The 56,827-nt window shown below is 72.7% G+C and carries 49 protein-coding genes and 1 pseudogene (2 of these 50 running past the window's edge); 31 read left to right on the top strand and 19 right to left on the bottom strand.

The features are described 5' to 3' along the window. Positions 1–173 carry the 3' portion of a ribbon-helix-helix protein, CopG family gene (locus ACFYW1_RS19140; protein WP_283853154.1) on the top strand. It extends 43 nt beyond the left edge of the window, so the window shows 173 of its 216 coding nt (coding positions 44–216); the start codon falls outside the window, past its left edge; the stop codon is at positions 171–173. Here ACFYW1_RS19140 and ACFYW1_RS19135 read toward each other — a convergent pair. Then, positions 166–1,620, bottom strand: a complete 1,455-nt coding sequence (locus tag ACFYW1_RS19135) for an NCS2 family permease (protein ID WP_388993940.1) — start codon at positions 1,618–1,620, stop codon at positions 166–168. The genes ACFYW1_RS19140 and ACFYW1_RS19135 overlap by 8 nt on opposite strands. Before the next feature lie 264 nt (positions 1,621–1,884). Between ACFYW1_RS19135 and ACFYW1_RS19130 the strand changes: the two genes are divergently transcribed. Both ACFYW1_RS19130 and ACFYW1_RS19125 read left to right on the top strand, forming a co-directional pair. After that, positions 1,885–2,169 (top strand): DUF2530 domain-containing protein, encoded by a 285-nt coding sequence (locus ACFYW1_RS19130; RefSeq protein WP_388993937.1) that lies wholly within the window; start codon positions 1,885–1,887, stop codon positions 2,167–2,169. A gap of 158 nt (positions 2,170–2,327) precedes the next feature. Then, positions 2,328–4,835, top strand: coding sequence for a cation-translocating P-type ATPase (locus ACFYW1_RS19125; RefSeq protein ID WP_388993934.1), 2,508 nt, complete (start codon positions 2,328–2,330; stop codon positions 4,833–4,835). A gap of 51 nt (positions 4,836–4,886) precedes the next feature. On the opposite strand, the gene ACFYW1_RS19120 is transcribed toward ACFYW1_RS19125, so the two are convergent. The 4 genes from ACFYW1_RS19120 to ACFYW1_RS19105 form a co-directional block, all read right to left on the bottom strand. Continuing rightward, positions 4,887–5,723 (bottom strand): DUF5707 domain-containing protein, encoded by an 837-nt coding sequence (locus ACFYW1_RS19120; protein WP_388993931.1) that lies wholly within the window; start codon positions 5,721–5,723, stop codon positions 4,887–4,889. A gap of 144 nt (positions 5,724–5,867) precedes the next feature. Next, positions 5,868–6,752, bottom strand: coding sequence for a calcium-binding protein (locus ACFYW1_RS19115; protein WP_388993928.1), 885 nt, complete (start codon positions 6,750–6,752; stop codon positions 5,868–5,870). A gap of 252 nt (positions 6,753–7,004) precedes the next feature. Then, the gene (locus ACFYW1_RS19110) at positions 7,005–10,259 is read right to left on the bottom strand and encodes a sacsin N-terminal ATP-binding-like domain-containing protein (RefSeq protein ID WP_388994018.1); all 3,255 of its coding nucleotides are present in this window, start codon (positions 10,257–10,259) and stop codon (positions 7,005–7,007) included. 345 nt (positions 10,260–10,604) lie between these two features. After that, complete coding sequence (locus tag ACFYW1_RS19105) at positions 10,605–11,540, bottom strand: DUF3027 domain-containing protein (protein ID WP_388993925.1); 936 nt, start codon at positions 11,538–11,540, stop codon at positions 10,605–10,607. 536 nt (positions 11,541–12,076) lie between these two features. On the opposite strand from ACFYW1_RS19105, the gene ACFYW1_RS19100 reads away from it, so the two are divergent. The 4 genes from ACFYW1_RS19100 to ACFYW1_RS19085 all read left to right on the top strand — a co-directional run bounded on the left by ACFYW1_RS19100 (position 12,077) and on the right by ACFYW1_RS19085 (position 15,657). Next, a complete protein-coding gene (locus tag ACFYW1_RS19100) occupies positions 12,077–13,519 on the top strand; it encodes an MFS transporter (RefSeq protein WP_388993922.1) in 1,443 nt (480 codons plus the stop codon). A 27-nt stretch (positions 13,520–13,546) separates the two neighbouring features. Further along, positions 13,547–14,026, top strand: a complete 480-nt coding sequence (locus ACFYW1_RS19095; RefSeq protein WP_388993919.1) for a DUF2771 domain-containing protein — start codon at positions 13,547–13,549, stop codon at positions 14,024–14,026. A gap of 85 nt (positions 14,027–14,111) precedes the next feature. Continuing rightward, positions 14,112–14,816, top strand: coding sequence for a futalosine hydrolase (locus ACFYW1_RS19090; protein ID WP_388993916.1), 705 nt, complete (start codon positions 14,112–14,114; stop codon positions 14,814–14,816). Further along, positions 14,797–15,657 carry a 1,4-dihydroxy-6-naphthoate synthase gene (locus ACFYW1_RS19085; RefSeq protein WP_388993913.1) on the top strand — a complete coding sequence of 287 codons (861 nt, stop codon included), beginning with the start codon at positions 14,797–14,799 and terminating at the stop codon, positions 15,655–15,657. The genes ACFYW1_RS19090 and ACFYW1_RS19085 overlap by 20 nt, the downstream gene beginning before the upstream one ends. Before the next feature lie 65 nt (positions 15,658–15,722). On the opposite strand, the gene ACFYW1_RS19080 is transcribed toward ACFYW1_RS19085, so the two are convergent. Next, positions 15,723–16,106, bottom strand: coding sequence for a cold-shock protein (locus ACFYW1_RS19080; protein ID WP_093540351.1), 384 nt, complete (start codon positions 16,104–16,106; stop codon positions 15,723–15,725). Between the two features lie 209 nt (positions 16,107–16,315). Between ACFYW1_RS19080 and ACFYW1_RS19075 the strand changes: the two genes are divergently transcribed. The 9 genes and pseudogenes from ACFYW1_RS19075 to ACFYW1_RS19035 all read left to right on the top strand — a co-directional run bounded on the left by ACFYW1_RS19075 (position 16,316) and on the right by ACFYW1_RS19035 (position 24,958). After that, on the top strand, positions 16,316–16,540 hold the full coding sequence (locus ACFYW1_RS19075; RefSeq protein WP_148837230.1) for a hypothetical protein: 225 nt from the start codon (positions 16,316–16,318) through the stop codon (positions 16,538–16,540). A gap of 238 nt (positions 16,541–16,778) precedes the next feature. Continuing rightward, the gene (locus ACFYW1_RS19070; protein ID WP_356930518.1) at positions 16,779–17,177 is read left to right on the top strand and encodes a DUF6507 family protein; all 399 of its coding nucleotides are present in this window, start codon (positions 16,779–16,781) and stop codon (positions 17,175–17,177) included. Between the two features lie 5 nt (positions 17,178–17,182). Next, on the top strand, positions 17,183–19,561 hold the full coding sequence (locus ACFYW1_RS19065) for a hypothetical protein (protein WP_388993909.1): 2,379 nt from the start codon (positions 17,183–17,185) through the stop codon (positions 19,559–19,561). Positions 19,562–19,567: 6 nt separating this feature from the next. Continuing rightward, positions 19,568–20,212 carry a hypothetical protein gene (locus ACFYW1_RS19060; protein WP_388993906.1) on the top strand — a complete coding sequence of 215 codons (645 nt, stop codon included), beginning with the start codon at positions 19,568–19,570 and terminating at the stop codon, positions 20,210–20,212. A 187-nt stretch (positions 20,213–20,399) separates the two neighbouring features. Next, positions 20,400–21,044, top strand: coding sequence for a hypothetical protein (locus tag ACFYW1_RS19055; RefSeq protein WP_388993903.1), 645 nt, complete (start codon positions 20,400–20,402; stop codon positions 21,042–21,044). Between the two features lie 46 nt (positions 21,045–21,090). After that, the gene (locus tag ACFYW1_RS19050) at positions 21,091–22,494 is read left to right on the top strand and encodes a DUF6177 family protein (protein ID WP_388993900.1); all 1,404 of its coding nucleotides are present in this window, start codon (positions 21,091–21,093) and stop codon (positions 22,492–22,494) included. Between the two features lie 408 nt (positions 22,495–22,902). After that, positions 22,903–23,760, top strand: a pseudogene (locus ACFYW1_RS19045) (Scr1 family TA system antitoxin-like transcriptional regulator). After that, positions 23,757–24,002, top strand: a complete 246-nt coding sequence (locus ACFYW1_RS19040; protein ID WP_388993897.1) for a DUF397 domain-containing protein — start codon at positions 23,757–23,759, stop codon at positions 24,000–24,002. Before ACFYW1_RS19045 ends, ACFYW1_RS19040 begins: the two are co-directional and overlap by 4 nt. Before the next feature lie 68 nt (positions 24,003–24,070). Continuing rightward, entirely contained in the window at positions 24,071–24,958 is an 888-nt protein-coding gene (locus ACFYW1_RS19035) for an alpha/beta fold hydrolase (RefSeq protein ID WP_388993894.1), read from the top strand. Positions 24,959–25,000: 42 nt separating this feature from the next. Here ACFYW1_RS19035 and ACFYW1_RS19030 read toward each other — a convergent pair whose 3' ends face one another. Continuing rightward, the gene (locus ACFYW1_RS19030) at positions 25,001–25,633 is read right to left on the bottom strand and encodes an HAD family hydrolase (RefSeq protein WP_388993891.1); all 633 of its coding nucleotides are present in this window, start codon (positions 25,631–25,633) and stop codon (positions 25,001–25,003) included. Positions 25,634–25,795: 162 nt separating this feature from the next. Here ACFYW1_RS19030 and ACFYW1_RS19025 point away from each other — a divergent pair, with 162 nt between their 5' ends. Genes ACFYW1_RS19025 through ACFYW1_RS19010 form a run of 4 tightly spaced genes read left to right on the top strand, consistent with a single transcriptional unit; the run spans position 25,796 to position 29,827 of the window. Further along, positions 25,796–26,806, top strand: a complete 1,011-nt coding sequence (locus ACFYW1_RS19025; RefSeq protein ID WP_388993888.1) for a FecCD family ABC transporter permease — start codon at positions 25,796–25,798, stop codon at positions 26,804–26,806. Continuing rightward, the gene (locus ACFYW1_RS19020; RefSeq protein WP_388993885.1) at positions 26,803–27,924 is read left to right on the top strand and encodes a FecCD family ABC transporter permease; all 1,122 of its coding nucleotides are present in this window, start codon (positions 26,803–26,805) and stop codon (positions 27,922–27,924) included. Before ACFYW1_RS19025 ends, ACFYW1_RS19020 begins: the two co-directional genes overlap by 4 nt. Continuing rightward, a complete protein-coding gene (locus ACFYW1_RS19015; protein WP_388993882.1) occupies positions 27,921–28,805 on the top strand; it encodes an ABC transporter ATP-binding protein in 885 nt (294 codons plus the stop codon). The genes ACFYW1_RS19020 and ACFYW1_RS19015 overlap by 4 nt, the downstream gene beginning before the upstream one ends. Before the next feature lie 47 nt (positions 28,806–28,852). After that, positions 28,853–29,827, top strand: a complete 975-nt coding sequence (locus tag ACFYW1_RS19010; RefSeq protein ID WP_388993879.1) for an ABC transporter substrate-binding protein — start codon at positions 28,853–28,855, stop codon at positions 29,825–29,827. A gap of 28 nt (positions 29,828–29,855) precedes the next feature. Here the strand turns inward: ACFYW1_RS19010 and ACFYW1_RS19005 are convergent, their stop codons facing one another. Beyond that, positions 29,856–31,046 (bottom strand): hypothetical protein, encoded by a 1,191-nt coding sequence (locus ACFYW1_RS19005; RefSeq protein ID WP_388993876.1) that lies wholly within the window; start codon positions 31,044–31,046, stop codon positions 29,856–29,858. A gap of 172 nt (positions 31,047–31,218) precedes the next feature. On the opposite strand from ACFYW1_RS19005, the gene ACFYW1_RS19000 reads away from it, so the two are divergent. Both ACFYW1_RS19000 and ACFYW1_RS18995 read left to right on the top strand, forming a co-directional pair. Further along, positions 31,219–33,720 (top strand): helicase C-terminal domain-containing protein, encoded by a 2,502-nt coding sequence (locus tag ACFYW1_RS19000; protein ID WP_388993872.1) that lies wholly within the window; start codon positions 31,219–31,221, stop codon positions 33,718–33,720. A 213-nt stretch (positions 33,721–33,933) separates the two neighbouring features. Beyond that, on the top strand, positions 33,934–35,577 hold the full coding sequence (locus tag ACFYW1_RS18995) for a DNA repair helicase XPB (RefSeq protein WP_388993869.1): 1,644 nt from the start codon (positions 33,934–33,936) through the stop codon (positions 35,575–35,577). Between the two features lie 36 nt (positions 35,578–35,613). Here the strand turns inward: ACFYW1_RS18995 and ACFYW1_RS18990 are convergent, their stop codons facing one another. Together ACFYW1_RS18990 and ACFYW1_RS18985 are read right to left on the bottom strand one after the other, a co-directional pair. Further along, positions 35,614–35,805 carry a hypothetical protein gene (locus ACFYW1_RS18990; RefSeq protein ID WP_388993866.1) on the bottom strand — a complete coding sequence of 64 codons (192 nt, stop codon included), beginning with the start codon at positions 35,803–35,805 and terminating at the stop codon, positions 35,614–35,616. Between the two features lie 251 nt (positions 35,806–36,056). After that, positions 36,057–37,040 (bottom strand): pyridoxal-phosphate dependent enzyme, encoded by a 984-nt coding sequence (locus ACFYW1_RS18985; RefSeq protein ID WP_388993863.1) that lies wholly within the window; start codon positions 37,038–37,040, stop codon positions 36,057–36,059. Between the two features lie 452 nt (positions 37,041–37,492). Here ACFYW1_RS18985 and ACFYW1_RS18980 point away from each other — a divergent pair, with 452 nt between their 5' ends. After that, positions 37,493–39,625: a HelD family protein gene (locus ACFYW1_RS18980; RefSeq protein WP_388993861.1), complete on the top strand. Its 2,133-nt coding sequence runs from the start codon at positions 37,493–37,495 to the stop codon at positions 39,623–39,625. A gap of 99 nt (positions 39,626–39,724) precedes the next feature. On the opposite strand, the gene ACFYW1_RS18975 is transcribed toward ACFYW1_RS18980, so the two are convergent. Next, complete coding sequence (locus tag ACFYW1_RS18975) at positions 39,725–40,414, bottom strand: copper homeostasis protein CutC (protein WP_388993858.1); 690 nt, start codon at positions 40,412–40,414, stop codon at positions 39,725–39,727. Between the two features lie 247 nt (positions 40,415–40,661). Between ACFYW1_RS18975 and ACFYW1_RS18970 the strand changes: the two genes are divergently transcribed. Beyond that, the gene (locus ACFYW1_RS18970; protein ID WP_388993855.1) at positions 40,662–42,968 is read left to right on the top strand and encodes a heavy metal translocating P-type ATPase; all 2,307 of its coding nucleotides are present in this window, start codon (positions 40,662–40,664) and stop codon (positions 42,966–42,968) included. Between the two features lie 115 nt (positions 42,969–43,083). Continuing rightward, on the top strand, positions 43,084–44,181 hold the full coding sequence (locus ACFYW1_RS18965) for a hypothetical protein (RefSeq protein ID WP_388993852.1): 1,098 nt from the start codon (positions 43,084–43,086) through the stop codon (positions 44,179–44,181). Positions 44,182–44,237: 56 nt separating this feature from the next. Here ACFYW1_RS18965 and ACFYW1_RS18960 read toward each other — a convergent pair whose 3' ends face one another. The 3 genes from ACFYW1_RS18960 to ACFYW1_RS18950 are packed head-to-tail and all read right to left on the bottom strand — an operon-like array spanning position 44,238 to position 46,626. Next, positions 44,238–45,173, bottom strand: coding sequence for a biotin-dependent carboxyltransferase family protein (locus ACFYW1_RS18960; RefSeq protein ID WP_388993849.1), 936 nt, complete (start codon positions 45,171–45,173; stop codon positions 44,238–44,240). After that, entirely contained in the window at positions 45,170–45,862 is a 693-nt protein-coding gene (locus tag ACFYW1_RS18955; protein ID WP_388994015.1) for an allophanate hydrolase subunit 1, read from the bottom strand. Before ACFYW1_RS18955 ends, ACFYW1_RS18960 begins: the two co-directional genes overlap by 4 nt. Positions 45,863–45,876: 14 nt before the next feature. Next, positions 45,877–46,626: a LamB/YcsF family protein gene (locus ACFYW1_RS18950; RefSeq protein WP_388994012.1), complete on the bottom strand. Its 750-nt coding sequence runs from the start codon at positions 46,624–46,626 to the stop codon at positions 45,877–45,879. 232 nt (positions 46,627–46,858) lie between these two features. Here ACFYW1_RS18950 and ACFYW1_RS18945 point away from each other — a divergent pair, with 232 nt between their 5' ends. After that, positions 46,859–47,542 (top strand): hypothetical protein, encoded by a 684-nt coding sequence (locus ACFYW1_RS18945; RefSeq protein WP_388993846.1) that lies wholly within the window; start codon positions 46,859–46,861, stop codon positions 47,540–47,542. Between the two features lie 157 nt (positions 47,543–47,699). After that, complete coding sequence (locus ACFYW1_RS18940; protein WP_388994009.1) at positions 47,700–48,935, top strand: Cmx/CmrA family chloramphenicol efflux MFS transporter; 1,236 nt, start codon at positions 47,700–47,702, stop codon at positions 48,933–48,935. 51 nt (positions 48,936–48,986) lie between these two features. On the opposite strand, the gene ACFYW1_RS18935 is transcribed toward ACFYW1_RS18940, so the two are convergent. Further along, the gene (locus tag ACFYW1_RS18935; protein WP_388993843.1) at positions 48,987–49,262 is read right to left on the bottom strand and encodes a DUF4031 domain-containing protein; all 276 of its coding nucleotides are present in this window, start codon (positions 49,260–49,262) and stop codon (positions 48,987–48,989) included. Beyond that, the gene (locus ACFYW1_RS18930) at positions 49,259–49,627 is read right to left on the bottom strand and encodes a hypothetical protein (protein ID WP_356930540.1); all 369 of its coding nucleotides are present in this window, start codon (positions 49,625–49,627) and stop codon (positions 49,259–49,261) included. Before ACFYW1_RS18930 ends, ACFYW1_RS18935 begins: the two co-directional genes overlap by 4 nt. 192 nt (positions 49,628–49,819) lie before the next feature. On the opposite strand from ACFYW1_RS18930, the gene ACFYW1_RS18925 reads away from it, so the two are divergent. The 3 genes from ACFYW1_RS18925 to ACFYW1_RS18915 all read left to right on the top strand — a co-directional run bounded on the left by ACFYW1_RS18925 (position 49,820) and on the right by ACFYW1_RS18915 (position 53,461). Next, a complete protein-coding gene (locus ACFYW1_RS18925) occupies positions 49,820–50,737 on the top strand; it encodes a MurR/RpiR family transcriptional regulator (protein ID WP_351832349.1) in 918 nt (305 codons plus the stop codon). A gap of 185 nt (positions 50,738–50,922) precedes the next feature. After that, on the top strand, positions 50,923–51,888 hold the full coding sequence (gene murQ, locus ACFYW1_RS18920; RefSeq protein ID WP_388993838.1) for an N-acetylmuramic acid 6-phosphate etherase: 966 nt from the start codon (positions 50,923–50,925) through the stop codon (positions 51,886–51,888). A gap of 49 nt (positions 51,889–51,937) precedes the next feature. Beyond that, a complete protein-coding gene (locus tag ACFYW1_RS18915) occupies positions 51,938–53,461 on the top strand; it encodes a PTS transporter subunit EIIC (protein ID WP_388993836.1) in 1,524 nt (507 codons plus the stop codon). Positions 53,462–53,639: 178 nt separating this feature from the next. Here the strand turns inward: ACFYW1_RS18915 and ACFYW1_RS18910 are convergent, their stop codons facing one another. From ACFYW1_RS18910 to ACFYW1_RS18900, 3 genes are all read right to left on the bottom strand, one after another. Then, positions 53,640–53,873 (bottom strand): hypothetical protein, encoded by a 234-nt coding sequence (locus ACFYW1_RS18910; RefSeq protein WP_388993833.1) that lies wholly within the window; start codon positions 53,871–53,873, stop codon positions 53,640–53,642. Beyond that, the gene (locus ACFYW1_RS18905; protein ID WP_388993830.1) at positions 53,863–54,111 is read right to left on the bottom strand and encodes a hypothetical protein; all 249 of its coding nucleotides are present in this window, start codon (positions 54,109–54,111) and stop codon (positions 53,863–53,865) included. Before ACFYW1_RS18905 ends, ACFYW1_RS18910 begins: the two co-directional genes overlap by 11 nt. A gap of 402 nt (positions 54,112–54,513) precedes the next feature. Beyond that, on the bottom strand, positions 54,514–55,341 hold the full coding sequence (locus ACFYW1_RS18900; RefSeq protein WP_388993827.1) for a hypothetical protein: 828 nt from the start codon (positions 55,339–55,341) through the stop codon (positions 54,514–54,516). Positions 55,342–55,528: 187 nt separating this feature from the next. Between ACFYW1_RS18900 and ACFYW1_RS18895 the strand changes: the two genes are divergently transcribed. Continuing rightward, positions 55,529–56,827: the 5' portion of an adenosine deaminase gene (locus ACFYW1_RS18895; RefSeq protein WP_388993824.1), read on the top strand. The gene runs 303 nt beyond the window's last position; the window shows 1,299 of its 1,602 coding nt (coding positions 1–1,299); its start codon is at positions 55,529–55,531; its stop codon lies beyond the right edge, outside the window.

Below are 56,827 nucleotides of genomic sequence, written 5' to 3'. Positions count from 1 at the left end.
TCGACCGGCTACGGCAGCATGCCGCGAAACGCGGAATGAGCGTCCAGGACTATGTCGTCCGGACGCTCATTCGCGATGACTTCGACGAGCGCTTCAAGGCGGCCGTCGACGAGACGGAGAAGTTCTACGGGGCGGAGGGAGCCCCGGGGATCAGAACCGGGGAGGTCACGTGAGGCCGAGTGCCGGCATCGCGTAGTAGAAGACGAAGACCGCCGACACCACGTACATGGGCACCGGTACCTCGCGCCAGCGCCCGGCCGCCGCCCGCAGCACGCAGAAGGCGATGAAGCCGATGCCGATGCCGTTGGTGATCGAGTACGTGAACGGCATCATCAGCATGGCGAGGAAGGCCGGGATGGCGAGCGTGTAGTCGCTCCAGTCGATGTCCCGCACCGAGCCCGAGATGATCAGGAAGCCCACCGCCAGCAGGGCGGGGGTGGCCGCCTGCGACGGGACCATGGTCGCCAGCGGCGTCAGGAACAGCGCACCCGTGAACAGCGCACCCGTCACAATGCTCGCGAAGCCGGTCCGCGCCCCCTCGCCGACCCCCGCCGTGGACTCCACGAAGCAGGTCGTGGCGGAGGAGGAGCTCGCGCCGCCCGCGGCGACCGCGATGCCGTCCACGAACAGCACCTTGTTGATGCCGGGGAAGTTGCCCTCCGGGTCGGTCAGCTTCGCCTCGTCGCCGACGCCGAGGATGGTGCCCATCGCGTCGAAGAAGCAGGACAGCAGCACGGTGAAGACGAACAGGATGCCGGTGAGGAGCCCGACCTTGCCGAAGCCGCCGAACAGACTGACCTGACCGACCAGCCCGAAGTCCGGCGTGGCGACCGGGTTGCCCGGCCACTCCGGGACGGTCAGGCCCCACGCCCCGGCCGGCAGGCCGGCGACGGCGTTGATGATCAGCGCGACGACCGTCATCGCGACGATGGAGATCAGGATCGCGCCCGGCACCTTGCGGACGAGCAGCGCGAGGGTGAGCAGGGTGCCGAGGACGAAGACGAGGACCGGCCAGCCGTTGAGGTGGCCGTCGCCGCCGAGCTGGAGCGGCACGGTGGTGTGCGCGGCGTCCGGCACGCGGGAGACGAAGCCCGAGTCGACCAGGCCGATCAGCAGGATGAACAGGCCGATGCCGATCGCGATGCCCTTGCGGAGCGAGGTCGGCACGGCGTGCATGACGCGTTCCCGCAGACCGGTCGCGACCAGCAGCATCACCACGAAGCCCGCGAGGACGACCATGCCCATCGCGTCCGGCCAGCTCATCCGGGGGGCGAGCTGGAGCGCCACGACGGTGTTGACCCCGAGGCCCGCGGCCAGCGCGATCGGCACGTTGCCGATGACGCCCATCAGGAGCGTGGAGAACGCGGCGGTCAGCACGGTGGCGGTGACCAGCTGGCCACCGTCGAGCTGGTGGCCGTACATGTCCTTCGCGCTGCCGAGGATGATCGGGTTCAGCACGATGATGTAGGCCATCGCGAAGAACGTGGCGAATCCGCCGCGGATCTCGCGCGCGACCGACGACCCCCGCTCGGAGATCTTGAAGAAACGATCCAGCGCGCCGTGCGGCTGTTGCGCCGATGGCTGCTTGGAGTCGACCGGAGCGGTGGCCGAGGGGGACATGTATGACCTCAGACGTACAGAGAGGGGGGTTAAATATGGTCAGCTTTGGACTTTCAAACGAATAAATCGAGACAGTCTTAAGCAGATTCAGTATGAATACATAAAGCAAAGATCGCTATCTCCGCGCGTAGACCCTTGGGCCGCCGGGGCCGCGGAACGGGGCGGAGGGCCCGGGGCGGTCCGGGACGGGGGCCGGGGAAGGCCGGAGAGGGTCCGGGGAGGAGGGCCGGGGAGAGGTCCGAGGCGGCCCCATACACTGAGCCCATGGCGAAGTGGACACCGAAGCACGAGGCGCCCGAGCCCCTGGAGGGGCCCGTCGTCGCCACCATCACCGGCGGCACGATCCTCTGGTTCGTCCTCTTCCTGGTCCAGCTCCCGTTCTACGGCTGGTTCGACGACCACGGCCACCTGTGGTGGCTGTGGACCTGCCTGGCCGGTGCCGGGCTCGGGCTGATCGGCATCTGGTACGTGCGGGGACGCGACGCCGCGCTCAAGCGGGCCGCCGCGGCGGCCGGCCGGGGCGACACCGCCGAGGGCACCGCCTCCTGACCACCGGCGCACGCCCGGCACCCGGGCCCGTGCGCACCCGACCCGTATCCACCGTCGGGGTCCTCGTCCACCCACGGGACCATTCCCCCTCCTCCCCCAGTCTGATCTTCGTACTACCCGGTGGGTGAACCGGACCATCCACCCGTACCGTCGGAACCATGACGCACCGGGCACCCCACTCCTTCGGCGAGCAGCCTTCCGAGACGACCGGCCCGGCCGGCTCCGTCGACCCACCGGGCTCCGGCGGGCCCGCCGGTCCGGCGATGATCGACGCCGGGGCCGAGCTGGACCCGGTCCACCCGGTGGACCTTCCCGGCCCGGCCGTGAACACCCGCGGGCTGACAGCCGCCGAGGTGGCCGAGCGGATCGCCCGCGGCGAGGTCAACGACGTACCGGTCCGCTCCTCCCGCTCGCTGCGCGAGATCGTCCGCGCCAACGTCTTCACCCGGTTCAACCTGATCATCGGCGTGCTCTGGGCAATCATGCTGTTCGTCGCACCGATCCAGGACAGCCTCTTCGGCTTCGTGATCGTCGCCAACACCGGCATCGGCATCATCCAGGAGTGGCGGGCCAAGAAGACCCTGGACAGCCTCGCGGTCATCGGCGAGGCCAAACCCACGGTGCGGCGCGACGGGGTCGCCGCCGAGATCTCCACCTCCGAGATCGTCCTCGGCGACCTCGTGGAGCTGGGACCCGGCGACAAGGTCGTGGTGGACGGCACGGTCGCCGAGGCCGACGGCCTGGAGGTCGACGAGTCGCTGCTGACCGGCGAGGCCGACCCGGTGCTCAAGCACCCCGGCGACCCGGTGATGTCCGGCAGCTTCGTCGTCGCGGGCGGCGGCGCCTTCACCGCCACCAAGGTCGGCCGCGAGGCATACGCCGCGCAGCTCGCCGAGGAGGCGTCCCGCTTCACCCTCGTCCAGTCCGAGCTGCGCAGCGGCATCTCCACGATCCTGAAGTACGTCACCTGGATGATGGTGCCGACCGCGATCGGTCTGGTGATCAGCCAGCTCGTCGTCAAGGACAACGACGTCAAGGGATCGATCGCCCGGACCGTCGGCGGCATCGTGCCGATGATCCCGGAAGGGCTCGTGCTGCTCACCTCGGTCGCCTTCGCGATCGGGGTCGTACGGCTCGGCCGCAAGCAGTGCCTGGTGCAGGAGCTGCCCGCCATCGAGGGGCTGGCCCGGGTCGACGTCGTCTGCCTGGACAAGACCGGCACCCTCACCGAGGGCGGCATGGACGTCAGCGAGGTCCGCACCCTCGGCGACACGGACCGGGCCTACCTGGAACGCGTCCTGGGCGCCCTCGGCGCGTCCGACCCCCGGCCCAACGCCAGCCTGCAGGCCATCGCCGACGCCTACCCGGACGGCGAGCGGTGGCGGTGCACGCAGACGCTGCCGTTCTCCTCGGCCCGCAAGTACAGCGGTGCCGCGTTCGACGAGGGCGGCGGCCGGGAGTCCTCCTGGCTGCTCGGCGCGCCCGACGTGCTGCTGCCCGAGCAGCATCCGGCGCTCGCCGAGATCGAGCAGCTCAACGAGCAGGGCCTGCGGGTGCTGCTGCTGTCCCGCGCCCGGGGCGGGGTCGAGGGCGGCGACGCCACCGACGGGGCCGTGCCGAGCGCCCTGGTCGTCCTGGAGCAGCGGCTGCGGCCCGACGCCGAGGAGACCCTGGCCTACTTCGCGGAACAGCGGGTCGCCACGAAGGTCATCTCCGGCGACAACGCGGTCTCGGTCGGCGCGGTCGCCGGGAAGCTGGGCCTGCCGGGTGCCGAGCACACCCTGGACGCGCGCCGGCTGCCCACCGACCCCGACGAGATGGCCACGGCCATGGAGGAGAACGCGGTCTTCGGCCGGGTCACCCCGCAGCAGAAGCGGGACATGGTCGCCGCCCTCCAGTCCCGCGGCCACACCGTCGCCATGACCGGCGACGGCGTCAACGACGTCCTGGCGCTGAAGGACGCCGACATCGGCGTCTCCATGGGTTCGGGCTCCGAGGCGACCCGGGCCGTCGCCCAGATCGTGCTGCTGAACAACAGTTTCGCGACGCTGCCGTCCGTCGTCGCCGAGGGCCGCCGGGTGATCGGCAACATCACCCGGGTCGCCACCCTGTTCCTGACCAAGACCGTCTACTCGGTGCTGCTGGCGATCCTGGTGGTGTGCACGCAGGTCGACTACCCGTTCCTGCCGCGCCACCTGACCCTGCTGTCGACGCTGACGATCGGCGTCCCCGCGTTCTTCCTGGCCCTCGCCCCGAACAAGGAACGGGCGCATCCGCACTTCGTGCGCCGGGTCATGCGGTACGCGATCCCCTCGGGCGTCGTCGCGGCGGCCGCCACCTTCACGACGTACCTGGTCGCCCGGCACCACTACACCGGCCCCGGCGCCCTGGAGGCGGAGACCAGCGCGGCCACGCTCACGCTGTTCCTGGTCTCGATGTGGGTCCTGGCGATCATCGCCCGTCCGTACACCTGGTGGCGGATCTGCCTGGTGGCGGCGATGGGGCTGGCGTTCCTGGTGGTGCTGGCGGTGCCGTGGTTGCAGGAGTTCTTCGCGCTGAAGCTGGTGGGGACGACGATGCCGTGGACCGCGGTGGGGATCTCGGTGGTGGCCGCGGTCGTCCTGGAGTACGCCTGGCGGCTGATCGGCAGGCGCTTCCCGGCGTGACGCCGGCACGGCGGAGGGGGGCGGCGCCCGGGGTGCCGCCCCCCTTCGCCGTCACTTCACGTCGACGAAGTCGCCCGCGGTGGTGACGGCCGGGGTGGTGGACGTACCGGCGAAGCTGTAGCGCCAGTAGCCGTCGACCGCCGCCTTGACCGTGGTCTTCAGGTTGCCGACGCTGTTCGTCCTGATCGTCCTGACCGTGGTGTACGTCGAGCCGGTCTTCTTGCGGAACTGCAGCTTCACCGCCTGGCCGGTGTAGCCGTGGTACTTGTGGTCCTCCCAGTTGGCCCGCGAGAGCTTCCCGGTGACCGTGATGGTCCCGCCCTTCTTCACCGGCTCCGGCGCGGCGTTGACCGTCAGCTTCGACAGCCGCTGCACCCGCGCCGTGGTGAAGAAGTCGCTGGAGGTCAGGGAGCCGTCCTTCGCCCGCGCGCCCGCGAGGACGTGCCAGGTGCCGGCCAGCGAGTTCTTGTACAGGTCGGCCCGGGGATCGACCGTGATCGTGAGGGAACAGGTGCTGGTGGTGGCGCTCGCGGCCCGGCAGGTCGCCGCGTCCTCGTTCGGCAGCAGTACGGCCTCCAGCCCCTCCTCCTGGTCCTTCCCGTGCCACAGCATCAGCCAGCCGGTCTCGATGCCGGAGGGGTGCGAGGCGGTGACCGAGACGGTGACGGTCCTCGGCGCCGTCGTCCCCAGGACGATGTCCTTGCCGCCGTTGACGAGGGCCTCGGAGACGACCGGGCCGGGCGCGCCCGGGTCGGAGGCCGCGGGGCCGGCCGTCGCCGGTTGTGCCGCCCGGGCCGCCGGAACGGCGAGGGCCGACAGGATCAGGGCGCCGGAGGCCGCGACGGCAGCGGCGGCAGTGGTGGTGGTCGCGGTGGCACGTATACGCATGGGCTTCTCCGTGGGGAAGGCCCCGGACGGGGGCCGGACGGGAACGCACGGGCGGATGCGCGAACAGCGGGACCCCCGGCAGGGACCCCGCTGTTCACATGTGGCCGCGGAGGCGGCCGGTCGGCCCCGCTCCGGACCGTGGAATTACCTCACGTCGACGAAGTCGCCCGCGGTGGTGACGGCCGGGGTGGTGGACGTACCGGCGAAGCTGTAGCGCCAGTAGCCGTCGACCGAGGCCTTGACCGTGGTCTTCAGGTTGCCGACGCTGTTCGTCTTGATCGTCTTGATCGTGGTGTACGTCGAGCTGGTCTTCTTGCGGAACTGCAGCTTCACCGCCTGGCCGGTGTAGCCGTGGTACTTGTGGTCCTCCCAGTTGGCCCGCGAGAGCTTCCCGGTGACCGTGATGGTCCCGCCCTTCTTCACCGGCTCCGGCGCGGCGTTGACCGTCAGCTTCGACAGCCGCTGCACCCGCGCCTTGCTGTAGTAGTCGGTGTAGGCGATGTCGGTCTGGTTACCGGCGAGCGCGCCCGCGGAGACGTGCCAGGTGCCGGCCAGCGAGTTCTTGTACAGGTCGTAGCGCGGGTCGATCGTGAACGTCAGCTTGCAGGTCGAGGTCGTCGCGTTGACCTTGGTGCACTTCGACACGTCCTCGTTCGGCAGGATGGCGCCGTCGATGGTGTCCGGGGACGTCGGGTCCGTGCCGTGCCACAGGTCGGCGTAGGCGTCGATGACACCGGTCGCGTGCGAGGCCGTGACCGAGATGGAGATCGTCTTCGTGGCGGTGGTGCCCAGGACGATGTCCTTGCCGCCGTTGACGACGACCTTGGAGATGACGGGTTCCGCGGCGTCGGCGGCGGTGGCCGCGGCGGCCTTGGCGGCGCCCCGGGCGGTGATGCCGAACGCCTCGGCACCCGAGGTCGGCTTGTTCGGGACCGACGCGGAGTGGTCGCCCGCCTGGGCAACCGGAACAGCCAGAGCAGACAGGGCCAGCGCGCCGGAAACGGCAGCGACAGTGGCGCGAATACGCATGTATTTCCCCAGTGGAGAAAGAGCTCCGCGGGCACGTGACGTGCTCCGGGCGGAGCTGGTTCGGTCTGTTGAGTCTGCTGACTCGACAGACCAGACCAGTGACACGTGTGAAGGGTTGTACACCAAGTTGAATTTCTTGCGAAGATCCGGCTTCCGGTGCCCGTGACGGCCCGCCCGGTCGCGGTGGGCGGGCTGCGGCGAGCGGCCGGGGCCCGGTCGCGGGGCCCCGGCTCCGGCCGTCGTGACCGGGCGTCAGTCGAACCAGCGGTCCCGGGCCAGTTCCTCCGTGCGGGACGGGTCCTCCAGCAGTGCCGCCACCTCGAAGCGGCGCGGCCACTGCCCCGCCGCCCAGGCCAGCCCCGCCGCGACGCCCTCCAGCGTGGCGGCGTGCACGATCCCGTCGGGGGTGCGGCGCCAGTCCAGTTCGACGCCGCCCGCGCGCAGTTCGCCGTGCTCGACGTACACATCCGGCGTGCCCGCCCCGAGCAGGACCCGCACCGGTTCCGGTACCCGGTGCTCCTCGCCCTCCGTCGTCACCTCCGCCTCGACGCTGTCGCCGAGCCGCCGCACCTGGAACAGCTCGGCGAGTTCGGCCGCGCGCGTCGGGGCGACCGGCAGCAGCGGGAGCCCGGCGGCGAGCGGCAGCAGGTCGGGGGCGTCCGCGATCACGGCGTCCGCCGCGTCCACGACCCGCACCTCGCCGTCCACCACGGCCCGCAACTCGTCCGGCAGCGTGACCTGTTCGGGGTCGAGATCGGCCAGGGCCGTGTACAGGGAGTGCAGTTGCACGGGGTCGACCGGGCGCTCCTCGTCCGCGAGCCGGCCCAGCAGCTCGGCGGCGCCGCCCGGTTCGTCGAGCAGCGCGGCCACGGACGTCCGCACCCCGAGGGCGCGCAGCACCTGGGCGTCGTCGAAGCCGGTCGCGTCGGCGGAGTCGTACAGCCCGGCCAGCCGCGGGTCGCCGCCCGCGGCGCGCAGTCCGGCGGGGCGCCGGCCGTCGAGCACCGGGTGGTCGCGCAGCCACCAGGCGGTGTACGGGCGCACGGACCGGGTGGTGCCGTCGGGGAGCAGCACCCGCACCGGCTGGGTCAGGGCGTCCCGCAGCGGGGGCTGCGCGAGCATGGCGAGCGCCTGCGGCCAGGCGTCGTCGTCGACCAGGTCGAGGTCGCGGACGGCGACGAGTTCGGTGGCGACCGGCGGTACGGGGGTGTCGGGCAGCTGGTCGAGGACGTCCTCGCACCACACGTCGACGGCGTCGAGCAGACCGGCGTCGTCGGGTTCGGCGAAGTCGCCGTCGCGCGGCTCCAGTTCGTCCGGGTCCAGGACGACGTCGGTGGCCCGCACGAGGGCGAACGTGGCCAGCACGCCGCAGGCGGTGAGCGGCTGTTCGCCCCAGCGGTCGGCCAGCTCCCGGTCTACCAGGGCCAGTTCGCCCTCCCGCATGACGGACGCGAAGGGGCTGTCCGGCAGCACGAGTTCACCGGCCGGGGCCGGTTCGCCGTCCTCGTCGGGCAGGGCGAGCGCGCCGAGCCAGGGCTCGTCGCCGGGGGCCAGTCCGGCTTCCCGCACGAGGGTGAGGACGGTCTCGGCGAGTTCGTCGACGTCCAGCGCGTCCTCGTCCCAGATCTCGCCCGCCTCCAGCGATCCGGCGACGGCGGCCCGCACCTGCGGGGTCGTCAGCACGGCGCGCGGGGTGGCGGGCAGGGCGCCCAGCTTCTCCAGCAGCGGGTGGGCGGCGTCCGGGTGGGCGACCTTCAGTCCGAGCCGGGCGAGGCGTTCCAGGACCGGGCCGGTGAGCGCGTCGGGGAGCGGGAGGAGGACCTGGCGGGGTCCGATCGTGGTGCGGGGCACGGCTACGGGACCGGCCTCAGCCGCCCCCTCGGTCCCGTCCGCCCCCTCGGTCCCATCGGTCGCAGGGGTCTCGTCCGTCCCGGCGAGCGGTACGGGCAGGCCGGAGAGGCGGTCCGGGTCGATGCCGGACAGGCTGTCGTAGAGCCGCCGCCACCAGCGGGGTTCGCGCTCCAGTCCGGCCAGCCGGTCGATCGCCTCGGTCAGCGGGACCCGGGCGACGGAGAGCGTGCGCAGTTCGCTGCGGCGCTCCAGCCCGGCGGGCAGCAGACACGGCAGGACCTCGGCGAGCACCCGTACGGTCTCGGCACCGGCCCCTTCCAGGACCTCGGCCTCGATGGGCCGCAGCGCGGCGGTGGCCGCGGGGTCGTCGACGCCGTCCGCCCGCTCCTCCCAGCCGTCCCAGCGGCCCGCGTCGGCGGTGGTGTCGCGCGGGACGGCGGGGGCCAGGAACGCGACGCGCGGCAGCCGTTCCAGGATCGCGCCGCGCAGGGCGCCGTCCAGCTCGCCCTTGCCGAGCGGTCCCGGTACGAGGTCGATGGTGTCGACGGACACCGGCTGCCAGCCCGCGAGCAGTTCGGCGTACGCGTCGGCGGCGCGCTGCACCAGGAAGTCGGTGAGCGGTCCCGGCGCGAAGTGGCGGCGGCTGGTGTCGAGCGGCAGCGAGGCGATGAGCAGCGCGGGGATGCCGAGGGGCTCGTCGGTGGGGGTCGGCGCGTGGACCACGGGAGCGGTGCGGGGGCGGGCCGGGGCGCCCTCCGCGTCCACCGGGACCGCCCAGGTCACCGACCAGTGCGGGCGCAGCCGTTCCTCGCGGGGCCGGTCGGCGAGGAGCGCCGGTTCGACGGCGCCGTGGTGGGTGACGGTGCGCCAGCGGGTCGTGCCGTGCGCGGAGTCCTCGACGTGGACGTACGGGCCGTGCTGCGAGCGGCGCAGCGTCCGTACGGTCTCCGGGGTCTCGATCACGATCTCTTCGAGGCCGCGCAGGGTGAGCAGCAGCGCGTCGTCGGCCGCGTCGAGCAGTCTGACGACGAGGTCCTCGGCGCCGCCGTCGCGCAGCGGGAGGACCACGACGGTGTCGTAGCCGTCGGGCGCGGTGCCCTCGGCGGGCAGCGGGAGCCGCAGCAGGGGGACGTGGCCGTCGCGGCGGCGGAGTTCGTCGCCGAGGCCGGGGCTGGCGACTGCCGTGCGCGCGGCGAGGTCGCGGGCCTCGGCGAGGGACCAGCGGACGCCGCCGTGCCGGCCGATCACGGCGGGCTCGTCGCTCACCGCGAGCACGGCGGCGAACCCGACGCCGAACCTGCCGACGGCGCCCTCGTGGCCCTCGCGCTTGGCGGAGGCGCGCAGGGTGGAGAGGGACTCCACGCCGGTGGCGTCGAGGGGGGCGCCGGTGTTGGCGGCGGCGAGGACCGCGGGGGTGTCCGCGGTCGCCGGGTGCAGGGTGAGGCGGAGCCGGCCGGTGACCCGGGCGCGGGCGGCGGCGTCGGCGGCGTTCTGGGCCAGCTCGACGACGAGGCGGTCGCGGTAGCCGCCGAGGGCGAGGTCCTCCTCGGCGTTGGCGTCCTCGCGGAACCTGGCGGGGCCGGCGCCCCAGGCGTCGAGCACCCCGCGGCGCAGCCGTGCGGTCCCGAACGGATCGGCCCCTTCGGTCGCATTCATGCTCACGCTCTGACTCCGCTCTTTCCGGTTACGCGTTGCCCGTGCCGCCAAGTGTGCGCCCGAAGGTACCGGGTCCTCTCGTCGGGCGGGGGGCGCCGAACAGCGCATCGGCCGGTTCGGGTCCATGCCGGTGGACGGCCGGACGGGCGGCGGGAACGGGCCCGTCCGGTGGTTGTGGACAAAAACCGGTCCGCCGGAGCGTCCAGTGCCCCGCCCGCGCCACAGGAAACCGCATCGCGAAAAGCCGTCCGCGGAGAGCCGCCCCGCGGGGAGCCGCCCGCGGGAGCCGCACCGCGGACACCACCCTGCAAAGAGCCGCACCGCGGGAACCGCCCCGGCCGGTGTCTACGAGTGGCCGAGGTCCTCCGTCGGCGCGTCCGCCTCCGCCGGGACCGAACCGGAGTCCCGGGCGGGCCGCAGCGGGTACTCGTCCACCTGCATCGTGTCCAGCGCGTGCGGCGCGGGCTTCGGCGGCTTCGGCATCACCGCCGCCTCCGAGTGCCCGCCGCAGCCGTACGACAGCGACACCACGTGCCCGTCCGCCGGGCCGAACTCATTGGCGCACACCCCGAACGCCTGCTTCAGCGAACCGGCGAGCGGCACCAGGAACGCGCAGGTCACGCACGAGGCGGGGGCCGCCTGTGCCATCGGCGTCTTCGCTCCGAACGCCTCGTCCCAGCGGTCGGCCGCCGTGTGCAGCCCGTACCGGGACAGCACCCGCGCCCGCCGCATGCCGAGTTCCTCGGCGACCGCGGCGACCGAGCCCCGGCTCGTCGGCGCGGGGCGCGTCGTCAGTTCCGCGTCCTCCGCGTCGACGAGGTCGGCCATCTCGTGCGACACCTCGGAGACCGCGGAGTTCGGCGGCGGCTCCTCCTCACCGGTGTAGCCGGGCTCCAGGCGGATGTCGTCCGCCTCGGTGGGCAGCAGGTCGCCGGGCCCCATGTCGCCGGGGCGCAGCCGCTCGCTCCACGGCACCCACTCCGGGGCGAGCAGCGCGTCGCTGCCGGGCAGCAGCACCGTTTCGTCGAGGGTGACCTTCTTCGCGCGGGAGGCGCGGGCGACGGTCACCGCCCAGCGCCAGCCCCGGTAGCCGGGCTCCTTGCACTCGAAGAAGTGCGTGACGACCCGGTCCCCCTCGGAGATCACGCCCGCATGCTCACCGACGACCCCCGGCGCGGCCGCCTCCTCGGCCGCCGCGCGGGCGAGGTCTACCGCCTCGGCGCACAGACGGTCGGGAACGGGGGTACGGGCCGTACGGCTTCGCGTCGTCGCAGCACTCACAGGTCTCGCTTCTCTCCTACGCCAGTCTCACGAGCGCGCCTGCACATCCATCGGTCCGGCCATGACGGATGCGGGCGGAGCGGACCTGGGGGCCGCGTCGACGTCCACACCCGTTGCTGCCTGCCTCGGGCGCACCTTCTGCCATCCATTCTGCGGGATCGCCGAGAGGCGCGCGGCCGGGGTCAACCGCCGGTGGCGCGCTACGCACGCTACCCCGTCTCTCGCCCCCCGCCCACCTGCCCGTCCCAAACAAGGCCGTATCCGATGCCGTGTCCGATGCCGCGCCGCGTGCCACGTCCTGCCCCGCACCTGCCCCGCACCCGTGCCGCGCCCGGGCCGCACCCCGTGCGCGGGCCCCGTTCGGGAGGGGGGCGGGGTGGCTCGGGGGTGACGCGAGGGGCTCGTGATCCGCCGGTGGACCCGGGCCGCGCCGGGCGCGCCCGACCGGCGCGAACCGCTGGCCCGACAGGGCGGCGTGCGCCGCGTCCCGCGCCGATGCCGGTTCGCCGCCACCGCGACTGGGGCACTATGACGGGGTGGCTGCCGCCAGGTCGCACGAGGGGCCGGGCCCGCTCCGCAGGGCGGGCCGGGCGATCGGTCGTGCCCTCCACACGCCGTTCACCGGCACCGCGAGGGGCATCCGGAAGGCGACGCACGCCCACGGCGCGGGCGAGTCCGGGCTCGGCAAGCTCATCGAACTGCACGCGGTGAACGGCGCGGGCGACGTGATGATCACGGTCGCGCTCGCCTCGACGGTGTTCTTCACGGTACCGACGGACGAGGCCCGCGGCCGGGTCGCCCTCTATCTCGCCATCACCATGGCGCCCTTCGCGCTCCTCGCCCCCGTGATCGGCCCGCTCCTGGACCGGCTGCCGCACGGCCGCCGCGCCGCGATGGCGGCCTCGATGCTGGCCCGCGCGGTGCTCGCGCTCACCATGTCGGGCGCGGTCGCCACCGGCGGCCTGGAGCTGTATCCGGCCGCGCTGGGCGTACTGGTCTGCTCGAAGGCGTACGGGGTGGTGCGCAGCGCCGTCGTGCCGCGCCTGCTGCCGCCGCGCTTCTCCCTCGTGAAGGCCAACTCCCGGGTCACCCTGGCCGGGCTCCTGGCCACCGGGGCCGCCGCCCCGGTGGGGGCGGCGCTCCAGATGGCCGGGCCCGCCTGGCCGCTGTACGGGGCGTGCGCGGTCTTCCTCGGCGGGGCGGTCCTCGCCTTCACGCTGCCGCACGAGGTCGACTCCGCGAAGGGCGAGCGGAAGGCCCGGCTGGTGCCGCCGCACGGGGTGGCGGTCTCCCTCGCCAGTACCGGGCGGACCGGCCCGGGACGCGGCGGCGGGAAGCGCTCCCGGTGGGCGCGGCGCGGCGAGCGGAACGGGGAGCGGCGGCCGGGGCTGCGGTCCGTGGGGCCGTCCGTGCTGAACGGCCTCCAGGCCAACGCCGCGCACCGCGCGCTCTCCGGCTTCCTGATCTTCTTCCTGGCGTTCCTGCTGCGCGAGCACCCGCTCGCCGGGCAGAGCGCCGCCGTCTCGCTCGGCATCGCGGGCGTGGCGGCCGGGGCCGGCAACGCCCTGGGCACCGCGGTCGGCTCCTGGCTGCGCAGCCGCGGCCCCGAGGTGATCGTGGTGGCGATGCTGGCCCTGGCGCTGGGTGTCGCGGTGCTCGCCGCGCTGTTCTTCGGCACGGTCATGGTCGCCGCGCTCAGCGCCACCGCGGGCTTCACCCTGGCCCTGTCGAAGCTGTCGCTGGACGCGATGATCCAGCGCGACGTCCCCGAGGAGGTGCGCGCCTCCGCGTTCGCCCGGTCCGAGACCGCGCTCCAGATGGCCTGGGTGGTCGGCGGCGGCATCGGCATCTCCCTCCCCCTCAACGGCGTACTGGGCATGTCGGTCGCCGCGGGCATCCTCGCCCTCGGCGCCGCCACGTCCGTACGGGGCCTGCTGAGCACCGCGCGGCGCGGCTCGCCGCACCCCCGCGTGGCGTGAACCGGGGCGACCGATAGCCTTCGGCTCATGACCGTTGCGTTCTTCTCCGGTAAGGGCCGTCGAATCGGCGTCGCTCTTGGTGCCGTTTCCGCGGGACTCCTCGTCCTCTCCGCCTGCGACAAACCGACGCCGCTCGCGACCGTAACGGTCGGCGGCAACTCGGTGAGTTCCGAGGCCTCCTGCTACAACGACGGCGAGGCCCTCAAGACGGCCGACATCAAGGGCTGCCTCAACAAGAAGGCGGAGAAGTCCGTCGAGGTCGCGATGGACGACAAGGTCCGCTTCGGCGTCGACCCCGAGATCGCCGAGAACGGCTGGACCCTGTTCATCAACGGTCAGCAGGCCGAGCAGGAGCCGTACAAGAAGACCTACCGGTCGATCCCGGGCAGCGCCTTCTTCTCCAGCCAGACCGGCGAGACCACGAACAAGACGCAGATCAGCATCGTGGAGACCAAGGGCAAGAAGCTCACGGGCATCTGGCACTTCGAGCTGAAGAAGACCTCCTGACCCCGGGCCGTGCCCGGCACGGCCCGCCCTCCCACGCTCCCGCCGCCCACCCCGTAAAACCCTCCTGACCTCGGAGGACTGCTTCGTGCACGTGCTCGTCGTGACCGCTGTCCCGGCAGAACGGGACGCGGTCACGCGCGCGTTCGGGGACCGGTCCGGGACATCGGTGTTCCACGTCCGGGGCGCGGAGATCCATCGCGCGGGCCCCTTCGACGTCCTCGTGGGCGGCGTGGGACCGGCCGCCGCAGCGGCCTCGACCGCCTTCGGGCTGGCCTCGGACGGCTACGACCTGGTGATCTCGGCCGGCATCGGCGGCGGGTTCGCCGGGGTCGCACCGGTCGGCTCCCTCGTCGTGGCCGACCGCATCGTCGTGGCCGACCTGGGCGCCGGGACCCCGGAGGGCTTCGTGCCCGTCACCGGGCTCGGCTTCGGCCGGGTCCTGCACATCCCGCCCCGGTCACTGGTACGGGCCGCGGCCGCCGCCACCGGCGGGGTCACCGGCACGGTCCTCACCGTCTCCACCGTGACCGGCAGCGCCGAACGCGCCGCCGACCTGCTCGCCGCGCATCCGGGGGCCGCCGCCGAGGCCATGGAGGGCTTCGGGGTCGCGGAGGCCGCCGGCCTCGCCGGCGTGCCCGTCCTGGAGGTCAGGGGAGTCTCGAACGCCGTCGGCCCGCGCGACCGGGACGCCTGGCGCATCGGCGACGCGCTGACCGCGCTCACCGACGCGTTCGGGAAGCTCGCACCCGTACTGGAAGGTTGGATCCACCATGACCGAGACGACTCCTGACCCGCTGCGGATCGCCTTCTCGCCCTGTCCCAACGACACCTTCGTCTTCGACGCCTGGGCGCACGGCAGGGTCCCCGGCGCACCCGCCCTCGACGTCACCTTCGCGGACATCGACATCACCAACGGGATGGCCGAGCGCGGCGAGCTCGACGTCCTCAAGGTCTCGTACGCGGTGCTGCCGTGGGTGCTCGACGAGTACGCGCTGCTGCCGTGCGGCGGGGCGCTGGGCCGGGGCTGCGGCCCGCTCGTCCTCACGCGGGAGGGCGCGGACGGCGACCTGACGGGGAAGACCGTGGCCGTGCCGAGCGAGCGCTCCACCGCGTACCTGCTGTTCCGGCTCTGGGCGGCGGAGAAGGTGCCGGGCGGTGTCGGCGAGGTCGTCGTGATGCCGTTCGACGAGATCATGCCCGCGGTGCGCGACGGGAAGGTGGACGCCGGTCTCGTCATCCACGAGGCCCGCTTCACGTACCGCGACTACGGGCTGCACAGCCTCGCGGACATGGGCCGGCACTGGGAGGACACGACCGGTCTGCCGATCCCGCTCGGCGCGATCATCGCCAAGCGGTCGCTGGGCGCCGCCACCCTGAAGCTGCTCGCCGATTCGGTGCGCGCCTCGGTCCGGGCGGCCTGGGACGACCCGGATACGTCCCGGCCGTACGTGCTGGAGCACGCCCAGGAGATGGACCCGGCCGTGGCGGACCAGCACATCGGGCTGTACGTCAACGAGTTCACGGCCGACCTCGGCGAGGACGGCTACGCGGCGATCCGCGGCCTGCTGACCCGCGCGGCGGCCGAGGGGCTGGTACCGCCCCTCGGCCCGGACGCGCTGTCGTTCGTCTGAACCCGGCCACCGGGTGCCGAGACCGGCCGCCGGTCAGCCGTCGAACCGGCCAGACATCGAGCCGGTCAGACGTCGAGCTGGTCGGCGACGGCCCGCAGCAGGCCGCCGATCTTCTTGCCCGCCGCCTTGTCGGGGTAGCGGCCACGTTCCAGCATCGGCGTGATGTTCTCCAGCAGGGTGGTCAGGTCCTGCACGATGGACGCGAGCTCGTCCGGCTTGCGGCGCTGCGCGGCCGCGACGGACGGGGTCGGGTCCAGGACCGCCACCGAGAGCGCCTGGTCCCCCCGCTGACCCGCGACGACTCCGAATTCGACGCGCTGGCCCGGCTTGAGGGCATCGACACCGTCGGGCAGCACGGAGGAGTGCACGAAGACGTCGCCGCCGTCGTCGCGGGAGAGGAAGCCGAAGCCCTTCTCGCTGTTGAACCACTTGACCTTGCCAGTCGGCAAAGCACGCACCCCATCTCAACCCGTGTGCCGGAACAAGCCTCAGCAGGTCAGGCCATCCAGTGGTGCTGCTCCCCTGCTGGCAGCAGCCTCCACAGGAGGAGTACCCCTCGTCAAGCCTGGTCATCCGGACTGCTGTCCGGAAACGGCACCTGGTGCGCGCGTCGATGGCCCCGGGGTGGTTCGCCGCCCCCGGGAACTACCCTGGCGGGGTGAGTACTACACCTTCTGGCGCGGGCGACCGGCTGGTCCGGATCGGCGCGATCGTCTTCTTCATCGGCGCACTGTCCACCCTGGTCACGGTGGCCCCCCTGTTCCTCGGCACCCGCCCCCTGCCGTCCATCGCCTGGTCGCTGTGCATGCTGATGGGCGTCGGCTTCCTGATCGCCGCCGCAGGCGTGATCCGGTCAGCCCGCGCGGGCTCCGCGAAGCAATAGCACGAAGCGCGACACTCCTTTCCCAACCGCAAACACCACTGCCACCCCCACCCTCACAAATCCCGCCATCCCACCCGGCCAAATAACGCCATGCATCCGATCCGGCACACATCCGGTTCGAAATGCATTGCGACTGCGACGACCTCCTTGATACAGATGGAGGTCCTGCGACCGACGACGTACGCGCCGCCGGTCGCAGTCGACGAGACGTATCGACCGGGGGACGCAGGGGGATGGCGTGACGGGGTGGGACATCAGGCCCAGCGGGGTGCAGTCCGTTCTGTCGTTGGTGGGACTTGCCGCCGAGGACCTGAGCAAGGGCGTCAAGGGCTACGGCGAGAGCGTGGAGGACGCCGCGCTGTGGGCGGGGACGATCAGCGGCCCGTACTGCGGTGAGGCACCGTCGGGGCCGGTGGGGGCCTCGGTGGTGAACTTCATCGGCGACACCCAGAAGCAGATCAGGTTCATGGCCGCCCGCACGAAGAAGTCGATGGACGGCACGGTCGAGGCCACCACCGAGTACATCGAGGGCGATCTGGCCATGGCCGCCCGGGCCCAGCACGAGGCGTCGAAGGCCCCGACCCCTGCCGAGATCAGAGCCGTCGGGGAGAAACCCGGCCGCCGGGGCGGGGAGTAGCGGACGTGATCGAGCCGGGTGGAATACCGCAGTACACGGGTGACTTCGGCCAGTTGGAGAAGGCCGTGTCCGGTCTGCGCACGCACGCCACGGGCATCCGGAGCGGCGGGAAGGACGTCCATTCCCGCTTCCAGGCGACGGCCGCGTATTACAAGGCCCCGGAGGCGGAGCAGCTGTTCTCGTCGACCCGGCCGGTCATGGACACGGCCGACGAGTTCGCCGGGGACATCGAATCGCTGGCCGATGCCCTGGACACGTTCATCTTCGAGGCCAAGCCGCACGCCGACCGCCTCAAGCAGCTGAAACTGGACGCGATCGACTTCGTCGACAGTGTCCGGGGCGACGACGACTGGACCGAGGACAAGGACAAAGTCGAGGCGCATCAGGCGCTGATGGACGGTGTGGCGGCGGCCCGCGAGGGCTTCCAGACGGCCGAACGCGACGCCGCCAACAAGATCGGCGCGATCAGCCCGGCCGTGTGCCGTCCCCGGTGGGTCGTGGACGACGGCACCCACGGGCTCGGCATGTACGGCCAGAGCGCCGACTCGCTCAAGGACACGAAGGACCTGCCGTGGGGCAGCCCCGAGGGACGCACCTACGAGCGCTGGAGCCTGGGCTGGTGGGGAAACGGGATCAAGAGCTGGGCGTGGGAAGGCATCGCCAAGGACAGCATCTGGGGCGGCATCGACGGCCTGGGCACCTTGCTGGGCTACCACGGCGAGCAGGCCCGCGATCAGGCCTGGGACGGCCTGCGCCGCACCGCCGTCGGCGGCTATGCCTACGGCATGGACCTGTTCGGGCAGGACGAGCACCTCTCCGACTGGCAGCGTGACAGCAAGGCGTACGCGAAGGAGTTCGGCAAGCAGTTCATCGCCTACGACATGTGGGAGGAGGACCCGGCCCGCGCCCATGCCACGGTCTCCTTCAACCTGCTCACCCTCGCCGCCGGCCCTTTCGCCGCCGCGTCCAGACTCGGCAAGGGCGGCACGCTCGCGAAGGCGGCCGGCAGCATGGCGAAGATCGGCGACGCCCTCGACCCGCTCTCCGGCACCTTCAAGGCCGCCAAGGCCCTCTCCGACCTGCCCAAGGTCTCCCAAGTTCTGGCCAACGTCAGCGACCACCTCCAACTGCCGAAGTCCCGGCTCCCCGACGGCGCCCTCGACCTCGACCACCGCTACCGGATCGACAGGGACGGCAACTTCATCCCCCTGAACCGGGACGGCACACCCAATCTGGACCCGTCCAAGCACGAACCCTCCGCCACCGAACGGGGTGCCGGCCAACGACACGGCGATCGTGAACCGGTCGGTGTCGGAGGCCGTGCGCCCGACAACCGCGAACCGGCGCCGGTGGGAGGCCGCGCTCCGGGAGACAGCCACGAGAATTCGAGCGGTGGCACCAGCGGCGGAGGCGGCAGCACATATCGCGGTGAAGGGAGCGACGTACCTGGTAGAGCCGGTTCCACTGCTCGGGCAGATGATGAAGGCACTCCAGGGGGGCACCACAGCCGCGAGGTTGCAGAACCTGGTACTGGTCCAGACGCTTCTGGTCATGGACACAGCCCTGCCGACCCCCCACCGGGGCCGTCTCCCCACGAGCTTCCCGACCAGCACCGGGTGGATCCTGGGCATGAGGGCCCCGACGACCACGGTGAATCAGTCGCACCTACAGAGGGCCAACCAGAACATGGCAGCGCCGTTGACAATCCTCCCGGTATCGATCCAGCCAAGTACTCCAAAGATGTCAATGACCACGCGCAGATCCACACGGGCCGTATCAAGCCGGAACAGGAAGCCGGAGTCATCGCAGAACTGAGCCGCGTCAAAATGGATCCGCGTGATCAGCAGGCCGTAATCCGTTCCCTGCGCAAGTCTCCGTACGGATCCGGTGCGGCCGAGATGCTCTTGCGTGGGCACCTGCGGAACCTGGAGGGTTACGAGAAGCTTCTCGACGCGTGCAAGAGAGGGCCTTCCAGGACAGAACCGAAGGGAATGGTGCCAGCCGCCTATATGGCCATGCAGCTGGCTACCGATCTCCAGGAGCGCGGCATAGGGCGCATCGGAGTGGAGCTTGATACAGCAACGTTCGACCTTGACACTTACACCCGCCACCCCGATGGCTCGATCGACTACGGGTATCAACTCAAGGATGTCGAAAACATCGAAGGGATAAAATCTGCTGCAAAGAAGGCCGCGAAGCAGCTGAATCACGAGGGAATCACTCAACGAGTAGCCATTCTGGACATTCATCAGCCGATGGCAAATCTCACATCACACATGTTCAACGAGGCTTCATTTCACGCCAAAAGAGTCAACGGAACATTCCTTCTACGTTTCGCCGATGGCTCAATTCGCGTACCGCCGGCTGGACCTATATTCCCATGAGGAAAGATGACAACACTGAAACGCGCACCACGAGAATGCGGCTCCTGGATCTGGGATCTCAGCGATTCAGCCACACCGGGGCTGGAGTCGGCTCTCTCTTTCGCGGCACGAATGTGCAACGTACTGACCCGGCTCGAACTGCTTTCCCCTACCCAGCTCAAGTACAGTTGGTACACCCTAAATGTCGGACCGACCGGCATCGCAAGCATTCTTGAACTCACCAAACCACTGGAGGATTCGAGCCTCCCGGAACGGGTGCGTGGCAGTCGACCCTCCGCATACCCCTCCGCCGACATCGCCGACATCGATGTGATCGGCGCAGGGAAATGGATCGACGCGGAGGGGCGGTCCCGGACTGAGCCCGAACTGGTCAATCTGTCCCTCACCACCACCCCCACCGACCTCTCGGCAGAGCTTTCGGTACATCACGACATCTGGGGAAAATACGATTTCGCGGGACATCCGCACCTCGAAGTCCACCAGAACAACGCCCCACGAATTGCGGCAGCCCTGAAGGAACTCAGCGCCCTGCTCGGCATGCCTCCCGAGCTCGGGGAACCGACATATTTCGGAACAGCCACTCTCGAAGGGCTCGCAACACCGGACGTGTACGAGGACGGCCTGGGGCCCGACCTGACCAGCAGACTCTGACTGCGGAGAAGGTAACTCCTGCTCCGTAGACATGAGTAACGGAAGGGTCCTCAGCCCTGCCGAACCATGCCCTCAGGAGCAGCACACAGCCCGGGACACCATAGCCTCCCCCTGCAGATTCCGGACCCAGAACGCTGTTGAGCCAGACTGCACACCGGTGGGCCACATCCACCCGTAAGGAAACCTCGTGTCCACCCTGATGCGCGCCCCGCGCCACTGCGGTTCCTGGTTTTGGGATCTCGATGAGGTCATGACTCCAGGGCTTGATTCGGCACTGAGCGTGGCTATGCGAATGATCGACGCCCTGAAGGTTTTCGATCTATTTTCTCCCGTAGCACTTGAGTATAAATGGTACGTGCTGGACTCAGGCCCGACCGGAGTTGAAAGCCGCCTGACCATCGCTGACCCACCGGGTGGGCTGAACCTTTCCGAGAGGGTATCGGGAAGCCGGCCTGCAGCATTCCCGAGCGCCGAGCCGGGCACTCTTCACCTCGTTGGATCCGGGGCATGGTCGGACGCCGAGGGGAATCTTCGCCGGGAGGCTCGACTGATTGACATTTCGGTAACCCCCGATCCCACAAATTTGATTGCCGAACTTTCCGTCCACCACGACATCTGGAGCTGGTTCGACTTCTCCGGTCGGCCGCACCCCGAGGTGTACAACCGGAACGCGCCGCGGCTGGCGGAGGCCCTGCGGGAGATCACCTCTGTTCTCGGCGTGGAGCCCGAGCCGGGTGAGCCGACGTACTTCGGGCACGCCGTCGGCTACGGCGTGTCCACCGGGGACCCGGACGAGAACGGTCTGGGGCTCGATGTGACCGACCACCTCTGACCGGCCGAGAAGACGGATCCCCCGACACAACTCACGGAGCGACCGCATGACCCAGGACGTCATAGCCCTCACCCCGCAGATGCCGGACACCAGGACGCTGCTGGCCGGGCTGCATGCCGGTGGGCCGGATCTACGGGTGGGGGAGGCGGGTGGTGGGTCCGTCGTTCAGTTGTGCACGGCCGGCGGGCAGGCGTTGGTGTCGGTCGAGGCGCCCCGGTACGTCCAGGTGCCGGGCGAGGCGGCGCGGTTGCTCGGGCCGGGTGTGGACGCGGAGTCGCCCGTGTGGTGGACCGAGGCACGGGCAGCCAGCACGGTGGAGGGGGCCGGGCGGCTGGCCGGGTCCTTCGCCGGGCGGCTGAACGCCGTGCACGGGGGCACCGTCTGGCCGCGCGAGGCCGGACACACCGATGTCGTGACCGGTCTCGCCGACGCCGTCGTGGAGGCGACTCCCATGGGCGTCGACCTGCTCACCGACGAGGCCGCCGTCGTCGTCCAGGGCCGCCCCGTGATCGCCGCCACGACCTGGCTGACCGATGTCGTGCGCAACGCGGCCCGCACCGGGCGCGAGTTGCAGATCGTCACCCCGCCCGGCACCCGGCTCACCTTTCCCGCCCGCACCCTGCTGGACGGGCTGCCCTCCCGCTGGGTCGTGCACGACCCCGAGTGCGGCTACTACGACGGGCTCTCCGGCACCGTGCTGTGCTGGGACCAGGGGCGGTTCATCCCTGTCCCCGGGGACGGCCCCCGCCTCGCGGACGCCTTCCGGCCCCGCCCCGAAGCGGAAGGGGAACGGCAGTTGCTGCTCTCCATCCGTACGGTCCACCCCGCCGACGAACACATCCTCCTGGGCGGCGCCCTGGAGCAGACCTGGCGCACCCTCACCGGCGCCCCGCCCGCCGGATGGTCCACCGCCGAACCCGTCAATGTGCCGTGGTCGCCCCGCCAGTTCACCGACCTGGCCCGCACCCGCGCCCAGCGGTCCCTGCCCACCTGGACCGTCGCCGTCGGCGCCCCCGACCGCCCCGCGATCGCCACCACGCGCACGGCCCGCACCGGGGCCGGCGTCGAGGAACACATCACGCTGGCCGTCGGCCTCGGCGCCGATTCCGCGGCGGACCTCCTTGCCGAGCTGGCCGAGGCCCTGTCCGTCCGGCACAACCTCGCCACCATGATCGGCCAACTGCGCACCGCACGCGCCGATCTGACCGTCCCCGCCCACCACGAGCCGTCCCCGGTCCCCCTCACCTTCACCCTCGGCCCCGACGCCGTCGCCGAACTCGGCAAGGACCACGGAGCCTTCACGCCCGCCCGGCTCGGCCCGGCCACCCGGCCCGCGCTGCACCACACCCTCGGCGACGGCACCGACCCCGCCACCGCCTGGCAACGCCTGCGGCAGATCAACGACCACTTGAATGACGCCCGCCGGACGGGGGCGGGCAAACGAGTCTGAGGGACGACGCCTGTCGCCGACCTGCCCTCTCCTGCGCACAGGACGTCTCCCGACCGGACGCGGAGAACTCCCGCTTGCCCGCCCGGGCCCGGATCGCTTCAGCGGTCCCTTCAGGCAGGGAAAGGCTGACCCGGGTCGCCGGTCCCTCACCGATGCCATACGTCGTCTCGGGCATGAACCCACCGCATCAAACGAGTAGGAAAACAATGTTCCGCCGCCGAGCGGGACCGCGGTTCCGGGCCCCGGCACCCGTAAGGGCGATTTCGGCGTTCATGGGACTCGGAGCGTCCAACGGCTCGTAGCCTGGCCGGTTATGACGCCATGGCCCCACGTAACCGCACGGGCCCGCCCGGCGGTTGTGCGGGTTGGCGGGCCGTGACCGGGCGAGCAGAGAGCGGTACGGGGCGGATGACGAACGAGGAACGGCCGGAGCGGCCGGCCGAATCGGACGGAACGGCGCACCTTTTCAGGGCGCTGGGCAAACAGATCAAGGTCCTGCGCGAGCGCGCGGGCATGAGCCAGAAGGAACTGGGCCTCGCGACGCACTGCGGGGAGGACCTGATCTCCGCGATGGAACGGGGCGTGCGGACGCCCCAGCCCGACTTCCTGGTCCGGGCCGACCCGGTGCTGGACGCCGGAGGGGTGTTGCGGGCGGCGGCCGACGAGGCCCGGGAAGCCCTGGCGAAGACGCGGACCCGGCACCCGGGCTGGTTCCGCGGCTTCGCCCAGATGGAGGCGGGCGCGGTGGCGCTGCACTACTACAGCAACCAGGCGGTCCCCGGCCTGCTCCAGACCGAGGACTACGCACGCGCCCTGTTCGCCCAGCGGCGTCCGCTGCTGGACGAGGAGACCATCGAGAAGCGGGTCGCCGACCGGCTCGACCGGCAGAAGATCTTCGAGCGCTGGCCGCCCCCGACCATGACCTACGTGCTGGAGTAAGTCGTTCTGCAGCGGCCGATCGGCGGGCGCGCCGCCCACCGGAGGCAGTTGTCGCGGCTGCTGGAGATCGGACGGTTGCGCGCCGTCCCGCTCCAGGTCATGCCGACGGACAGCGAGGAACACCCCAGCCTGGACACGTCGTTCACCATGCTCATCCCCAAGGGGCACCAGGAAGTGGCGTACACGGAGACGTACGGGCATCCGCGCCTGATCACGGACCCGGACGAGGGCCGGGTCTTCAGCGAGCGGTATGGGAATATGCGATCGCAGGCTCTCACCAACCGGGAGTCCTTGACGCTGATCGAGAAGATGCGGGGAGAGCGATGAGCATCGAGCGACTGCGCTGGTTCAAGAGCAGCTACAGCAGCGGCGAGGGCGGCGAGTGCGTCGAGGTCGCCTACGACTGGTTCAGGAGCAGCTACAGCGACGGCGAGGGCGGCGAGTGCGTCGAGGTCGCGGCCTGCCCCACCGCCGTCCACGTCCGCGACTCCAAGAACGTCCCGGGACCGCACTTCGATGTCGCGCCCGGCGCCTGGGCGGCTTTCGTCTCGTCCGCACAGCGGGGCTGACCCCGGCCCCGCGGGTGCTGCCGGTAATGGAGGTGCCCTCCGGCGGTGGGTGCTGGGACAATGCGGGCATGCCGATCGTCGAAGTCTCGCCCGGAATGTCCATCGCGTACGAGACCTTCGGTGACCCCGCCGACCCGCCCGTTCTGCTCGTGTCGGGTTTCGGGGCCCAGCTGATCGCCTGGCACGAGGACTTCTGCCGGGCGCTCGCGGGGCGCGGTCGTCATGTGATCCGGTACGACAACCGCGACTGCGGGCTGTCCACCAAGTTCGACGGCCATCCCGTCGACACGGGTCGGCTCATCGCCGCCGTGGAGTCGGGGGACGTTCCGGCCGCGCTCGCGATGGTGCCCTACACGCTCCAGGACATGGCCGACGACGGGCTCGGCCTGCTCACCGCGCTCGGGATCGAGCGGGCCCATGTGGTCGGGTCCTCGATGGGCGGGGTGCTCGCGCAGCTGATGGCCATCGCCCGGCCGGACCGGGTGCTGACCCTGACGTCGATGATGTCCACGACCGGCGAACCCGAGTACGGCCGGTCCAGCCCCGAGGCCCAGGCGGTGATCTCCGGTCCGAAGCCGTCGGACCGCGAGGGGTACGTCGCGGCGGCGGAGCGGGACCTGGTCTGGGCCTCCAGGCGCTACGGCGACCCCGCGGCCCTCCGCGAGCTGGCCGCCCGGAGCTACGACCGCGCGTACTGCCCGGCCGGGGCGGGGCGTCAGCTCGGGGCGATGCTCCTCGGCGGTTCACGCGCCTCCGCACTCCGGGAGCTCCGGGTGCCGACCCTGGTGATCCACGGCCTGGACGACACGTTGATCGCCCCCAGCGGCGGGGAACGCACCGCGGCCCTCGTGCCCGGGGCGGAACTCCTGCTGGTCCCCGACATGGGGCACGACCGCCCCCGCGAGCTGTGGCCCGCGCTCCACGACGCCATCGAGGCCCACACCGGCCGCGTCTGAGCGGTTGTGGCCGAGCGGCCGCGGCCCGCTCCCGCCCGCGGGTCACGCCGCCGTGTACGTCTCCAGCCAGGCCGGGAACTCCGTCAGGGACGACAGGACGACGTCCGCTCCCGCCTTCCGGAGCTCGTCCGCGTCGCACGGGCCCGTGGTGACCGCGACCGACAGGGCGCCTGCCGTGCGGGCCCCGCGTACGTCGCCGGTGTGGTCGCCCACATAGACGCCGGCCGCGTGCTCGCGCAGCGCGCGGCCCTTGGCCTCCGCCCACAGACCGCCGATGACCGCGTCGGGTTCGATGCCGAGGTGCTTCATGTGGAGTTCCGCGCTCGGCCGGTGCTTGGCCGTGACGACGATCGTCCGGCCGCCCCGTGCGCGTATCGCCTCGATCGACTCCCGGGCCCCCGGCAGGGCGGGGCTCGGGGTGATGGCGTGGGCGGGGTAGATCTCCCGGTAGCGGTCGGCGGTGGCGGCCACCGCCTCCGCCGGGAACCAGTTCCGCAGTTCCTCGTCGACCGGCGGACCGAGCCTGCTCACCACCAGGTCCGCGTCGATCGGCGTCCCCGTCTCGGCGGAGAGCGCCAGGTAGGCGGCCTTGATCCCGGGCCGGGTGTCGATGAGCGTCATGTCCAGGTCGAAGCCGACCGTCAGGGGGAAGGGGTGCGAAGGCATGGCATCCATTGTCGCGGGGCGGGGCCGAGAGCGGGGGGCCGGGCACAGGGGCGGGGACGGTGGCCGGTTCGGGGGCGGGGGCGCGTTTGTCCCGGCAGGGGGCTGTGGCTCGAAATCGGCGGTGCTTAGACTTAGCCAAGCCTAACTTTGCTTCGCTCTCGATTGGGTCCGATGTCAGCCGCCGCACCACGCCGCTCCAGACGCGCACTCGCGACGGCGGCGGCCGTCGCGGCGCTGCTGGTGGCGATACTCCTCAGCCTCGCCGTGGGGGCCCGTTCCATACCCCCGTCCGAGGTGTTCGACGCCCTCCTGAACGGCGGGCACTCCGACAACGCCGAAGTCGTCCGCAACCTGCGCGTGCCGCGCACCCTGATCGGCCTGATGGTGGGCGCCGCGCTGGCGCTCGCGGGCACGGTGCTCCAGGGCATCACCCGCAACCCCATCGCCGACCCCGGCATCCTCGGCATCAGCCAGGGCGCGTCGGTGGGCGTGGTGCTGGCCATCGCGTACGCCGGTGTCCACACCCTGACCGGATACGTGTGGTTCGGGTTCGTGGGGGCGGCGATCGCCTCCGTCGCCGTGTACGCCATCGCGTCGAGCGGGCGCGGGGGCGCCACCCCCGTGAAGCTCGCCCTGGGCGGCGCCGCGATCAACGCGCTGCTGGTCTCGGTGACCTCGGCGGTGCTGACGACCAAGGCGTCCGCGCTGGACGAGTTCCGCTTCTGGCAGGTCGGCTCGCTCGGCGGGCGGGAGGCCGACGTCGTCCAGCAGACCTGGCCGTTCATGCTGCTCGGGACGGTCCTCGTGCTGTCCGTGGCGCGCGGGCTCGACGCGCTGGCGCTCGGCGAGGACCTGGCGAAGGGCCTGGGGCAGAAGGTCGCCACGGTACGGATCGTCGGCGGCATCGGGGCCACGGTGCTGACCGGTGCCGGTGTCGCGGCGGCCGGGCCGATCGCGTTCATCGGGCTCGCCGTCCCGCACATCGCCCGCGCGGTCGTCGGCTCCGACCACCGCTGGGTGCTGCCGATGGCCGCGCTGATCGGGCCCGTGATGCTGCTCGTCTCCGATGTCGTCGGCCGGGTCCTGTTCCCGCCGAGCGAGGTCCCGGCGGGCGTGATGACGGCCCTGATCGGCGTTCCGTTCCTGGTCGCCCTGGTACGCCGGAAGGCGGTGCCCGCATGAGCACCGGTACGAGGACCATCGGTCCGAAGACGGCGAGGGGAACGGAAGCTGCGGTGCGGGTGCGGCCCGCCGGGTACGGGGTCGTACGGATCGGGGCGCGGGGCCGGTTCCTGCTGCACCGCCGGGCGGCCCTCGTGGCCGTCGCCCTGGCCGTCCTGCTGGCCGCGGTCTGTGTCGCGTACCTCTGCGTCGGGGAGAGCTTCGTGGCGCCCGGCGAGGTCGTGAAGGTGATCCTGGGGCAGCCGTCCCCGGACGAGCTGGTCGTCGGCACGCTGCGGCTGCCGCGGATGGTCACGGGGCTGCTGGTCGGCGTGGCGTTCGGGATCGCCGGCGCGCTGATCCAGACCGTCGCCCGCAACCCCCTCGCGAGCCCCGACATCATCGGCATCAGCCAGGGCGCGAGCGCGCTCACGGTCGGCGCGATGACCTTCGGCATCACCTCGTACACCGTCCTGCCGTACCTGTCCGTCATCGGCGGGGTGGCCGCGGCGGCGCTCGTGTACGTCTTCGCCTGGCGCGGCGGCCTGCACGCGGCCCGTTTCGTCCTCATCGGCATCGGCTTCGCGATCGCGCTGCGGTCGGTCACCACCCTGTTCCTGACGAAGGGCGACTACCTGGTCGCCCAGCAGGCCAAGATCTGGATGACCGGCTCGCTCAACGGCCGCGGCTGGGACCAGGCGACGCCGCTCGCCTGGACGCTGCTGCTCCTGCTGCCCGCCGTGCTGTGGGCGGCCCGCGCGCAGCGCACCGTCTCGCTGGACGACGACACCGCGACCGCGCTCGGCGTGCGGCTCGGGCAGGTGCGGCTCGGGCTCGTCGCCATCGGTGTGGTCCTGGCGTCCGTGGCGACCGGCACGGCCGGGCCGGTCGACTTCGTGGCCCTGCTCGCCCCGCAGATCGCCCGCCGGACGACCCGCACCGCGCAGATCCCGCTGCTGTGCTCGGCCCTGCTCGGCGCGGTGATCGTGGTCTTCGCCGACCTGCTCGCGCGCAAGCTCTTCTCGCCCACCGAACTGCCGGTGGGCGTCCTGACGGCGGCGGTCGGCGCCCCGTACCTGATCTGGCTGATCGTCCGCGGGCGGGACGGCGGTCGCGGCCGCAAGGGAGGCACCGCATGAGTTCGACCCGTACGTCCGAGGCCGGGGCCGGGACGGGGGCGGGGGCCGAAGCGCCCGCGACCGGCCGGCTCGCCGCGCGGGGGCTGACGCTCTCGTACGAGGGCCGCACCGTCGTCCACGAGCTGGACCTCACCGTGCCGGACGGGCAGGTCACCGTCATCGTCGGCCCGAACGCCTGCGGCAAGTCGACCACCCTGCGCGCGCTGGGCCGGCTGCTCAAGCCGCGCGGCGGGTCGGTGCTCCTCGACGGCACCGAGCTGTCGAAGATCCCCACGCGGAAGATCGCCCAGTCGATCGGGCTGCTGCCGCAGACCCCGGTGGCGCCGGAGGCGATCACCGTCTCCGACCTCGTCGCCCGCGGCCGGCAGCCGCACCAGCACTGGTGGCAGCAGTGGTCGGACGAGGACGAGCGGGCGGTGACGGAGGCGATGGAGCGCACGGACGTCTCCGCGCTCGGCGACCGTTCGGTGGACGAGCTGTCCGGCGGGCAGCGCCAGCGGGTCTGGATCGCGATGGCGCTCGCCCAGGAGACCGATCTGCTGCTGCTCGACGAGCCGACCACGTACCTCGACATCGCGCACCAGGTGGAGGTCCTGGACCTGGTGCGCCGGCTCACCGCCCCGGCGGCGGACGGCACCCGCGGCCGGACCGTCGTCACCGTGCTCCACGACCTCAACCAGGCCGCCCGTTACGCGGACCACCTGGTCGCCATGAAGGCGGGCCGGATCGTCGCCGAGGGCCGCCCGGAGGACGTCGTCACGGCCGAGCTCGTGCACGAGGTCTTCGGCCTGGACGCGGTGATCGTCCCGGACCCGGTGACGGGTTCGCCGCTGGTGGTGCCGGGGGCTCCCTGGCAGGCCGCTCCGGCTCCGGCGTCGTGAGCCCGCGCATCCGTGACCGGCATTCCGACCCCGACGAAAGGCAGCCCATGTCCCTCACCGTCCGTCGCCGCGGCCTCGTCCTCGGCGCCCTCGCCCTGACCGGCGCGCTCACGCTCGGCGCCTGCGGTTCCTCGGACTCCGGCGGCGACGGCTCCGGCGCCGGGGCGGCCGGGAAGCACACCGTCAAGACGGCGATGGGCGACGTCGAGGTCCCGGTGGCCCCGAAGCGCGTCGTGGTCCTCGACACCGGCGAACTGGACTCCGCGCTCAGCCTCGGCGTGCAGCCCGTCGGCGGGACGCACGCGGCGACGGAGGACGGCTTCCCGTCCTACCTGCCCGGGAACCGGACGAAGGACATCGAGGAGGTCGGCGAGATCGCCAACCCCAACCTGGAGACCGTCGCCTCGCTGAAGCCGGATCTGATCCTCACCAGCAAGGTCCGGGACGGCGACCGCTACGAGCAGCTCAGCAAGATCGCCCCCACCGTGATGACGGAGTCCACCGGAACGGCCTGGAAGGAGAACTTCCAGCTGCACGCGGAGGCGCTCGGCAAGCAGGCCGAGGCGAAGAAGGTCCTCGCCGAGTACGACGCCCACGTCGCGAAGGTGACCGAGGCGATCGGCGGGAAGGAGAAGGCGGCAAAGACGGAGGTCAACTTCGTCCGCTTCGTCGAGGGCGCCGACATCCGCATCTACGGCAAGCAGAACTACATCGGCTCGATCCTCGCCGACCTGGGCCTGGGCCGCCCCGCGATCACCGACAAGGCCAAGGACGGCTTCTCGTACGACGTGTCCCCGGAGAAGATCGACCTCGCGGACGCGGACGTCGTCTTCACGTCCACCTACGGCGACCCGGGCAAGGCGGGGACGACCAGGACGATGAACAGCGGCCTGTGGAAGGGGCTGAAGGCGTCCAGGAACGGCAAGGTCTTCGAGGTCGACGACCGCCTGTGGATCGCGGGCATCGGCTACACGGCCGCGGGCAAGATCCTCGACGAGCTCCAGGCGGACCTGACGAAGTAGGCGGAGCGGGCGGGGGGACGCTCCCGCCCTACTCCGCCCGCCGCCGCGCCCGCCACACCAGGAACGCCGCCGAGGCCAGCGCGGCCGTACGGATCACCACCGGCCACATACCGCCCAGCACGTCCCCCAGCCCGCCCTGCGGGACGGGTTCGCCCCAGCGGCCCTCGGTACGGCCCCAGAGCCAGATCACGGCGCCCGCCACGACCACGCCCGGCAGCCCCATCGCGGCCCACTTCGCCTCCGTGCGGGACAGCGTGCGCGAGCTGTACGCGATCAGCCAGCCGCCCGCCAGGGCGAGCCAGTTGCCCAGGGCGGCGCCGACGACCAGCAGCACGGCGGCGAGCAGCAGCAGGGGGTGCGAGAAGCCGCGGCCGCTCGTCCCTTCCTCGCGAGGGGCGTCGCGGGTCCGACGGCGGAGCCCGGGGATGCGGCGGCGCTTTCGGGGTGCCGCGTCCGCCTCGGGCGCCTCGTCCCCGTCCGGCGCCCCGTCGTCGGGTACGTCGTCCGCGTCGTCCGCGCCCGTGCGCGGGGCCGGCACCGCGTCCTTCGACGAGGGCGGCCTCAGCATGGCCGGGATCTCGACCCCGCCGACGAACCCCGGCACGTCGACGCCGTCGCCGAACGGGCGCGACTCGATCCGCCACCAGTCGGGGTCGCTCCCGGACGGCCCCAGCTCGTCCGTACCGGCCCGGTGCGGCGGCGAGGGCACCGGCCCGGAGGGGGCGCCGGGCTCCGGGCCGGGGCCGGACTCCTCCGCCCGGGACCGCGGCGCGGCCCGGCCGGAACCGGCCTTCCGGAGCACTTCCTTGAGCGACGCGCGCGGGTTGAGGGGGGTACGCGGACGGGGCACGGCGGGTTCTGTCCCGGCCTTCCCCGTCTCCTCCGCCGCGTCCGTCTCCTCCGCCGCGTCCGTCGGCGTACTTCTTCTCGGCGTGCGCGTCGGCCGTTCCGGTTGCGGGGGTTCGTCCCCGCCGTCGTCCGTGCCGCCCGCCGCCGCGGCCGCCGCGGCGACCAGTTCGTCCGGCGTGCCGAGCTTCCCGATGATGCGGCGGACCGCCGCCGGGGAGTCCGCGGACTGCTTCCCGCGCTGCCGGTCGATCTCGCCCCGGAGCTCGGAGACGAGCCTCATCCGGGCGCCCGAGGACAGCTGTTGCTGCTGGGCCAGGTCCCCGACCCGGCTCAGGTAGTCGTAGACCAGCTGGTCGCTCTCGATCCCCACGCGTCGATTCCCCTCTGCCGCCCTGCACCGAAGGTAGCGCCCCGGCCCCGCCCCGAACGACCGTCCTGGGGCCTGCCCCGGCGTCCGCCGCGGCGCGGCCGGTGCCGGACGGCCCTCCGCCCCGGAGCGGATGGCGGCCTTCCCGGGGCGGATGGGGGCTACCGTGGGGCGGATGGGGATGACCACACCACCGCGGACGCTCGCCGAAGCCCTCCGTGCCCGGGACGACGAATCGTTGGCCGGGCTGCTGCGTGCCCGTCCCGACCTCCTCAGCCCCGTTCCGGGCGACATCACCCAGCTCGCGACGAGAGCCGGCACCCGCGCCTCCGTCGTACGCGCGCTGGAACACCTCGACAAGTTCACCCTGCAGACCGCCGAGGCCCTCGCGGTGGCGCCCGACCCCGCCCCGTACGAGACGCTGCTCGGCCTGCTCACCGGCGACGGCCACGACGGCACCGGCCCGGACGGCGACAACCGGAGCGGTGACGACGCGGAAGCGGTGATCACGGACGCGCTGCCCGGCGCTCTGGCCGCCCTGCGCGAGCAGGCCCTGGTCTGGGGGGAGGACGACCGGCTGCGCCTGGTGCGCACCGCGCGCGAACTCCTCGCCCCGTCCCCGCAGCACCCCTCCCCCACCGGCCTCGGGCCGACCGTCGCCGAGGCGACCTCGGGGATGTCCCCCGGCCGCCTCCAGGAGATCCTGGCCGCCGCCGGGCTGCCCGCCACCCACGACCCGGTCTCCGCCGTGGCGTCCCTGGCCGGGCTGTTCACCGACCGGACCCGGATGGCCGAGCTGCTGGACACCGCCCCCGCCGAGGCCCTGTCCGTACTGGACCGGCTGGTGTGGGGACCGCCGTACGGGGAGATCACCCCGAACCCCACCCCGCCCGTGCGGTGGCTGCGCGACCGGGGGCTGCTGCTGCCCGTGTCGACCCGCACCGTGGTACTGCCCCGCGAGGCCGCCCTGCACCTGCGGGCCGGCCGCGCCCACCGCGTGCCGGAACCGCGCCCACCGGCCGTGGAGGCGGTCGCCCGGCGCGATCCACAGGCTGTGGACAGCGCCGCGGCCGGGCAGGCGTTCCTGGCGGTGAGCACCGTCGAGGAGCTGCTGAAGAACTGGGACGGCGGCGGCCCCCCGATACTGCGCGCCGGCGGGCTCGGCGTCCGGGACCTGAAGCGGACGGCCGCCGCCCTCGAAGTCCCCGAACCGGTCGCCGCGTTCTGGGCCGAGACCGCCTACGCGGCCGGGCTGCTGGCCTCCGACGGGGAGGCCGACGAGCGGTACGCCCCGACGCCCGCGTACGACGACTGGGCCGAACTCCCCGCCCAGGAACGGTGGGTGGCGCTCGCCACCGCCTGGCTCGCCGCCACCCGCACCCCCGGGCTGATCGGCGGGCAGGACGCCAAGGGCCGGGTCCTGTCCGCGCTCGGCCCCGAACTCGACCGCTCCGCCGCCCCCGAGGTGCGCCACCGGGTCCTCGCGCTCCTCGCCGCCCTCGAACCGGGCACCGCCCCCGATCCGGAGACCGTGCTCGCCCGGCTCCGCTGGGAACGCCCCCTGCGCGGCGCCGGGGCCGCCGCAGCGGCAGGAGCGCCGGAAGGGGGCTCGGACCTGCGGTCGCGCATCGCGCTGTGGACGCTCAACGAGTCCGAACTCCTCGGCATCACCGGCCGCGGGGCGCTCGCCGCGCACACCCGCGCCCTGCTCGGCTCCGGGCCCGCCGAGGCCGCCGCGCTGCTCGCGCCCCTGATCCCGGAGCCGCTGGACCACGTCCTGCTCCAGGCCGACCTCACGGCCGTCGCCCCCGGCCCGCTGGAACGCCCCCTGGCCGACATGCTCTCCGCCCTCGCGGACATCGAGTCGAAGGGCGGCGCGACGGTCTACCGGTTCACCCCCGGGTCCGTGCGCCGCGCCCTGGACGCCGGGCAGTCGGCGGCCGACCTGCACGCGTTCCTCGCCGCCCACAGCCGCACACCGGTCCCGCAGCCGCTCAGCTACCTCATCGACGACGTCGCCCGCCGCCACGGCCACCTGCGGATCGGTGCCGCCTCCTCGTACGTGCGCTGCGACGACGAGGCCGTGCTGAACGAGATCCTCGCCGACCGGCGTTCGGTCACCCTGCGCCTGCGCCGTCTCGCGCCGACGGCCCTGGCCGCCCAGGTCGACCCCGCGTCCCTGCTCGACGGGCTGCGCGAGATGGGGTACGCCCCGGCCGCCGAGTCCGCCGACGGCGACGTCCTGATCACCCGCGCGGGCGCCCGCCGCACCCCTCCCCGCACACCCCCCGTCCCCGTCCCCGAGGGCCCGCCGGTACCGGACGGCACCCTGCTCGGCGCGGCGGTCCGGGCGATCCGCGCCGGGGACACCGCCGCCACGGTGGCCCGCAAGGACACCGCCACGGCCTCCGACACCACCGCCGCCCCGTCCGGCTCGCTGCCCCGCACGACCTCCGCCGAGACCCTCGCCACCGTCCAGGCCGCGGCCATGACCGGCTCGGCGCTCTGGATCGGCTACGTCAACGCGGACGGCGCGGCCAGCCAGCGCGTCATCGCCCCGGTCCGGGTCGAGGGCGGCTTCGTCACGGCGTACGACCACACGGCGGACGAGATCCGCACGTACCCCCTGCACCGGATCACCGGGGTCGCCGAGCTCGCCGACGACGCCACGGCCTGAGCACCGGTCCGCAACCGGTACGGGCGCCGGGACCGGCGGCCGTCGTGCCCTCGGCGCCCGCCCCGGCCCTGCGGCCCGTCCCGCCCGGCGACCGGGGCGGGCCGTGCGCGACGACACACGCGCCATGTCCCCTTCATGCGGCACACTGGACGTTTGGCCGTTGCCGGTCGTCCCGGCTGTTCCCGGCCGTCCCCGCAGCAGAAAGGGCCGCGCGTGACCGGACCTCTCATCGTCCAGAGCGACAAGACACTGCTTCTCGAAGTCGATCACGACCAGGCCGACGCCTGCCGTCGTGCCATCGCGCCCTTCGCCGAGCTGGAGCGCGCGCCCGAGCACATCCACACCTACCGGCTGACCCCGCTCGGGCTGTGGAACGCACGGGCCGCCGGGCACGACGCCGAGCAGGTGGTCGACGCGCTCGTGCAGTACTCGCGGTATCCCGTTCCGCACGCGCTGCTCGTCGACATCGCCGAGACGATGGCCAGGTACGGCCGCCTCACGCTCTCCAAGCATCCGGTGCACGGCCTGGTGCTGACCTCCACCGACCGGCCCGTGCTGGAGGAGGTGCTGCGCTCGAAGAAGGTGCAGCCGCTGGTCGGGGCGCGGATCGACGCGGACACCGTGGCCGTGCACCCGTCCGAGCGCGGACAGGTCAAGCAGACCCTGCTGAAGCTGGGCTGGCCCGCCGAGGACCTCGCCGGTTACGTGGACGGCGAGGCGCACCGCATCGACCTGGTCGAGGACGGCTGGACGCTGCGCCCGTACCAGAAGCAGGCCGTCGAGGGGTTCTGGCACGGCGGTTCGGGTGTGGTCGTGCTGCCCTGCGGCGCGGGGAAGACCCTGGTCGGGGCCGGGGCGATGGACCGGGCCAAGGCGACCACGCTGATCCTGGTGACCAACACCGTCTCGGCCCGGCAGTGGAAGCACGAGCTGGTGAAGCGGACCTCGCTGACCGAGGACGAGATCGGCGAGTACAGCGGCACCCGCAAGGAGATCCGGCCGGTCACCATCGCCACGTACCAGGTGCTGACGACCCGCCGGAAGGGCGTCTACCCGCACCTGGAGCTGTTCGACTCGCGGGACTGGGGGCTGGTGATCTACGACGAGGTGCACCTGCTGCCCGCGCCCGTCTTCAAGTTCACCGCCGACCTCCAGGCCCGGCGGCGCCTCGGCCTCACCGCGACGCTGGTGCGCGAGGACGGCCGGGAGTCGGACGTCTTCTCCCTGATCGGGCCCAAGCGGTTCGACGCCCCGTGGAAGGAGATCGAGGCGCAGGGCTACATCGCGCCGGCCGACTGCGTCGAGGTGCGGGTCAATCTGACGGACTCGGAACGTCTCGCGTACGCGACCGCCGAGGCCGAGGAGAAGTACCGGTTCTGTGCGACGACCGCGACGAAACGGAAGGTGACGGAGGCCCTGGTGCGCAGGCACCGGGGCGAACAGACCCTGGTCATCGGGCAGTACATCGACCAGCTCGACGAGCTGGGCGAGCACCTGGACGCCCCGGTGATCAAGGGCGAGACGAGCAATGCCCAGCGCGAGAAGCTCTTCGACGCGTTCCGGTCGGGCGAGATCGGCGTGCTGGTGGTGTCGAAGGTCGCGAACTTCTCCATCGACCTGCCGGAGGCGACCGTCGCCATCCAGGTGTCGGGGACGTTCGGCTCGCGCCAGGAGGAGGCGCAGCGGCTCGGCCGGGTGCTGCGGCCGAAGGCCGACGGGCACGAGGCGCGGTTCTACTCGGTGGTCGCCCGCGACACGATCGACCAGGACTTCGCGGCGCACCGCCAGCGGTTCCTGGCCGAGCAGGGGTACGCGTACCGGATCGTCGACGCGGACGAGCTGCTGTCCGGGAGCTGAGGCGGTAACCGGCGCACGGGGAAGCGGTCCGCGTGCTCAGTGGGAGCGGCGGCGTATGCCCGCTTCCTCGGCGTACTCGCCGAGCACGACCACGCCGAACGCGGCGCGGACGAAGACCTTGACGGCGCGCGCCGCGTCGCCGACGCGGTGGGTGCGGTGGTGACCGGTGACCGCGGTCGCGCCGTGCGCGGGGCCGGTCCTGCGGGGGTTCAGGGTGACGGTGCTCATGTGTTCCATGGTCCTGCGCCGGGCCCCCGCGGGCATCGGCCCGTGGATTGAACCGGCGCACGACCCGTGTAGACCTCCGGTCGCATGCCGTCCCCTACGGGATGGACCCGCGGGTGGGCGGGTGGGTGGACCGGGGGGTGGACCGGCGGATCGGGCGGGATGCCCGGGAACGCCGGAAAGTGCCGGGAAATGCCCAAGAACGCGGGGCCACGGGGCAGTCGGGGAGACGTCGGGGGTACCCCGGGGAGAGGTCAGGGGCGCTCGGGGAGGGGCCGGCACAGTCCGAAGCGGTCGGCCCAGGCGGCCACGTCGGCGGTCGTCGCGTTGCCGCCGCAGACCACCAGGCCCAGCCTCGCGTCCCCGCCGACGCGCTCCAGCACCCGGCGCGCCGCGGGCAGCAGGCATCCGGCGGCCGGCTCGGCCCAGACCTTCGCGTGGTCGGCCAGGTCGAGGGTGCCCCGTACGGCCTCCGCGTCGCTCACCGTGAGCACGTCGGTGACCAGCGCCGAGACGTGCTCGTAGGTGAGTGGTGAGGCGCTGGGGGCGCTCAGCGTCGAGACGACCGAGGACAGTTCGACCGGCACCGGCCCGCCGGAGGCCAGGGCCTCCGACATCGCCCGCGCACCCTCGGTCTCCACGCCCCAGACCCGTACCCCGGGACGGAGCTCGTGCAGCGCGGCGGCGACGCCGGAGATCAGTCCCCCGCCGCCGATGCTGACGAGTACGTCGGTCAGCTCCCCGGCGTCCTGCGCGAACTCCAGGCCGACGGTGCCCTGGGCGGCGATGACGACCGGGTCGTCGAAGGGGTGGACGAGGGCGAGGCCCTTGGCCCGGAACGCGTCCACGAGGGCGAACGCCTCGTCCATGGTGTCGGCGAGGACGACGTTCGCCCCGGCGGCCTCGGCGACGGCCACGGCGCGGTCCGGGGCGGAGCGCGGCATGACGACGGTCGCCCCGATGCCCAGCGCGCCGGCCATGACCGCGGTCGCGATGCCGTGGTTGCCGCCGCTCACCGCCACCACACCGGCGGCGCGCTCGGCCTCGCCGAGCGCGAGCAGCTTCGCCGTCGCGCCCCGTGCCTTGAAGGAGCCGGTGCGCTGGAGGAGTTCCAGTTTCACGGTGACCGGTGCGCCCAGGAAGTCGGAAAGCCCGGGGCTCGGCACCGTCGGGGTCCGTACGACATGCCCCGCGATCCGCTCGGCCGCGGCTTCCACCTCTGCGACAGTGATCAGCATCTTCGCTCCCCCTCACCCGGTCCGAGCCGCGACGACCAAGGATCGTGCCGTCCGTGGCGGAGGGACGGCACCCGCACGGCACCGGCTCCGCGCACGACGGGACCGGTCGGGCGGCGGTCCGATCACCCTACGCCGCGCCCCGGGCGGCACGGCCCCGGCCCGGGGCGGGCGCGGTGCCGCCCCGGGCGATATCCGTTGGCCCGAACCCGGCCCGGTGGATACAATCGCCGGTCTGCCCGCCTCCCGCACCGTGGTACCGGCGGCCCGTGAGGGTCCGTGCCGGCAGCCGGGGGAGCGCCGCCGACCGGACGGAAACCGGCCGGCAGCCGTGCGCACACCCGCTGTGCGCACCCGTGATCGATTCCCGAGCGGACCGCATCACATCGTTCCCGGGTGTCGCCCGGGGCGGGGTGCGGTCCGCCGTCCTGCGTCGAAAAGCCGGAGGCAACACCGTGCCCGCGCACGAACTCGAAAGCGACACCACCGATCCCCTGGCTCGCGAACGCGCCCATCTCGCCGCGTCCCGCTCCGCGCTGCGCGCGATGCGCGAGGACGCCCAGGCCCTCGACATCCGCGACGTCACCGCGAACTGGGTCAACGCGGCCGTCCTGCAGGCCCAGATCGACGAGCGCATCAAGTCGCTCGCCGACCTCTCCCACACTCCCCTCTTCTTCGGCCGCCTGGACTATCTGCACCGGGTCGGAGGCGATCTGGCCGAGGGTGCATCCGAAGGGGCGGCGCGCAGCGCCTCGGACAAGGGCGGTGGTGGGCGACGGGAGGGCCGGTTCTACATCGGGCGGCGCCACGTCCACGACTCCGACGGCGACCCGATGGTCATCGACTGGCGCGCGCCGGTCTCGCAGCCGTTCTACCGGGCCTCCCGGAAGGACCCGCAGGACGTCGGGCAGCGCCGCCGCTTCGGTTACACCGGCGGCGAGCTGACCGCGTACGAGGACGAGCACCTCACCGATCCCTCGGAGGCCGAGCAGACCAGCAAGCTCCTCCAGGCGGAGATCGAGCGTCCGCGTGTCGGCCCGATGCGGGACATCGTCGCGACGATCCAGCCCGAGCAGGACGAGATCGTCCGCAGCGGGCTCGGCGGGACGGTGTGCGTGCAGGGGGGTCCCGGTACCGGGAAGACGGCCGTCGGCCTGCACCGGGTCGCGTACCTGCTGTACGCGCACCGCGAGCGGCTGGCCCGTACCGGCACGCTGGTCATCGGGCCGAACCGGTCGTTCCTGCACTACATCGAGCAGGTGCTGCCCGCGCTCGGCGAGCTGGAGGTGAAGCAGGCGACCGTCGACGACCTGGTGGCGACGGCGGGCGTCGAGGTGCGCGGCACGGACCCGGCGGACGCCGCCGTCGTCAAGGGCGACGCCAGGATGGCCGAGGTGCTGCGGCGGGCGGTCCGTTCGCACGTGACGCCGCCGACGGAGCCGGTCGTGGTCGTGCGCGGCTCGCGGCGCTGGCGGATTCCGGCGTACGAGCTGGAGGAGATCGTGAACGAGCTCCTGGCCCGCGACATGCGCTACGGGGCCGCCCACGAGGCGCTTCCGCAGCGCATCGCGCACGCCGTCCTGGTCCGGATGGAGGAGGCGGGCGAGGCCCCCGACGACCGGGTGCAGAACGCGGTGGCCCGCAATCCCGCGGTGAAGGCGGCCGTGAAGGCGATCTGGCCGGTCGTCGACCCCGCCAAGCTGGTGCTGCGGCTGCTGTCGGACGCGGAGTTCCTGGCCGCCCACGCGGAGGGGCTGCTCGACGAGGACGAGCAGAAGACGATCCTGTGGCCGAAGCCCGCCCGGAGCGTGAAGACCGCGAAGTGGTCGGCGGCGGACGCGGTGCTGATCGACGAGGCGGGCGACCTGGTGGCGCGCACGCACTCGCTCGGCCACGTCGTGCTCGACGAGGCGCAGGACCTGTCCCCCATGCAGTACCGGGCGGTGGGCCGGCGCTGCACGACCGGTTCGGCGACGGTGCTCGGCGACCTCGCGCAGGGCACCACGCCGTGGTCGACGGAGAGCTGGGCGCAGGCGCTGCACCACCTCGGCAAGCCGGACGCGGTGGTGGAGGAGCTGACGGCGGGCTTCCGCGTGCCGCGCGAGGTGATCGCGTACGCGTCGCGGCTGCTGCCGGTGATCTCGCCGGACATGGCGGCGGTGGAGTCGGTGCGCGAGTCGCCGGGTTCGCTGGAGGTGCGGCGGGTGGCCGATCCGGCGGAGCTGGACGCGGCGGTGCTCGCGGAGTGCGAGGTGTCGCTGGCCCGGGAGGGTTCGATCGGCCTGATCGCGGCCGACGCCCGGATCCCGGTGCTGGCCGAGGCCCTGACCGCGGCGGGGCACGCGTACCTCTCCCCGGGCGAGGAGACGAGCGCCGAGTCCCGGCTGACGCTGGTGCCGGCCTCGCTCGCGAAGGGTCTGGAGTACGACTACGTGGTGCTGGACGAGCCGGCCGCGGTGGTGGACGGGGAGCCGGACGAGCGCACGGGGCTGCGCCGGCTGTACGTGGCGCTGACGCGTGCGGTGTCGGGGCTGACCGTGGTCCATTCGGCGGAACTGCCGGACCAGCTGGCGGCGCCGGGGGTCTGACCGGGGGCCCGAGGGGTACGGGGCCGGGGCTCGCGCCTCCCGGCCCCGGCCCTTGCGCCTCCGGCCCGCCCGTTCCGGCGGCTCGTCGGCCCCGGCCCGTCACGCGTCCAGGACCGTGCGCCATTCCCGTACCGCCGCCGCGTCCACCGGGCCGGACCAGCCGTGCGGGCGGGCCGCGCCGCCGATGTGCACGGCATCGATGCCCGCGGCCAGCAGCTCCGGCAGGTGCTCCAGGCGCAGGCCGCCGCCCACCAGGATCTGCGGCTCGTACCCGGCCTCGCCCCGGCGCGCCGCCTCGACCAGCAGGGTCGGGATGCCGTCGTCGACGCCCTTCGCCGAACCGGCGGTGAGGTAGGTGTCCAGGCCGGGCAGGTCGGCCAGCTGCTTGCGCAGGGCGTCCCGGTCGGCGGCCCGGTCGATCGCCCGGTGGAAGGTCCACCGGCAGCCGTCCAGTTCGGCGACCAGGCGCTCGACGGCGACCAGGTCCGGGTTCCCCTCCTCGTCGAGGAAGCCGAACACGAACTCCTCGGCGCCCGCCTCCCGCAGCTCGCGGGCCCTGGCCACCAGCTCCTCGATGTCACCGGCCGCGAAGCCGTCCGCCAGCCTGAGCATCACCCGCAGCGGGATGTCCACGGCCGCCCGGATCTCCGCGAAGGTCGCCCGGGACGGGGTCAGGCCGTCCGCCGCCATGTCGGTGACCAGCTCCAGCCGGTCCGCACCACCCGACTGGGCCGCGACCGCGTCCTCCGCGTCGAGAGCGATCACCTCCAGGACTGCACGGTTGCTCATGGGATCCCAATCCTCCAGAAGCGGCAATAGGTCTAGTCCAATGACCAGCCTACGGGCCGGTACATCGACTGCGCAGCTCAACGCCAGGCGAAGATACGTGAGGTCAGACGCACATCGGGCGGTCAGACGCGCACACTCCGGGCCCCGGCGGCATTTCCACCCTTGCAATTCATAGGGGTGGGGGGTATACATGAGTCAGCAATGCATACCCCCTAGGGGTATCAAGGTCTCCGCCAGGGAGGACATCGTGTCCGCGCACACCGCCACACCCGGCCCCGGTACCGGCACCGGGGCCACCACCGGCACCACCGCAGAGGTCGAGCTCGCGATCGGCGGCATGACGTGCGCCTCCTGCGCGGCTCGCATCGAGAAGAAGCTCAACCGGATGGACGGTGTCGAGGCCACCGTCAATTACGCCACCGAGAAGGCGAAGGTCAGCTACCGGGGTGAGGACATCTCCGTACAGGACCTGATCGCCACCGTCGAGAAGACCGGTTACACCGCGCACGAGCCCGCGCCGCCGGCCCGCGCCGGGGGCGACGCCCCGGGTGCCGCCGCCGAGGACGACGGGGCCGACGAGCTGCGCCCGCTGCGGCAGCGGCTGCTCACCGCCGTCGCGCTCGCCGTGCCGGTGATCGCGATGTCGATGATCCCGGCGCTCCAGTTCGACTACTGGCAGTGGCTCTCGCTGACCCTGACGGCCCCGGTCGTCACGTACGCCGCGTGGCCGTTCCACAAGGCCGCGTTCACCAACGCCCGGCACGGCGCGGCGACGATGGACACGCTGATCTCGGTCGGCACCACGGCCGCGTTCCTCTGGTCGCTGTGGGCGCTGTTCTTCGGCACCGCGGGCATGGTCGGCATGACGCACCCCTTCGAGCTGACCATCGGCCGGAGCGACGGCGCGGGCAACATCTACCTGGAGGCCGCCGCCGGCGTCACCGCCTTCATCCTGGCCGGCCGCTACTTCGAGGCCCGCTCCAAGCGGAAGGCGGGCGCGGCCCTCAAGGCGCTGCTCGAACTCGGCGCCAAGGAGGTCACCGTCATCCGCGGCGGCCGCGAGGTGACCGTGCCGACGGCCGAACTCCAGGTCGGGGACCGGTTCCTGGTCCGTCCCGGCGAGAAGATCGCCACCGACGGCACCGTCGTCGAGGGCGCCTCGGCCGTGGACGCGTCGATGCTGACCGGTGAGTCCGTGCCCGTGGAGGTCGGCGTCGGGGACTCCGTCACCGGGGCGACCCTCAACGCGGGCGGCCGGCTCGTCGTCGAGGCCACCCGGGTCGGCGCCGACACCCAGCTGGCCCGGATGGCCAAGCTCGTCGAGGACGCCCAGAACGGCAAGGCCGCCGCCCAGCGCCTGGCCGACCGGATCTCCGCCGTCTTCGTCCCCGTGGTCATCGCCCTCGCGCTCGGCACGCTCGGCTTCTGGCTCGGCAACGGTTCGGGTCTGACCGCCGCGTTCACCGCGGCCGTGGCCGTACTGATCATCGCCTGCCCCTGCGCCCTGGGCCTGGCCACCCCCACCGCCCTCATGGTCGGCACCGGCCGCGGCGCCCAGCTCGGCATCCTCATCAAGGGCCCCGAGGTCCTGGAGACCACCCGCCGCGTCGACACCATCGTCCTCGACAAGACCGGCACCGTCACCACCGGCCGCATGACCCTCCTCACCGTCCACACCACCGACACCACCACCGAGAACGACGTCCTGCGCCTCGCCGGCGCCCTGGAACACGCCTCCGAACACCCCATCGCCCAGGCCGTCGCCGCCGGAGCCGCCGAACGCACCGGCACCACCCTCCCCACCCCCGAGGACTTCGCCAGCATCGCCGGACTCGGCGTCCAGGGCATCGTCGAGGGCCACGCCGTCCTCGTCGGCCGCGAACAGCTCCTCGCCCAGTGGGAGATCCACCTGCCGGTGGAGCTGGCCCGCCGCAAGGCCGAGGCGGAGGCCGCGGGCCGGACGGCCATCGCGGTCGCCTGGGACGGCGAGGCGCGCGCGGTCCTGGAGGTGGCCGACGCGGTGAAGGACACCAGCACGGAGGCCATCGCCCGGCTGCGGGCCCTCGGCCTCACCCCGATCCTGCTCACCGGTGACAACCGGGCGGTGGCCGAGGCGGTCGCGGCCGAGGTCGGCATCGACGAGGTGTACGCGGAGGTCATGCCGGAGGACAAGGTCGACGTCGTCAAGCGCCTCCAGGCCGAGGGCCGTTCGGTCGCCATGGTCGGCGACGGGGTCAACGACGCCGCCGCGCTCGCCCAGGCCGACCTGGGTCTGGCGATGGGCACCGGCACGGACGCCGCGATCGAGGCCGGCGACCTGACGCTGGTGCGCGGGGACCTGCGGGCCGCCGCGGACGCCATCCGGCTGTCGCGGAAGACCCTGGGCACCATCCGGACGAACCTGTTCTGGGCCTTCGCCTACAACGTGGCCGCCCTGCCGCTCGCCGCGGCCGGACTGCTCAACCCGATGATCGCGGGGGCCGCGATGGCCTTCTCCTCGGTCTTCGTGGTCGGCAACTCGCTGCGGCTGAGGGGGTTCCGGGCCGCCTCGTAACCAGCCGCAGGAACCACACCGACCGCACAACCGCACCGACCCGACGCGATCTGCCGGGGGCCGACGGGCCTTCCGGCAGATCGCGTTGTCAGTGGCGGTGTCTAAGGTCTTGGGCATGACGAGCTGGATGCACGGTTCCTTTCCCGGCCACGAGGTGAACATCGTCTTCTCCCGCGGTCTGTCGTCCGACGCGCTCACCGCCGGTCTGCGCGGGCTGCGGCGCGAACCGCTCGCCCACGGCGAGGCGAACGGGTGGGCCTGGGCGGTGCACGACATGCTCAACGACGAGATCGACGACTACGAGGGCGTCGACTACCGGCAGGTCTGCCCGCAGGGCACGGAGCTCGTGGTCTTCGTGACCGAGCCGTGCAGCGCGAAGGCGCACGGGCCCGCCTTCGACTACTACCGCGACGGCCGTCTGGTCCTCGGCTTCAGCTTCGAGGACATCGGGCAGCGGGTCGGCGAGAATCCCGACCACCTGTCCGTCGAGCTGCTCGCCGCCGGACTCATAGGCCCCGGCGCGCACTGCGAGGCCGCGGACGCGGACGACGACCACGACTGCTTCGACCACCACTACGGCGACGAGGACCGGCTCGTACGGGCGATCGTCGGCGCCTTCGGTCTCCCCTCGCCCCCGCTCGCCCGGGAGGTGGTGCGGGAGACGGGCGTTCCGATCGCCCCCGGCACCTTCGTCACCTACGCCAAGGGCCTGGACCTGCCCACGCTGACCGCCGTCCTCGCCGAGGCGGGGTACCCCGCCCGCACCCGGGGCGAATCGGCCGGCTGGTCCTGGGCGACGCACGACGCGGCCGACCTGCCGGGGCGGGGAACGGCCGTGGCGGACCTGGCGCGCGACATCACCGGGTTCCGCTACGAGGAACGCTTCGGCGGGCCCGGCCGGGTGGAGACGGTGTTCCTGGCCACCACGCCCGCGTGCGAGTGCCCGCACGGGCAGAACTACATGATCCCGCACTGCCCCGACCACCCCTTCCAGTTCCAGCACTGCCGGGGCGGGTTCGAGCAGTCGTACTTCAACGTCGGCCGGCGCCGCGAGTCACGGCGCAGCGGCGACCTGCTGGTACGGGAACTGCTGGACGCGGGGATAGTCGGCCGGCACACCCCGGCGTACGACGCCGACCCCGACTTCAACGCCGACGGTGCCGTGACGCTGCGGATCGTCATGGACCACTTCGGACTGCCCGCCCCCTCGTGACGTGACACCGCGGCCCTTCCGGGCCGCGCACCGCACGAACGCGCCCGGTGAGCGGGTCACCTGACGCCGGATCGCCTTCCGCCGGATCGTCCCCCGCCGGGCACGAACCGCACCCGGGTCCCGGGCACGGCCTGCGCCGCGCCCGCGAGCGCGGCCTCGTCCACGACACCGACGACCGGATAACCGCCGGTCGTCGGATGGTCGTTGAGGAACACCACCGGACGCCCGTCCGGCGGCACCTGGACGGCGCCGAGCACCATCCCCTCGCTGGGCAGTTCGCCCGCGCGGGCCCGCTCCAGGGCCGGGCCCTCCGTGCGCAGCCCGATCCGGTTGCTGTGCGGCGAGACCCGGTACACGGCCGTGGTGAGCGTGCGCAGCGCGTCGTCGGTGAACCAGGCGTGGCGGGGGCCGAGGGACAGCGGCAGGACGAGTTCGGCGGGCGCGGCCGGCCAGGGCACGGCATCGGCGCCCGGGAAAACCGCCGGGGCCCGGCCCAGTGGGAGCACGTCGCCGTCGCGCAGGGGGGCCGGGCCCAGCCCGGAGAGCAGGTCGGCCGACCTGCTGCCCAGCACGGCTTCCGGCAACAGGCCGCCGCCGAACGCCAGATAGCCGCGCAGGCCCTGCGCCGCGGGGCCCGCTTCGAGCACCGCGCCCGCCGGTACGCGCACGGGCGCGCCCCAGGCCGCGGGCCGCCCGTCGACCGTGACCCGGCAGGGCGCCCCGCCGACGACGACGAGCACGGACCGGTCCGGGCGCACCGCGCAGCCGTCGACGGTCGTCTCCAGCAGGGCCGCCTCCGGCCCGTTCCCGGCGAGCCGGTTGGCGAGGCGGGCGGCGGGGGCGTCCAGGGCGCCCGAACGCGGCACCCCGAGATGCGCCCAGCCGGCGCGGCCGGTGTCCTGAACGGTGGTCAGGGCCCCGGCCCGGACCACCCGGACGGTGCCGACGGCGCCGACGGACCCGCCCCGGGCCGTCCCGGCCGCCCCGGTCACGGCCCTGCCTCCGTCGCGACGAACCGCACCCGGGCCCCGGGGCTCAGCAGCGCGGCCGGTTCCCGGGCCGGGTCCCACAGCGCGCCCGGCCCGTGCATCCGCCCGACGATCTGCCAGCCGCCGGGCGAGGGGCGCGGATACACCCCGGTGTACGCCCCCGCGAGGGCCAGCGCACCGGCCGGGACCCTGGTGCGCGGGGTGGCGCGGCGCGGCACGTGCAGCCGTTCGGGGAGGCCCGTGAGGTAGCCGAAGCCGGGGGCGAACCCGCAGAACGCCACCCGGAATTCGGTCCCCGCGTGGATGCGGGGCACGTCGGCGGCGGCGACGCCCCAGGCCGCCGCGACGTCCGCGAGGTCCGGGCCGTCGTAGACGACGGGTATCTCGACGACCGCGCCGGTGTCGCGGCGCGGCGGGGGCGTCCGCCAGGAACGGAGTTCCCGGACGAGCCGCGCGCGGCCGTCCGGGGTGCGGTCGGCGATGCCGTCGAGGAGGACGGTGCGGGCGCCGGGCACGATCTCGCGCACGGCGGGCAGTTCACCGAGCGCGCGGCGCCGCAGCAGCTCGGCGTGGAACGCCTCGGCGTGCTCGCCGGACGACAGCTCGACGAGCAGCGCCCCGGGCCCGGCCGGAAGGACCTCGATGCCCGGGACGGCGTCCGTACCCGCATCCGTGCCGGTGCCCGCGTTCATGGCGCCGTCCGCGGTCACGTGAACGCCCGTACGGCCACGCCCGCCGCCTCCAGTGCCGCCCTGACCCGGCGTGCCAGCGCCGCCGCGCCCGGGGTGTCGCCGTGCACGCACAACGAGCGCGCCGCGACCGGTATCCGGCTGCCGTCCGCCCCGATGACGGCCCCGTCCACCGCCATGCCGACGCTGCGCCGTACGACCTCGTCCCCGTCGTGCACCACCGCGCCGGGCTCGCCGCGCGGGACCAGCGTTCCCCGGGGCGTGTACGCGCGGTCGGCGAACGCCTCCTCGACGGCGGCGAGGCCCGCGTCCCGGGCCCGTTCGAGCAGGCGCGACCCCGGGAGCCCCAGGACCGCCGGGCCGCCGCCGGCCAGCCGGACCCCCTCGATCACGGCCGCGGCCTGCTCGTCGTCCCACACGGCGCGGTTGTAGAGGGCGCCGTGCGGTTTGACGTACGAGACCGTTGACCCGGCCGCTTCGGCGAACACCCGCAGGGCGCCGATCTGGTAGGCGACCTCCGCGGCCAGTTCGGCGGGCGGCACGTCCATCGAGCGGCGCCCGAACCCGGCCAGGTCCCGGTACCCGACCTGGGCGCCGATCCGCACTCCCCCGGCCGCCGCCCGGTCGCAGACCCGCCGCATCACGGAGGCGTCGCCCGCGTGGAACCCGCAGGCCACGTTGGCGCTGGTGACGCAGTCGAGCAACGCGTCGTCGTCGGTGAGCGTCCAGTGCCCGAACCCCTCGCCGAGATCCGCGTTGAGATCCATCGGGGCCCTCGCCGGAGCCGCCACCGGGACCGCCGGGGCCGGAATCGGGGCCGGGGCCGTCCGGTTCGCCGGGTTCGTCAGATCCGTCACGGCCGCACGCTAGCGACTGCCCCACGGTCCGACAAGACCCGGCCCGGGGAGTGGGACGCCCGCACGCCCGCACACCCCGACGGCCGGATCACCGGCCGGATCACCGCCGGGCGGCCCGGGGTTCGCCGATAGGGTCGACCGCATGAGCGACAGCGCGCGTGCAGGCGATGCCCACGGGTCCGACGGCGTCGACGGCTCCCTCCGGGAGCGCTGGCGGGAGGTGCTCGTCCGCGCCCGGGGCGGGGCCGCCGCACCCGACCCCGCGCCGTACGCCGACAACCTGCTGGCGCGCTGGGCCGAGCCGCAGCGGCGGTACCACACCACCGCGCACCTGGCCGCGGTGCTCGGCCACGTGGACACCCTCGCCGGGCACGCGGCCGACCCGGACGCGGTACGCCTCGCCGCCTGGTTCCACGACGCGGTGTACCGGCCCGACCGGTCCGAGAACGAGGAGCGCAGCGCGGCGCTCGCCGAACGCGCGCTCCCGGAGGCCGGGGTGCCCGACCGGGTCACGGCCGAGGTGGCCCGCCTCGTACGCCTCACCGTCACCCACGACCCGGCCCCCGGCGACACCGACGGCGAGGTGCTGTGCGACGCGGACCTGGCGATCCTGGCGGCGGACCCGCGGCACTACGCGGCGTACACGGCACAGGTCCGCGAGGAGTACGGCTTCGTGCCCGACGACGCGTTCCGGGAGGGGCGGGCGACGGTGCTGCGCCAGCTGCTCGGACTGCCCCGGCTGTTCCGCACCCCGTACGGGGCGGACCGGTGGGAGCAGCGGGCCCGGCGGAACCTGCTGACCGAGCTGGAACTGCTCAACCACTGACGGACCCGCACCACCGGCGGGAAACGCCGATGAGGAACGCCGGTGGGAAACGCCGGTGGGAAACAATGCCGCAACGTTGCCGATACGCCGGGAATGCGGCGGCATGTGATCGCTGTTGGCAGCTGTCATGCCCGACTCTGCCGTCATCCGCTCCCGCATGCCTCTCGCCGTGTACGTCCTGGGTCTCTCGGTCTTCGCCCTGGGGACCAGTGAATTCATGCTCTCCGGACTGCTGCCGCCCATCGCCGACGACATGGACGTGTCGATACCCCGCGCCGGGCTCCTCATATCCGCCTTCGCGATCGGCATGGTGATCGGTGCCCCGCTGCTCGCCGTGGCCACGCTCCGGCTGCCGCGCCGCACCACTCTGATCACCCTGATCTCCGTCTTCGGCCTCGGTCAGGTCGCGGGCGCGCTCGCCCCGACGTACGAGGTGCTCTTCGTGTCCCGGGTGGTGAGCGCGTTCGCCTGTGCCGGGTTCTGGGCGGTGGGGGCGGCGGTCGCCATCGCCATGGTGCCGGTGAACGCGCGGGCCCGCGCCATGGCCGTGATGATCGGCGGACTGTCGATCGCCAACGTGCTGGGGGTGCCCCTGGGGGCGTTCCTCGGCGAGAACTTCGGCTGGCGGTCGGCGTTCTGGGCGGTGGGCGCGGCGTCCGCCGTGGCGCTGGTCGGGGTGGCGACCCTGATCCCGCGCATTCCGCTGCCGGAGCAGCGCCCCCGGATCAGGCAGGAGCTGGGCATCTACCGCGACCGGCAGGTGTGGCTGTCGATCGTGGTCACGGCACTCGCCGCGGGCGGCGTCTTCTGCGCGTTCAGCTACCTGGCCCCGCTGCTGACCGATGTCGCCGGGCTGGACTCGGGCTGGGTGCCGACGGTGCTCGCGCTGTTCGGGATCGGGGCGCTGGTCGGTACGACGATCGGCGGCCGGGTCGCGGACGCGCACCTCTTCGGGGTGCTGATGAGCGGTGTCGCGGCCTCGACGGTCCTCCTGGTAGCGCTGGCGCTGTTCGCCTCGTACCAGGTCGCCGCGGTCGGGCTCGCGTTCCTGCTGGGCCTGTCGTCGTTCTACACGGCCCCGGCACTGAACGCCCGGATGTTCAACGTGGCGGGCGCCGCGCCGACGCTGGCCGGTGCGACGGCCACCGCCGCGTTCAACCTGGGCAACACGGGCGGCCCCTGGCTGGGCGGTGCGGTGATCGACGCGGACTTCGGTTTCGCGGCGACCGCGTGGGCCGGTGCGGCGATGACGGTGGTGGCGCTGGCGGCCGTGGTGCTCTCGCTGCGGTTGCAGGGCGGCGGCAGGTCGCGCCGGGTGGCGGGGGCGCCCGCCGCGGCGCCGTCGGACGCGCCGGTGGAGGCGTGCCGGGGCGCGGAGCCCACGACCGCCTGACCACCCGGCCGTCTGACGGCACGTCGGCCCCGCCCCGCCCCCGGACCGCCATCAGGCCCCGGGGGCGGGGCGTCCCTTGGGGCGTCGCAGCCCCGCCTCCGTGATCCGGCGGACGAGTTCCTTCGGGCCGATCTCCTTCGCCCCGGCCCGTACCGCGTCCATGTACCGCTCTTCCGGTATGTCGTAGTGGTCCCGCTCGAACGCGCGCGGCGGGCAGCCGATGGACGCCGCGAAGGCGTGCAGCTCGTCGAAGGACACGTCGCTGACCAGGTGCGACCACAGCCGCCCGTGCCCCGGCCACTGGGGCGGATCGATGTAGACGGTCACCGGCGCAGTATCCCGTCGAGCGAGCCGACCGGCGCCACGGCCACGGCCGCCTTGGTGCACACCCAGTGCGGGTCCGGGCCCAGTTCCGGTTCGACGTCGAGGGCGTGCGGGTCGCCCGCGTCGCAGACCGGGCAGAGCGGCCACCGCCCGTACCGTTCGAGCAACGCGTCCTGCACGTCCTGGGCGACGAGCCCGACCACGAACGCGGCCCCGTCGGGCCACTGTTCGACCCACCAGCGGCGGTGGGTCACCGCGTCCTCGACCAACGAGACGATCCCGGCCTCGGCGACGTCACCCGCGGCGAGATCGGCCATGACCAGGGCACGGGCCGTGTGCAGCGCCTGTTCCAAGGGGTTCATCTCCATGGCCCCATTGTCGCTCCGCCCGCGAGAAGGCCCCACGCACCGGCCCCGCCGTTTCCGCGCTGTCCGAAGCGCTCCCGGGACGGGGCCGGAGCGGCACCGGGGCCGCACCGGAACGACGCCCGGCCGACGCCGCCGGAACGCAGGTTCAAAAGGGGGGTTGACGGGCAACCCGGTTGAAAATATCTTTCAAATGTGACCAACGACTTGAAGGAAAGTTTCAGCGCCGATTCCCCGCCCGCCCCCGCGGCCCTCGCGGCCAAGGTGCGCACGCTCGCGCCGTCCATGACCCGCTCCATGCAGCGCGTCGCCGAGGCCGTCGCCGGTGATCCCGCGGGCTGCGCCGCCCTCACGGTCACCGGTCTCGCCGAACTCACCGGCACCAGCGAGGCGACCGTGGTCCGCACGGCCCGTCTCCTCGGCTATCCCGGCTATCGCGATCTGCGGCTGGCCCTCGCCGGGCTCGCCGCGCACCAGCAGTCGGGGCGCGCCCCCGCCGTCACCGCGGACATAGCGGTCGACGACCCGATCGCCGACGTGGTGGCCAAGCTGGCCTACGACGAGCAGCAGACCCTCGCCGACACGGCCGCCGGGCTCGACACCGTCCAGCTCGGTGCCGCCGTGGCCGCCGCCGCCACCGCCCGGCGGATCGACATCTACGGTGTGGGCGCCTCCTCGCTCGTCGGCCAGGACCTCGCGCAGAAGCTGGCCCGCATCGGGCTGATCGCGCACGCCCACACGGACCCGCACCTGGCGGTGACCAACGCCGTGCAGCTCCGCTCCGGCGACGTGGCCATCGCGATCACGCACTCCGGCTCCACCGTCGACGTCATCGAGCCGCTGCGGGTCGCCTTCGACCGCGGTGCGACGACGGTCGCGATCACCGGCCGCCCCGACGGCCCGGTCACGCAGTACGCCGACCACGTACTGACCACGTCCACCGCCCGGGAGAGCGAGCTGCGCCCCGCCGCCATGTCGAGCCGCACGAGCCAACTCCTCGTCGTCGACTGCCTGTTCATAGGCGTGGCCCAGCGTACGTACGAGACGGCCGCCCCGGCCCTCTCCGCCTCCTACGAGGCACTGGCCCACCGCCACACGCCCCGCCCCCGCTGACCCGCCCCCGCCCCGCCTCTCGCGCGCCCCCGTCCCCCGACCCCGACCTCCCCGAACCCCGCCCTCACACCCCGAGCGCGGGCCCGAACCCCGCACTCGCACCCCCGAGCGCGGACCCGTTCGCCCCGAACCCCCCATCCGCAGCACCGTACGAGCCCGAGACCGAAAAGGCAGAGTCACCCTCCATGACCTCCATCGCCGACCTCACTCCCGCCGGCCCCGACGACCACGGGGACCTGCGCGCCCAGCTCGAAACACTCACCACCGAGGCGTTCCGGCCCGAGCTCGCCGAGATCGACCGGCTGAGCACCCTTGAGACAGCCCGCATCATGAACGGCGAGGACCGGTCCGTCCCGGACGCCGTCGGCGCCCGGCTGCCCGAGATAGCGGCCGCGATCGACGGCATCGCGGAACGCATGGCGCGCGGCGGGCGCCTGATCTACGCGGGCGCGGGCACGGCGGGCCGGCTCGGCGTGCTGGACGCCAGCGAGTGCCCGCCCACCTTCAACACCGACCCGTCCCAGGTCGTCGGCCTGATCGCGGGCGGCCCGACCGCCATGGTCACGGCCGTCGAGGGCGCCGAGGACAGCAAGGAGCTGGCCGCCGCCGACCTGGACGCCCTGGCCCTCACCGCCGACGACACCGTGGTCGGCATCTCCGCCTCCGGTCGCACGCCGTACGCGATCGGCGCCGTCGAGCACGCCCGCCGCAAGGGCGCCCTGACGCTCGGCCTGTCCTGCAACGCGAACTCCGCGCTGGGGGCGGCGGCCGAGCACGGCATCGAGGTCGTCGTCGGCCCGGAGCTGCTCACCGGCTCCACCCGGCTCAAGGCGGGCACGGCCCAGAAGCTCGTCCTCAACATGATCTCGACGATCACGATGATCCGGCTCGGCAAGACGTACGGGAACCTGATGGTCGACGTCCGTGCCTCCAACGAGAAGCTGCGCGCCCGGTCCCGCCGGATCGTCTCGCTCGCCACCGGGGCGTCCGACGAGGAGATCGAGGCCGCGCTCGCCGCGACCGACGGCGAGGTGAAGAACGCCATCCTCACCATCCTCGGCCAGGTCGACGGCCCCACCGCCGCCGCGCTGCTGGCCTCCTCCGACGGCCATCTCCGTACCGCCCTGGCCGCCGCTCCCCGCACCACCTGACCCACCGGTTCCACCCCGCACCTCCCCCCACAGCAAGGCACCACGCACCATGGCAACACAGGACAAGAACCGCGCCACCGCCGCCGCGATCCTCCCCCTCGTCGGTGGCGCCGCGAACGTCAGCTCCATCGCCCACTGCATGACCCGGCTCCGGCTGGGTCTGCACGACCGCTCGCTCGTCGACGACGAGGCCCTGAAGGCGGTCCCCGCCGTCATGGGGGTGGTCGAGGACGACACGTACCAGATCGTCCTCGGCCCGGGCGCCGTCGCCCGGGTCACGCCGGAGTTCGAGCGGTTGGTGGCGGAGGCCGGGGCATCCGGCCCCGCCGCCCCTTCCCCCGCCGGCTCCCCCTCTCCCGACTCCCCCGCCGCGTCGGCGAAGGAGCTGGCCGACCGGGGCGCCGCGATGAAGGCGGCGCGGAAGGCGAAGAACGCCACCCCGTTCAAGCTGTTCCTGCGCAGGATCGCGAACATCTTCGTCCCGCTGATCCCGGCGCTCATCGGCTGCGGCATCATCGCCGGCCTCAACGGCCTGCTGGTGAACCTGGGTTGGCTGACCTCCGTCACCCCCGCCCTGGCCGCGATGGCGGCCGGCTTCATGGCGCTGATCGCCGTGTTCGTCGGTTTCAACACGGCGAAGGAGTTCGGCGGGACGCCGATCCTGGGCGGTGCGGTCGCCGCGATCATCGTGTTCCCGGGCGTCGCGAACATCGACGCCTTCGGCCAGAAGCTCTCCCCCGGCCAGGGCGGTGTGCTCGGCGCGCTCGGCGCGGCGGTCCTGGCCGTGTACGTGGAGAAGTGGTGCCGCCGGTGGGTGCCGGAGGCGCTGGACGTCCTGGTCACCCCGACCCTCACCGTGCTGATCTCCGGCCTGGTGACGATCTTCGGCCTGATGTACGTGGCCGGTGAGATCTCCACCGCCATCGGTACGTTCGCCGACTGGCTGCTCTCGCACGGCGGCGCGGGCGCGGGCTTCGTGCTCGGCGGACTCTTCCTGCCCCTGGTGATGCTGGGCCTGCACCAGGCGCTCATCCCGATCCACACCACCCTGATCGAGCAGCAGGGCTACACCGTCCTGCTCCCGATCCTCGCCATGGCGGGCGCCGGCCAGGTCGGCGCGGCGGTCGCGGTCTACTTCCGCCTCCCCCGCAACGAGTCGATCCGCCGCACCATCAAGTCCGCCCTGCCCGCAGGTCTGCTGGGCGTGGGCGAGCCCCTGATCTACGGCGTCAGCCTCCCGCTGGGCCGCCCGTTCGTCACGGCGTGCGTGGGCGGGGCGTTCGGCGGCGGCTTCATCGGGCTGTTCAACCAGCTCGGCGACAAGGTCGGCTCCACCGCCATCGGCCCGTCCGGCTGGGCCCTGTTCCCCCTCCTCGACGGCAACCGCGGCCTCGGCACCACGATCGCGATCTACGCGGGCGGCCTGCTGGTGGGGTACCTCACCGGGTTCCTCGCCACGTACTTCTTCGGCTTCGGCAAGGACCTGCTGGCGGAGTTCGACGTCTCCCGGGAACCGGCCGCCTCCCCCGCCACCGCGACCGGCGCCCCCGAGAAGGAACCGGCCGGGGTCTGACCTCCGGCCCACGGACCCGCATGGGTGAGGGGTGGTATCCGGCCGACCGGGTACCACCCCTCACCCACGCACGCACGCCCACCCGTTCAGACCGGGAACTCCTCCGTTTCACCCCGGGTCCGGAGCAGGGGGTCCCAGGGGCGACCTTCGGGGGACGGGGGGTTCTCGACCACCGCAGTCATGGCAGCCTCCCCTCCCGGTTGACCTCCCGCACGCGGGCCCGCAGCACTTCCCCCAACGGCGCCGCGCGCACCGATTCCGGTGGGCAGTCCCACTCGGGTCCGCCGCCCGCCGCCCGCAACTGCACGTACGGGCCGACGCGCCCCATCACGCGCCCCACCCTGCCGTCCCGGATGTCCACCGCGAACGAGCCCGGCTCCGGCGCGTCCCCCTCGAACCGCTCACCGCTCATGACCGACCAGCCCCTGTGCCTCCAGCACCGCGCTCAGCCGCAGCGCCGTGTCGAGATTGCATCGCCCGAGGTCCACCAACGGCGCCTCCGGTTCGGTCCCCGCGCACGTCACCGGGTCGATCCGCAACGAGGGCAAGGTGATCCCGACCCCCGAGAAACTCTCCTTCAACCGCGCCACCGCGTCCTCCGCCGCCCGCACTCTGCTCTCCGTCGCCTTGCGGCGTTCGATCATCACCATGATCCACTCCTTTCCACTCTGAGTAATGGGAATGCATACCCAGCGTGTCCAACGCGGTGATGGCCCGGAAGAGGCGCAGTCCCGACAACCGCACATGTGTCACAGGGAGTTGTCATGCCGGGGCCCAAAAGCTCGATCCCGGCCCCTCGCCACACGCCCCGCTCGGTGCCGAACTCCGTCGCCGCGGGGAAGGGGTGGACCTCTCGCAGGAGAGGCCGGGTCCCGAACTGTTCGTGAGCGGCTCTTTCATCGGCCGGCCGGAGGCCGGTACCCGCCGGATCCAGGAGGGCCGGGCCCGGCGGCTCGACGAGGTCCTGGAAACGCACACGTTCTTCACCCGCGACCACGCCGCCCCGAAGGAGTCCCGGCGACCGGGGCCGGTGCGCCTCGTGCGGGCGCGCCTCAGGTCAGGCTGTCGAACTTTCCGAGGAAGGCGCCGACCACCGCCGCGACGACCCCGGCGGCGAAGAGGAGGCCGATGCCGAGGGTGCAGGCGGCCAGGACGGCGCTCCGGATCCGCCGGCCCCGCGACCGCAGCGGGAGCACCCGGCCGGAATCGTGTGGGTCGTACGCCGCTTCGATGCTCCAGGTGGGGACGGAGTGCCGCACGGTACGGACCAAGCCGCCCCGATCCGTGTACGCGTACAGGCCGGGCTGGTCCTGGAGCCGGATGGCGGCCGTCCGGACGCCGTGCTTCCGCAGGTACCGTTCCTCGACCGGTATGTAGGCGAGGAACGCGCCGAGCGCGAGGATCACCGTCCCGAAGAAGCCGAACGGGATGATGACGGTCATGGCGGCCGGGCTTCCCGTGAAGCCCACGAGCACGCATGAGCCGATGACCACCAGGGCCGCGACGAGCGCGCCGCGCTTTATCCCGCGAAGCCAGTTCCGGTAGCTCGGCTGGTACAGGCGTTCGCCCCAGACGAGGTCCGCGCCGTCGATCGCCTCCGTCTCCTCGGTCCGCCCCGGCAGAGCCGCGTTCACCGCGTCGGCGAAGGCGACGGCGGCGCCCACCACGTCCCGGACCCGGTGGACGTGCGCCTTGTCCGTGGTCGGCGCGGCGATCAGCTCGATCGTGACGGACTGCCCCTCGGCGAGTACCCGGCTGATGGCCTTCAGCGGGATGTGCGTCTGCTCGTGCGGTCGACGCACGGTCAGCACATCGTTCTCCACAAATACGACGGCTTCTCCACGGGCATGGAGAACAGGTATGCGAGAAGTGATCGACATGTGTGTGATGTTAGGGACGGAGGCCGGTGCCCGGAAGCCTTCGGGTGCACGGGCCGGAACGAGTGATTAGCAGTCATCGGGCAGCCGGTTGCTCCGCTTGATCACTGCCCACTCGATCGAGTGGACGTTCTCGCCCATATATGTGGTTCGGGCATGAAACCCCTTCGTCGAACGCGATCATTCGGCCGTGATTCCAACACTCCGGACGGCACACCGTCCCACGTCACTGCTCCCGGCCGGACTCGCCGCACTCGCCGCGCTCTCCCTCCTCCCGGCGCTCCCGGCCGCCGCCGCCCCGGCGAAGGACCCCTCGCCGCGGCCCGCCGCGCACCGCCCGGTGACCCCGGCCGAGCGCAGGACCTCCGCGTACCTGGACTCGCTCCGGAACAGGCCGGAGCGGCAGAAGGAGTTCTTCAAGGCCCTGCCCAAGGGGGGTGACCTGCACAACCACCTGTCGGGCGCCGTCACGACGGAGTACCTGATCGAGCTCGCGGCCGAGCAGGGGCTGTGCATCGACGCGACGATGACGGCCGTCGCACCGCCGTGCGGACCCGGCAAGCGGCCCGCCTCGGACGCGCGGACCGATGCCGCGTTCCGGCAGCAGGTCATCCGGGCCTGGTCCATGCAGGACTTCCCGCCGGGCGAGTCCGGGCACGACCACTTCTTCAACACGTTCGACAAGTTCGGCATGGCGACCTGGTACACCCGCGGCAAGATGCTCGCGAACGTGGCCGACACCGTCGTCAAGAACAACCAGTTCTACCTGGAGACGCTGGTCACGCCCGCGTCGGACAGCTCGAAGGCGCTGTCCGAGCAGGTGGGTTACGACCCCGACCTGGCGGCCTTCCACCGCAAGCTCGTGGCCGGCGGGAAGCTCGACAAGGTGGTGGACGAGGCCATCCAGGAGGCCGACGACACGGACGCGCAGTTCCGGGCGGCATCGCACTGCGACACCCCGCGCCCCGCCCCGGGCTGCCGCCTGCCCGTCAAGTGGATCTCCCAGGTGTCCCGGGGCAGCACCCCGGCCCGGGTGTTCACGCAGATGGCGGTCGGCATGCGGCTGGCCGAGCGCGACCCGCGTTTCGTCGCGGTCAACCTCGTCCAGCCCGAGGACTGGCAGAGCTCGCTGGACAACTACAGCCTCCAGATGCGGATGCTGAAGTACCTGCGCGGCCAGTACCCCGACTCCCACCTCACCCTGCACGCCGGTGAGCTGGCGCCCGGCCTCGTCAAGCCGGAGGACCTGACCTTCCACATCCGGGAGGCCGTCCTCGTCGCCGGGGCCGAACGCATCGGGCACGGCGTGGACCTGGTCCACGAGGACGACTGGCGGCAGCTCGCGCGGACGATGGCGCGGCGCGACGTCGCGGTCGAGGTGCCGTTCTCCAGCAACAAGCAGATCCTCGGCATCGCGGGCGACGACCACCCGTTCAACGCCTACCGCAGCTACGGCGTCCCGGTGGTCCTGGCCACCGACGACCCGGGG

This window comes from Streptomyces sp. NPDC002669 (assembly GCF_042889165.1).
Lineage (GTDB): Bacteria > Actinomycetota > Actinomycetes > Streptomycetales > Streptomycetaceae > Streptomyces.
This window is presented reverse-complemented; position numbering and strand designations above follow the sequence as displayed.

Excerpts from the sequence above, each read along its gene's own strand:
- ACFYW1_RS19115 (WP_388993928.1), bottom strand. The coding sequence starts at position 6,752 with ATGCGTATTCGCGCCACTGTCGCTGCCGTTTCCGGCGCGCTGGCCCTG.
- ACFYW1_RS18965 (WP_388993852.1), top strand. The coding sequence starts at position 43,084 with ATGACGAGCTGGATGCACGGTTCCTTTCCCGGCCACGAGGTGAACATC.
- ACFYW1_RS19125 (WP_388993934.1), top strand. The coding sequence starts at position 2,328 with ATGACGCACCGGGCACCCCACTCCTTCGGCGAGCAGCCTTCCGAGACG.
- ACFYW1_RS19030 (WP_388993891.1), bottom strand. The coding sequence starts at position 25,633 with ATGGATGCCATGCCTTCGCACCCCTTCCCCCTGACGGTCGGCTTCGAC.
- ACFYW1_RS19060 (WP_388993906.1), top strand. The coding sequence starts at position 19,568 with ATGACAACACTGAAACGCGCACCACGAGAATGCGGCTCCTGGATCTGG.
- ACFYW1_RS19050 (WP_388993900.1), top strand. The coding sequence starts at position 21,091 with ATGACCCAGGACGTCATAGCCCTCACCCCGCAGATGCCGGACACCAGG.
- ACFYW1_RS19020 (WP_388993885.1), top strand. The coding sequence starts at position 26,803 with ATGAGCACCGGTACGAGGACCATCGGTCCGAAGACGGCGAGGGGAACG.
- ACFYW1_RS19130 (WP_388993937.1), top strand. The coding sequence starts at position 1,885 with ATGGCGAAGTGGACACCGAAGCACGAGGCGCCCGAGCCCCTGGAGGGG.
- ACFYW1_RS18975 (WP_388993858.1), bottom strand. The coding sequence starts at position 40,414 with ATGAGCAACCGTGCAGTCCTGGAGGTGATCGCTCTCGACGCGGAGGAC.
- ACFYW1_RS18900 (WP_388993827.1), bottom strand. The coding sequence starts at position 55,341 with ATGTCGATCACTTCTCGCATACCTGTTCTCCATGCCCGTGGAGAAGCC.
- murQ (WP_388993838.1), top strand. The coding sequence starts at position 50,923 with ATGACCTCCATCGCCGACCTCACTCCCGCCGGCCCCGACGACCACGGG.
- ACFYW1_RS19120 (WP_388993931.1), bottom strand. The coding sequence starts at position 5,723 with ATGCGTATACGTGCCACCGCGACCACCACCACTGCCGCCGCTGCCGTC.
- ACFYW1_RS18990 (WP_388993866.1), bottom strand. The coding sequence starts at position 35,805 with ATGAGCACCGTCACCCTGAACCCCCGCAGGACCGGCCCCGCGCACGGC.
- ACFYW1_RS19035 (WP_388993894.1), top strand. The coding sequence starts at position 24,071 with ATGCCGATCGTCGAAGTCTCGCCCGGAATGTCCATCGCGTACGAGACC.
- ACFYW1_RS18985 (WP_388993863.1), bottom strand. The coding sequence starts at position 37,040 with ATGCTGATCACTGTCGCAGAGGTGGAAGCCGCGGCCGAGCGGATCGCG.
- ACFYW1_RS19040 (WP_388993897.1), top strand. The coding sequence starts at position 23,757 with ATGAGCATCGAGCGACTGCGCTGGTTCAAGAGCAGCTACAGCAGCGGC.
- ACFYW1_RS19015 (WP_388993882.1), top strand. The coding sequence starts at position 27,921 with ATGAGTTCGACCCGTACGTCCGAGGCCGGGGCCGGGACGGGGGCGGGG.
- ACFYW1_RS19010 (WP_388993879.1), top strand. The coding sequence starts at position 28,853 with ATGTCCCTCACCGTCCGTCGCCGCGGCCTCGTCCTCGGCGCCCTCGCC.
- ACFYW1_RS19135 (WP_388993940.1), bottom strand. The coding sequence starts at position 1,620 with ATGTCCCCCTCGGCCACCGCTCCGGTCGACTCCAAGCAGCCATCGGCG.
- ACFYW1_RS18945 (WP_388993846.1), top strand. The coding sequence starts at position 46,859 with ATGAGCGACAGCGCGCGTGCAGGCGATGCCCACGGGTCCGACGGCGTC.
- ACFYW1_RS18950 (WP_388994012.1), bottom strand. The coding sequence starts at position 46,626 with ATGGATCTCAACGCGGATCTCGGCGAGGGGTTCGGGCACTGGACGCTC.
- ACFYW1_RS18955 (WP_388994015.1), bottom strand. The coding sequence starts at position 45,862 with ATGAACGCGGGCACCGGCACGGATGCGGGTACGGACGCCGTCCCGGGC.
- ACFYW1_RS18915 (WP_388993836.1), top strand. The coding sequence starts at position 51,938 with ATGGCAACACAGGACAAGAACCGCGCCACCGCCGCCGCGATCCTCCCC.
- ACFYW1_RS19110 (WP_388994018.1), bottom strand. The coding sequence starts at position 10,259 with ATGAATGCGACCGAAGGGGCCGATCCGTTCGGGACCGCACGGCTGCGC.
- ACFYW1_RS18930 (WP_356930540.1), bottom strand. The coding sequence starts at position 49,627 with ATGGAGATGAACCCCTTGGAACAGGCGCTGCACACGGCCCGTGCCCTG.
- ACFYW1_RS18940 (WP_388994009.1), top strand. The coding sequence starts at position 47,700 with ATGCCTCTCGCCGTGTACGTCCTGGGTCTCTCGGTCTTCGCCCTGGGG.
- ACFYW1_RS19095 (WP_388993919.1), top strand. The coding sequence starts at position 13,547 with ATGACCGTTGCGTTCTTCTCCGGTAAGGGCCGTCGAATCGGCGTCGCT.
- ACFYW1_RS18910 (WP_388993833.1), bottom strand. The coding sequence starts at position 53,873 with ATGAGCGGTGAGCGGTTCGAGGGGGACGCGCCGGAGCCGGGCTCGTTC.
- ACFYW1_RS19000 (WP_388993872.1), top strand. The coding sequence starts at position 31,219 with ATGGGGATGACCACACCACCGCGGACGCTCGCCGAAGCCCTCCGTGCC.
- ACFYW1_RS19025 (WP_388993888.1), top strand. The coding sequence starts at position 25,796 with ATGTCAGCCGCCGCACCACGCCGCTCCAGACGCGCACTCGCGACGGCG.
- ACFYW1_RS19085 (WP_388993913.1), top strand. The coding sequence starts at position 14,797 with ATGACCGAGACGACTCCTGACCCGCTGCGGATCGCCTTCTCGCCCTGT.
- ACFYW1_RS18905 (WP_388993830.1), bottom strand. The coding sequence starts at position 54,111 with ATGGTGATGATCGAACGCCGCAAGGCGACGGAGAGCAGAGTGCGGGCG.